The organism is Lactobacillus helsingborgensis (genome assembly GCF_000970855.1).
Lineage (GTDB): Bacteria > Bacillota > Bacilli > Lactobacillales > Lactobacillaceae > Lactobacillus > Lactobacillus helsingborgensis.
Window position 1 is genome coordinate 1,194,360 of record NZ_KQ034046.1, and the last position, 57,671, is coordinate 1,252,030.

Here is a 57,671-nt window from a genome sequence, read left to right on the forward strand (position 1 = left end):
GATTATGACACTTAAATATCAGATTGGCGTTGATGCCGGGGGAACGCATACTACTGCTATTGCCTATGATCTTAACGGTGAAGAAATAGAGCGTTCTCAAGCCGGTCCTGGCCAAGTAAACACAAATTATACCAGCGCAATTTCAAATATTACTGAAGCGATTAATAAATTAATAGACCAAATTGATGGTGACTGCCAAAGAATACTTTGTGGTATGGCTGGCTTATCTGTCATTGGACATGCACCTGAAGTAGCTGCTGAAATTTCTGCTAAAGCCGAAAATTTACCTACTAGAGCAATTACAGATTCACTTCTGGCATTATATAATGGTCTGGAAGGAGAAGACGGGGGTCTTGTTATTGCCGGCACGGGTTCTGTCTTTAATGGCTTGCAAAAAGGCAGGATAATCACAACTGGTGGCTATGGCTCCATATTAGGAGATGAAGGTTCGGGTTATGCAATCGCACTTTCCGCATTAAAATCTGCTTTACTCAGTTGGGATAAACGAGAAGATAACGAGTTGATTTCCCTTTTTAACCAACTTTTTAAAGTAGACAATTTGACTGACGCAACTGCTAAATTTTATAAAACCAGCAATGCGGATTTTGCCTCAATGGCAGTAGAAGTGGCAAAATTGGCAGACAAAGGCAATAATTTTGCCATAGCTGTGATCAAGGAGCAAGCTGAATTACTTGCAAGAGATATTATCATCGGTATGGACAGATATGATGAACCTAAGCCAATGAAAATTGCACTGACCGGTTCCGTCTTAGCTAACAATGGCATGTTACGTGATTTCTTGGAGAATAAAGTTCATGCGAAATATCCACACGCACAATTTTCGATTTCCAATGGTGAAAATGCCCGCGGAGTAGTTTTTGATAGAAGTAAAGATTACCGCTATTTCACTAGTCATTAATTTTTTAGAATAAATAAAGACCAGAATTTTGCTTTTTAACAAAATTCTGGTCTTTTACTTGTTACTTAACTAGAGCAAATCTGCTTATCTGACTGTGTTATTCTTCAACTTTATTAATAACTACGTCAAATTTACCGCCAGGTGTCGAAATAGTCACAGTTTCGCCCTTTTTCTTGCCCAAAATTGCTTGAGCAATTGGTGAATCATTAGAAATCTTGCCATTCATTGGATCAGATTCATCACTACCAACAATAGTGTAAGTTTCCGGCTCGTCTTCGCCCACTTCAGTATAGGTAACTGTCTTACCTACAGCTACTTCATCTGGATCACTAGCATTAGCATCAACGACATGAGCATACTTAAGCATTTCTTCAACAACGCTAATACGATCCTCTAAATGACTTTGTTCATCCTTAGCTGCATCGTATTCGGAGTTTTCAGACAAGTCACCATAAGAGCGGGCAACCTTAATTCTTTCAATTACTTCTGGTCTTTTTACTACTTTTAAATTTTTTAATTCTGCCTCTAGCTTTTCTTTACCTTCAGCAGTCATTGGATATGATTTTTCAGGCATAAAATTTTCTGCTCCTTAAAGTTAAAATTCCTTTTGCACTGGTATATGATATTAACTTAATTGTTTAAAGTCAACTATTAACGTATTTCCGCTTTCAGGTGCTCTTCCAAGGCACTATTAATTGAGTTCATAGCTTTGGAAACAGTTTCATCTGTTAGAGTGTCATTTTCATTTAGGAAAATTAAACGATAAGCAAAACTCTTTTTGTTCTCAGCAATATGAGAACCATGATAGACATCTATAATACGCAAGCTATTGAGATATTTACCACCATTTGCTTTGATAACATCTTCAACAGCTTGGTTTGTAATTTCCTGATCTACTAAGATTGAGAGATCACGTTCAACAGCAGGGAACTTCGGTGCAGTTTGTGCTGTGGTATGAGGATTTATGATTAATGGTACCAGGGTTTCAAGATCTAATTCGTATCCGTAAAGCTCACTGCCCCGCATGGCTTTGCTCAAATCTGTTACCGCACGACCAATCATGCCAATCATGCCTACATAATTACCTTTAATGTAAATGCCTGCGGTTCTAGTAGGATGCATATGCACTACTATTTCAGCTTTATATTCAACATCTTTCAAATCAATTCCCAAAGCTAAGAATAAATTGGTCAGTTGCCCTTTAACATAGTAAAAATCAATTTTTTCATTATCATGTTGCCAGTTTTCAAAATAAACATTGCCACTATACAAAGTAGCAAGATGTTCGTGCTCATTATAAGTATTATTCTCAAAATCATAAACGCGGCCCTGCTCAAACATTGCTAATTGATTTTGCTTACGTGCCATATTATAGCTGGCGGCATCAACCAAACCTGTCATTAAATTTTGTCTTAAAGCTGACCGATTGGAATTTAAAGGCATTTGAATTTTAACCAGTTTTTTAGGTTTCTTTGTGAAGGCTATTGCTTTTTCTGGAGAAGTTAAAGAATAGGAGATAGCTTCTATTAAGCCTTGTCCTTGAACGATATTTTTTATGCGCCTAATAGTTTCTTCAACTTTAGAATAGCCACCATGTGTTTCTGCCAGCACTGGCTGAGTTGATTTAATATTGTCATAGCCATATAAGCGCCCTACTTCTTCCACTAAATCAGCTGGAATAGCAATGTCCCAGCGACGCGCAGGAACATCTACAATTAAATCATCATGATTAATTTCAACTTTAAAGTTCAGACGGGCAAAAATGGCGGCAATTTCCATTGGAGAAATCGCAGTACCCAATACTTTATTAATATAAGAAATAGTTGTTTTGATTTGAACAGGCTGCCGCTTTTCAGCACTACCGGTAATGACACCCTCATTGATCTCTCCAGCAGCATCGTTTCGTAGAAGTAAAGCTGCCATATCTAAGGCTCTAGTTGTTGCATCCCAGTTAACGCCCTTTTCATAACGACTAGATGCTTCTGTCCGATTAGCGTGACGCAAAGCAGCTTTTCTAATTAAGGCAGGATCAAAAATAGCAGACTCTAACAAAACATCCGTGGTATCAGCTTCTATTTCTGAATTAAGACCACCCATAACTCCAGCCATCATTACTACGTCTTCACCGTTAGTGATTACGATGTCGTTAGGGTCAAGATTAACTTCTTTATTATTTAACAAAGTCAGCTTTTCATCTTTAGCAGCTTTCCTAACAACCAACTTATTTGTATTAAAAGCACGAGCATCATAACTGTGCATTGGCTGACCAGTTAAAAGCATAATATAGTTCGTAACATCGACAACATTATTAATTGGTCTAATGCCCGCATTCCACAGCCGTCTTTGAAGCCAAAGAGGGCTATCACCAATTTTGACATTACTAATTTTGCGTAAGTAAAATTTGGGTGCCAGCTTCGGATCAACGTCTACTGTAAAATCGTTAGTCCAATCCGGACCAACTTCTTTAAGGGTTACATCTTCAACTTTGACTGGTGTATCAGTAATAGCACCAACTTCATAAGCCGAACCTTCCATAGATAAAGTGTCTGCACGGTTAGGGGTAATGTCAAAATCAAAGATATAATCATCCATCCCTAAAAGCTCAAATGCAGATTGTCCTGGTTTGATGTCTGCATTTTTGGGGAAAACAAAGATGCCGTCAGAGTATTTTTCAGGCACTACGTTATCAGGGAAGCCAATTTCTTGTAAACCACAGATCATCCCATTTGATTCAGTACCGCGTAATTTACTTTTTTTAATTTTAACGTTATCAGCGATTCGGGCACCGGGCAAAGCCACAACCACATCTTCTCCAGCAGCAACATTGGGGGCTCCACAAACAATCTGATGGGGTTCTTCAGCGCCAACATCAACATGAGTAATATTCAGGTGCGTACCAGCTATCGGCTCACAATCAATAATATGACCTACAACCAGCTTTGTCATACCCTCTTGGGGATGTTTAACTTCTGCTACTTCAACACCTGTACGCGTTATTTTTTCAGCCAAATCCTTAGGATCTTGGTCTAACTCAATAAAATCCTTTAACCAATTATATGAGACAAGCATTATCTCTCCTCCTTGCTGAATTGTTCTAAGAAGCGAACATCGTTAGTATAGAAATCACGAATATCATCAATACCGTATTTAAGAATGGCAAAGCGGTCTAATCCCACGCCAAAGGCAAAACCACCGTATACATTAGGATCAACACCAGCATTTTTTAAAACATTAGGGTGGACCATTCCAGCTCCTAAGACTTCAATCCAGCCGGTATACTTACAAATGGAGCAGCCCTTGCCATCGCAATTAAAGCAGGAAACGTCCATTTCTACAGATGGCTCGGTAAAAGGAAAGTAACTAGGACGCAAGCGGGTTTCACGGTCTTGACCAAAAGTGTGCTTGGCCATCAGTTCTAAAGTTCCCTTCAAATCACCCATCGTAATGTTCTTGTCCACTACCAGACCTTCCATTTGCATAAATTGGTGTGAGTGAGTGGCATCATCATCATCGCGCCGATAAACTTTACCCGGCCCAACCATTTTCAAAGGGCCTTTAGCAAAATCATGCTTTTCCAAAACGCGTGCTTGGTCTCCTGAAGTTTGAGTACGCAATAAATCTTCAGAATCAATATAAAAGGTTTCTTGCATATCCCTTGCTGGGTGGTCTTTGGGCAAGTTCATCATTTCAAAACAATAATGATCAGTTTCAATCTCTGGCCCTTGAACTACTTCATAACCCATGCCGATAAAGTATTTTTCAAGATCATCCAAAATAATATTAATAGGATGCTTTGTTCCATGGTGCAGCTCACGTCCTGGCAATGTAACGTCAATTTTTTCTTTAGCTAATTGCTCTTCAACTAAAGCCTCTACTATTTCATTCTTAGCATCATCAAGTTTATTATTGAAAAGGTCACGCAACTTATTAACGCGTTGACCAACTTCACGTCTGTCACTGGGATCAATATCCTTCATAGAATGCAGAATTTGAGTCAATTCACTTTTACGTCCAGTTAATTTGACCCGAACATCATTTAACATTTTCTCATTCTTAGCTTTGTCGATCTCAACTAGACCTTTTTCACGGAGCTCTTTTAATCTGTCAAATAAGTCCATTATTCTTTCCTTTCAAATCAAACAAAAAAGCTTCATCCCAAAAGGGACGAAGCTTCGCGGTACCACCCTAGTTTGGACAAAAATGTCCACACTTTGAATTTCGCTAACGGTGAATACCGGAATGGATTAGATTCTACTAATAAGATGAAATTCACAGTTCCGTTTAAACTTTTCTCTCAGCTCAATAAAAAAGTTTCTCTGATTAAATGATTGCTGCTACTAGTCTTACTCTTTGTAATTAGTTACTAGAATATATCATTTCTCAAAAACTTGCAAGTGCATACGAAATTTATACCCATTTATCTGCCCAGGTATGAATTTGATCAAAAACAGGCTTTAATTCCTCTCCCTTTTTGGTCAAACCATAAGAAATAATTTTGGTTTTATCATCAACTGAGCGCTCTACAATATCTTCCTTTTCAAGTTCTTTCAGTCTTTCAACCAAAACACGATCTGAGCAAGCCATAACACAACGAGCTAAGTCCTTAAAGCGCATATAATCTCCGGCACAAAGCGAACTAATAATTAGTCCATTCCATTTTTTACCGATAATTTTAAACGCGTTAATGAAATGTTTGCAAGATTCATAATCAGGAGCACCGCAATCCGCACAGCGTTTTTCCTTAATACCTTGAGTCATGATACCGTCCTCCCACAACAAAGTGTTTATTTCGCCTTTTATTATATTAAATATACTTACTAAAAACAAGTATAATCGTCTAGGAGAAGTAATAAATGATTATCCCTGCTGCGACTGCCGCATTTAATGACTCGGCTTGGCCCTTGATAGGAATATATAACTTTTCATTACTTAGTTTTGCTATTTCTGTAGTAACACCATGAGCTTCGTTGCCAATAACAATGCCTACTTGCGGTACTTTTTCAAACTCGGGTAACTGTTTGGCATTTTGATCTAATAAACTAGCATACACAGGAATTGCATTGTCTTGCATTTCTTTTATAACAGTTGGTAAATTTTCCATGATTAAATTAATATGGAATTGACTGCCCTGCATTGCTCGTTGAGTTTTAGGATTATAAATATCAACGCTTTCCGGTGCAAGCACAACGCCATCAAAGCCTGCCGCATCAACTGTTCTGACAATAGTTCCCACATTACCGGGGTCAGCCAGATGATCCAGTAGAACCCATTTACCGAAATTAAAATGATAATTTTGTGGTTGTGAAATCTTGAGGATCATAAAAATATCCTGCGAATTTTTTGTACTTGTAAGATGACTGGCAACGAGAGTATTAATTTCAAGCACATTTTTACTTTCCAGATTAATGGAAAACTTTTTCGCCAGGTGCAGTAAAGCCTCCTCAGTACCCAAAAGATAGATAAATTTTTCCCCAGCTTTCAATGCTTCTTCAACAAGATGAAAGCCCTCAATTAAATATAAACCAGTTTTTTCACGGTATTTTTTTTGCTTTAATTTAGCTAAATTCTTAATAACATTATTATTGACAGAACTTATTTTTTTTGACATTAAATCAGCTTCTTTCATCTTAATTAATATATTGTTTTAATTTCAACCAAATAAAATGTTAAAATCAAGAAAGCAATGTAAGAAAGGACTATTATGGGATTTTTTAAGCGACACAAACAGGAAAACAAAAATACTTCTCAAAAAAATTCCGCAGAGACTTGGCAGCTAACTGTATCGGGCATTGTTCAAGGTGTTGGCTTTCGCTGGAGTGTATTAAATTTGGCCCAGCAAATGAAGATTGCAGGCAATGTCCGTAATAATAACGATGAAACGGTCACAATTACTTTGCAAGCGGGCTTAAACCAAGTCAATCAGTTTTGCTCTGAACTGCCCCAAAACATTTCACCGTTTGCTAGAATATCAAACATCAAAAAAGAAAAGCTGTCAAATGTAGCCAAAATGAGTGGTTTTCATGTATTATATTAGTTATTGGCAAAAAATAATAATTGGGTGAATTGAATGAAAAAATTTCGTAAATATATTGGATTGATTATAGTTTGTTTGGCGGTAATGTTAATTGTTACTGCCTGTGCTCAAAATGGCAGAAAGCCGCCTACGGATTTTCTTTATGGCACAATTTACAAGTTTATCGGCAAGCCTTTACAAAACATTATGCTCTATTTTTCTCACGTAATCGGTGGGGAAAATGGTGCAGGTTGGGCTATTATCCTGATGACCTTCGTAGTCAGAATGGTACTTTTACCACTAATGCTTAACCAGCAAAGAAAAGCCACAACACAACAAGAAAAAATGGCAAGACTGCAACCGCAGATGAAGTTGATCCAAGAGACGATGAAACGCAAAGACCTAACCCAGGAGCAGCAAATGACTGTGGCAGGATGGCAACGTCAGCTTTATTCCCAAAACAACATTTCTTTAACCGGTGGAATGGGTTGCCTACCGTTAATTATCCAATTCCCAATCATGCTGGGAATTTATGATGCTGTGATGTATTCCAATACATTAGCCAGTTCCAGCTTTTTTGGAATTTCATTAAGTAACAGATCGGTTTTAGTAACGATTTTTGCAACAATCTTTGCTTTCTTGCAAGGCTATATTTCCTTAGTGGGCATCCCTAAAGAACAGAAAAAGCAAATGCAGTCAATGATTTTAATGAATCCCATTATGACTCTCTTTATTTGCCTATCTGTTTCAGGTTCGGTAACCCTATACTGGGCAGCCGGAAACTTCTTTTCCGTTATTCAGCAATTGATTGTAACATTTATTATCATGCCTAAAGTTAAAAAAGAGGTTGATGAAGAATTAAAACGGGAACCTATGACCCAAGTCGCTACTAAAGAGAAAGTCGCTGAATTGATTAATAATCAAGCTGCTAGCCCAGCTCAATCTGAACAGACTAAAGAATTACATGAAAATCTCCGCAATCGTAATAAAGGCAAACAGCAAAAACGTCCATAATTATGAGCGCTAAGCAAAAGACCTTTAAGTCGTGATCATCGACTTAAAGGTCTTTTTGTTATTCTTTTTGCTCTTTTGAGGCTTGTTCATTTTCTTCGCGCTGGCGTAGTTTTTTTGCCTGGGACTCAGACAGTGCAGGAAAGACCATGATAAATTGGCTTCCCTGACCTTCAACAGAGTCGACACTTATGTTACCGTGATAACTAGTTACAAGCTTTTGAGCTATTGATAGACCTAAACCATTACCGCCTTTTTCACGAGTGCGTGCTTTATCAACCCGATAAAAGCGATTAAAAATTTTGCCTTGTTCTTCTTTTGAAATGCCTTCACCAAAGTCTTGGACTATAATATGGACCTCATCTTGGGATAATCCGGCTGAAACATTCATTTCTTTACGATCGGTAGAGTATTTAACGCCGTTATCTATTAAAATTACCAACAGCTGCTCTAAATGTCCCTGGTAAATCTGAATTTCAGTATCAGCTGGCAAATCGTCCATGTCTAATCTGATTGTAAAATCTTTGTGAACTAGTGACATATCACCAACAACACGTTTCAGGACTTCAGAAACTTTAGTAACTGCATAAGGATATTGCACATTAATTTGTTCTGCACGCGTTAAGTCCAACATTTCTTGAATTAAGTGCTGCATTCTCTTTGCTTCCTGCAGTGAGGCATCGATTGACTCGTCTAAAATTTGCGGGTCATCTTTTCCCCAGCGCTTTAACATACTCAAGTGCCCCTCAATTACAGCTACTGGGGTCCGGAGCTCGTGAGAAACATCGCCCACAAATTCTTTTTGCTGGTCAATATAACGCTGCATGCGATCAAGCATTTGATTAAAGGAAACAGCTAATTCTTGTAATTCATCGTGCCGGTGAAAATCTCTGATCCTGATAGTACTATTAGGATCATCATTTACTTCCAAAGCAACATGCGACATTTCTTTTATTGGTTTCACAATGTCACGTACGATTATAAACGCTACTAAAGTGAAAAAGATTATTGCAGCAACAGAAATTCGCGCCATCCATTTAAGCAGATTTTTCATCAACCCGTTATAGTAAGTCATTTTGTTTGCCACAACTATATAGCCAGTGACTTTGCCTGAACGGGCCGACCGAACTTTTTGATATGTAATCAATTCTTCACGGCGATGTTTAAAAACATGAACTACCTGATGATCACCTTTAATTTTTTTAAAAGGCGGAATTGCACTGCCATTATCAAAAACGTCTTCTTTACGCAGATTATAAACTACCACGTTTAGATCACGATTAGTTAAAGACGACAAAAGATCGTCATTAAAAGCACTCCTATTGGGCTGATCCGAACTAATTGGCGGATTGCCCTTTAAAACTTCTCTAGTAGAGGGAGTTAATGCGGGTACAACATTAGAGATTTCTAATTGAGTTGGTATTCTATTCAAAGTACTATTGAGTTTAGAAACAATTTCATTTGAGGTCTCTTTTTGCTGCCCCATTGATTGCTGACCAATGAATGAATAAATTATGAATGAAAAAACAATAAAAGAGACCATGATCGTCAATGCAACGACGCTTACCCACCGTACAACAAGTGACGAATGTTTGGTCTCTTTTTTGTTTTTCTTTTTATTTCTTTTCATCATCCTCATCTCTTACCATATACCCAGTTCCACGAACCGTCTTAATATAAGATTGTTTGCCTGGAACATCAATCTTGTTTCTCAGATAACGAACATATACTTCTACCACGTTTGTTTCGATATTTGAACCTGGGCCCCAAATCTTTGATAATAACTGGTCACGGCTAACAACATTATTCTTATTCTTAATTAATGTCATTAGCAAATTGTACTCACGTTTAGTTAAATCAACGGCTTTACCATCACCACGACGAACAATTCTGTTTGCAGTTTCAATGGTAAGGTCTTTAAATTTAACTACTTTCTTCTCAACTGAATCATCGGAAGCATCTTTTTCAATCTTGACACGACGTAAAACTGCACGTAAACGAGCTAGCAGTTCTTCAATGGCAAAAGGTTTAACGATATAATCATCGGCACCATGATCAAGGCCGGAAACCCGATCGATGACTGAATCCCGAGCCGTCATCATAATGATTGGTGTACTTTTAACTTGGCGCACTCTACGAGCAATTTCTAATCCATTCAGATCAGGCAGCATCAAGTCCAATAAAATTGCATCAAAATCTTCTTTTAAAGCTAAGTCCAGTGCCTTGCGGCCATTACTTTCGACAACTGTGTCATATTTTTCATGCTTTAATTCCAATTCAACGAAGCGAGCCAAATTCTTTTCATCTTCAACAATTAATATTCTTGCCATTTTTGTTCATCCTTTTTTAAAATTTAATTTCGGTTTATTTAATTCATATCTTAATCAACAATTAAAGCATACTTTAAAAATGCTTTTAAAACAAGATTAAAAACCAGCATTTCAACAATACTGATCTCATAACTTATTTAATTATTTTTATTTTCATTATTCAAGTTTTTATTATTTTCCGTAAACAAATCTTTTAATTTAGCAAAGGCGGGATTAACTTGTTCTTTTTGCTCTTTAACGAAATCATCTTCAGAAATTACCGACCAGCCTTTTCCTCGAGGATAAAGATTCTCCTGCTTCTCTTTTTTAGTTAAAATCGTTGTCGGAATGTGTAATAAAATATTATCTTCAATCGCCTTTTGCAAATCAATAATTTCATTTTCTACCTTGACAATGGGGATCTCGCTTTCAGCACTCTCCTCTTTTGCCACATCAGTATCAGTATAATTCTCGCTAAAGTGAAAGTCTTCTTGGAAATCAACCGGTTCTAGACTGCGACTGGAAGGGACAACTAGCTGGGCTACAACGTGGAAATCCCCTGTAACATAGGGCTGATTATAAAAGACAGCTCCAGATAGCTTAATATTTTTTACCTGATAAACTAAATTCTGGCTACGCTTTAGAAATTCTTTTTCTGGTTGCACTTCACACTCAATATGAGTCAATGGCTCTTTACTATTTTTAATCTGAGCAAAATTAAGTGTTAACATTTTAAACCTCCAGCGGCTTGCGACCAAAGTTTTGATCAACTTGCATCAATTGTTCATAGAAACGATCAACACGTATTTGCAAATTCAGCGATCCACTTTTAGTGTTTTTTTGATCAACTTTAGAAATCACGTCCGCAGTCGTATCTTTTCTAATTTTCTTAAGATACTTTCGTCCTAGTTTGCTATAACCTAAAAGGAGCAGCGATTCATGGTTAAAGCTGTTAACCATATCATCTTGAGTCACATTTAATAGCGTATACAGACTAAGCCGGCGCAGACGAGAATAAGTATATCTTTTAGACTTGATCATACGTAAAAATTCGGTAAACGATTGTGCGTTATGAATTTCATGTTTCATTTTATACTCAAGTCCTTCGCTCATTTGGTAAACTTGCTGCAAATCTTCTAAAGAAGAAGATTCAAGCCGATATTTAAGAAATGGAAACAATAGATTCCAATTAGGATAAGCTTTTTGCTTAAAAAGCAGCTGTACCTCTTTTTTCGGCAGCCATTGTTCTAACGTACAATTATTTTCATTGTGCAGAATTAAATTACGAATTGCACTGGCACTTTGAACAACCTTGTTATTTTGCAAAACATCATCATGTCCTGCTCCAATACGATTAATTGGGTGTAAAACTAGCGGTGTACCTAAATTATGATTAGCTACAGCATACGCAAGTGCCAAAATAGCATTAGGCTCATTTACCTCATGTCCAACCTCACGTGCCACCATTTGATTATACTGAGTTGAGTATGTTTGACTGTAATCATTAAAATCCATGTGACTTTGAGGTATTTCAGCAATTTTACTACCCAAATAAGCAAAGTTTTGCGTAGCATCTTCAACACCAAAGATTAGATCGGTAACCCCGACTTTAGCTAGTTGATCAATGCTGCCAAGAGCAAACAAGTCAGCCGGCTCAACGGAAGTTGAAAACGGCAATTCGAATACTAGGTCAGCGCCGCTTTCAAGAGCAGCCTGCGCCCGAGTCCATTTATCCATGATTGCCATTTCGCCTCGTTGGACATAGTTACCGGACATGATCACAACTATTGGGTCTTTATTTCCAGCTATATAGCGCGCCTGATTCATCAGAAATTCATGCCCACTATGGAAGGGATTATATTCCGCGATGATCCCTACAACACTCATGGTCAGTTAGTCTTCCTCTAATTCCAATTTTTTACCGTTGGCCCACAGTTTTTCTACATTATAAAAATCTCTGGCTTCTTCGGTAAAAACATTCACTACAACATCACCTAAATCAAGTAAAAGCCAATTTGATTCGCTCGTACCCTCAACGCGGTAGTCATAATAATCCGCTTTATGAGCTTCATCTATGATCGCGTTAGCTATAGCATGTAACTGTCTATTTGATCCGGCACTGGTGACAACATAATAATCAGCTAAAATACTATGCCCTTGCATATCAAAAGCAGCTGTATTTTCACCGTGACGATCACTAATTGCTTTTAAGGTAAAACTTAATATTTCTTTACTAGTCATTTTTCTCCTTATTTTTTTATACTCCAAACATTGTAAGCATTTAAAGTTCGTGGATAAATCTTATTCCTTTTTTCAATTAAAAATTCAAGGGTATGTGCTAATTGGTAACCGACACCTTCATTAAGATTAGCATAAGTTATCTTACGCGCTTCTTCAACTCCGGGAAATGATCTGCCGGGTTCAATAAAATCTGCCATATACACAATTTTGTCCAAAGTTGTCATCTCAACGTCAGCGGTAGTATGTCTGCTTACAGCCGTTAAGATTTCCTCATCATTAATTTTTAAATCACGTTGAATAAAATAAACACCAACAATTCCATGCCAAATGCTCCGGTTCCAATTTAATAAATCTTGATCAAAACCTTGAGTTTTAATTACTTCACGGTATTCAGAAACAGGAACCTGCTTGGCATAATCGTGAACAAAGCCGGCCAAAGCCGCTTTATCCTGATCATAATGATTAAGTTCAGCCAATCTAACTGCTGTTTGACTGACACCAACGCAATGTTCAAAGCGGTCAGCTGTCATGTTGCTTTGCTCTCTAGCAATTATTTCAGCACTGCTTAGAGGAGAATAGGTTTTTGCAAAAAATAAATCACTCATGATATAGACCTTTTTTCTGAATATAATTTCTGACTGTATCAGGTACTAAATACCTAATTGAACCACCAATTGTAATTGTCTGCCTAATTAGTGTAGAACTAACTTCAATTTCAGGAATATCAACCCAAATCATTGGCAGTTTTGCTTTTTGAGGATAACCTGCTCTTTGAACTCCCACTAGTGTAGCTAATTGTGCTAGCTTGGTTGGTTCCTTCCATTCATTTAAATTATTAACCTGATCACTGCCCATAATTAAATAATAATGATTTTCGGGTTGAGTTTCATGCAAATATCTCAAAGTGTCAATCGTATAGGAAACGCCTCCACGGTATAATTCGAATAATTTCACTTGAAACCGAGGGTTGTCTTGAGTTCCTAATTCAAGCATATTTGCACGATCTTGCGCAGACGCAATTGGCTCATCTTTTAAAGGTGGCACATTAGTAGGGATAAACCAAATTTCATCCAAATGCAATTTGGTTAGTACTTGTTCAGCCACTATTAAATGACCAATATGAATTGGGTTAAAAGTCCCACCAAAAATACCAATTTGACGACCTTTCTGGGGTGCTAATTTTTCTTCAGCTACAGCCACTGTAGGTGTTTTTTGATAATTTTTTGCAATAGCGATCATTATATCCTCTATATTAACGCACGTCTAATTCCCAAGCCAATTTGACCAGGTGTATAAATTTTAACTAAACAATTTGCAGGAACAGTGATAAAACCGATCCCGCCAAAAAGCAAGTCACTTTTATTACTAGTATGATATTCCTGCCCCTTTAATGATGGCAAATTATCTTCTTTAGTCGGTGGACTCAATAATTCACCAATGTGCTTGGTATAAAAAGCATCAGCATTTGCCGTCTTGGTTCTGTGAATGTATAGACCACGAGCCGCATAAACTGTGAAACTAGCTTTTTCACCTTTTAAGAAGTCTACTCGCCCTAAACCTGCTAGAAAGAGACTATTACCGGGGCTTAACTGAAACGTTACCGGCTTGAGCTGTTTTTGCGGTGATACCACTGCTAATTCTTTGGTATTCAAATGTGTAACCAATTGATTTTGGGTCAATATGCCGGGAGTATCTATTAAGAAATGACCATTTGCCAAAGGAATTTCAATTTTAGCTAAAGTTGTTCCCGGAAAACGTGAGGTCGTGATCAGATTTTTAACATCTCCCATTTGGTCAACAATCGCATTCAAAAGAGTTGATTTTCCTACATTGGTCATTCCCACAAAATAAACATCTTGCTCACGTGATTTCTGATCTAAATACGTTATTAACTGAGTTAGATTTTTCTTGTTTTTAGCGCTGACTAAAAATATTTTTTTGGGAAACAGTCCTGCCCTGTTAGCTTCTTGTCTCATCCAATCCTTGATTTTGCTTTGTCGGGAATTGTCGGGAAATAGGTCAAATTTATTACCCACCAGTATAAAATCATTTTCACCAATAAAACGTTTAAGTGACGACAATAAAGAATTAGTAAAATCAAATAAATCAACCACATTGACGACTAAAGCCTTTTTTGTAGCTAAAGAATTCAAGAGCTTTAAAAAGTCATCATTATCGGCATTGACAGGCATAATTTCATTATAATGACGCAGCCGAAAGCAACGCTGACAGTAAATATCGCTGCCTTCATCTCCACTTTCTATTGCCTGTTGCAATCGTGAAATTGGCAGATAACCAGCTTCTTGCGGGTTATCAGATTGAAGAACAGCACCACAACCAATACAAACAATTTGATCATCCATTTTTTAACGTCTCCTTAAATGTAACTGGGTGCGAAAAGTTGAGAAAAAAGAAAATAATTTTTTCAAAAAAACGATTAATACGGGTATTCCATTTGTCAGTTTGAATAAGAGGCTCAACCAAGACAGATTTGACACCAGCTAAATTGCCAGCTTGAATATCGGTAATTAACTGATCTCCCACCATCATTACCTGTTCTTTTTCTAAGCCCATTGATTTTCTTTTTTTACTAATCGCAAATGGTAACGGCTTTTTAGATTTAGCAACAAAATCAATGTGATAGGGATTTAAAACTTTCCCTACCCGTTCAGCATTATTATTGGAAATTACCACCAACTTAATTTGAGCTTGTGCTAATTTTTTATTAAAGCTATCCATTTTTTGAGCAGTTTCAAATTCGTTCCAAGCTAAAAGAGTATTATCTAAGTCAGAAAATACAGCTTTAATATTCATTTGCTGCAGCATATCTGGATCTAAATGATAAATCGTATCAATAGTATAGCGTGGCCTGAATAACATCCAATTTACCTTTCATCTATTATTGCACTAGTTTAATATATCAAATTATTAGCTGCAAGTGCTAAATTTTGACATAAAAAAACGGCGCCATAAGCGCCATTTCAAATTAATTTAAAGCCTTTTTAGCAGTTTCTGCTAATTTCGCAAAGGTCTTTGAATCGTTATAAGCAATATCAGCTAACATCTTACGGTTAATGTCAACACCAGCTAATTTCAAGCCGTGCATTAACTTAGAATATGAAATATCATTTTGTCTTGCTGCAGCATTAATTCTGGCAATCCATAACTTTCTGAAGTCGCTCTTACGTCTTCTTCTGTCACGGAACGCATATCTGTAAGATACAAATAATTGAGTACTTGCAGCCTTAAATTGCATATGCTTTGCGCCACGGTAACCCTTGGCAAGCTTCATAATCTTCTTACGACGTTTACGTGTAACTGTTCCACCCTTAACTCTTGGCATCTAAAATTCCTCCTAAATATCGTTTTATTTGTTTAATTAACGCATTTGAGAGAGCATCTGTTTGATGCGCTTCAAGTCGCTGCGTGAAACCATTGCAGCCTTTCTCAAATGACGACGTTGTTTCTTAGTCTTGCCGTGGAAACGGTGGCCAGTAAAAGCGTGATGACGCTTTAATTGACCAGAAGCAGTTCTCTTAAAACGCTTTGCAGAAGCGCGGTGGGTTTTCATTTTTGGCATTTTCTAATTCCTCCAAATTAACTATTTATTTTTGTCACTCTTCGGAGCGAGCATTAAGAACATTGAACGGCCTTCCATCTTAGGCTTGCTAGTAACAGTAGCAATATCAGATGTGGCTTCAGCCATTTTTTCCAACACTTCACGACCCAGTTCCTTGTGAGTGATTGCTCGACCTCTGAACCTGATCGAAACGCGTACTTTGGCACCTTCTTTAGTGATAAACTTACGCGCGTGCTTTAATTTAGTGTTAAAATCGTTACCCTCAATCGTTGGGCTCAAACGAATTTCTTTAACACTGACCGTTTTAGACTTTTTCCGAGATTCTTTAACCTTCTTTTGTTGCTGGAAACGGTACTTACCATAGTCCATGATACGAGCAACAGGTGGCTTGGCATTAGGCGAAATTAGAACTAAATCTAAATTTGCAACACTTGCTTGGCGCAAAGCCTCAGTCTTGGTTACAACACCAACTTGTTCACCATCTTCATTAATTAAACGAACTTCGCGTGCGCGAATTTGGTCGTTTAATATCAAATTCCTTGGAATAATCATTCACCTCCATGTTAATCTGAGGACAAGAAAAAGACGGGTATAGTTCTACCCGCCCATAATCAACAGAAAATATCGATCAGCCCAGAGGTTTACTTAACTTAGGCGAGAAGCGGGAAGCTTCTTCTTGTTCTCAACTAAAACGATTATACTCGCATTTACTATTTGTGTCAACGAGATATATTTTAAATCTCATTGCAAAATTATGCTAACTTTTTGTTCAGTTTATTACCAATTAAAGATAAAGTAAAGCAAACAATAAAATAGAGCAATGTTAGAGCGGCAAACATAGGCACAATATAATTAGCATTTTGACCGTATATTACCTGTGCGTGTTGCATCAGTTCTGGAACAACAATAATAGTTGCTAAGGAAGTATCTTTAATTAAAGAGACAAACTGACCAATTATAGTAGGTATCATGTGCCGGTATGCCTGCGGTAATACAACGTGCCATAATGCTTGCACAAAAGACATGCCTGTCGATCTTGCCCCTTCAATTTGACCAATAGCTACTGACTGAATGCCAGACCGCACAATCTCTGCAATCATGCTGGATTCAAAAATTGTCATCGCGATAATTGCTGACAAAATTGCACCGGGTCTTAAACCAATATTGGGCAAGCCAAAATAGGTAAAAAAGATAATTAATAGCAAAGGCAAATTTCTAACGATGTCAATAATAAAGCCAACAATTGCTGAAATGAATTTAAGTTTAGCATAGCGGATAATTCCGAGAATTGACCCTAAAATGAAACTTAAAACAATTGCAAAAACTGAAATAAATAATGTGACCGCTAAGCCTTTTAATAAGAAACCAAAATTTAACCAAGATAAGGCATTAATCCATGTTTGCATTTTAGTTCGCCTCCCTATGCCAATTTCTTTTCCAGATGCCGCATATAGTAGCTCAGTGGCATTGTAATCAACAAGTACAAAATACCTATTACCAAATAACTGTTAATCGTATCAAAAGTGACAGAAGCAATGGCGTTTGCTTGGTACATTAAATCAAAACCTGCAACAAAAGCTAAAATTGACGAATCTTTAATCAAATTGACAAATTGATTGCCTAGTGGTGGAATAACTATTTTAAAAGCTTGCGGCAACACTATATAGCGCATTGCTTGCTTATAAGTCATGCCTGTTGACCGTGCACCTTCCATTTGACCGGAAGACACTGATTGTATACCAGAGCGAATAATTTCAGCAATAAATGCAGAAGTGTAGAGAAATAAACCAATTGTACCAGCAGTAAAACCATCAATTTGTACAAAATATTTCGGTACTATTAAGTAAAAAAACATTACGATGATTAGTAAGGGAATATTGCGGAAGATTTCAACGTAAATTCGACCAATTTTATTGGCAAGTTTATTGGGAATAACCTCCAATAAGGCTAATAAAACTCCGAAAATAAGACTAAATATTAAAGTTAGAAAGCTTGACAAGATAGTCCAGCCAAATCCTGAAAACAGTTGACTACTAAAATTATTGAAGATATGGATCATTTAATATACATCTCCTTATAGTTAAATCCAGGAACCTGACCGAACCATTTTTTAATTAAGAGATTGTATTCTCCGCTTTTTTGAATCTTATGAATTGCTTGATTTATGGCTTTATGAAAAGGTCCTTGATTTTTATTTACTGCAATACCATAAGGTTCTTTAGTATAAGTTCCTCCGGTTACTTCAAGGCTTCCAGAACTTTGTGCTGCTAAACCATATAAAATGCCATTATCACTAGTCAAAGCATCGCCTTGATGCGACTTTAAAGCAGAGACTGCTTGACCATAGTCTTGCATTGCAACGACTTTGGCTTTGGGTGCCACTTTTTTTATTGCCTCAACCGAATTATCTCCGACAATACCGATCACAGTTTTACCATTCAGGTCGCTTGGCTTTTTAATTTTTGATCCTTTAGGGACAAGAAACGATTTACCTGCCTGAAAGTACGGCTTAGAAAAGCTAATAACTTTTGCCCGTTCCGGTGTAATTGTCAAAGTTGCGATAACTGCATCCACATTGCCGTTTTTCAACAAGGGTATTCTTGATTGGGAGGTGGCAAGAGTAAAACGGGCTTGACCTTTTGGACCTAAAATTTCTCTGGTAATGGCTTTAGCCATATCAATATCAAAGCCTTTTTCTCTATCATCTCTAATATCAATTAAACTAAATAGTTTTTTGTCACCTTCAACTGCCCAAGTAATGGTATTAGTCGAATGTACATTTTTCAAAGCAGATTGGTCAGTGACTTTATTGCCACAACCCGACAAAAGAAAAATTCCTAAAAACAACAAGATTGAGCAAACAAGTTTTTTCATGATATTTGCCCCTTCCTTAATGTGTAATTATTTTACTTAAGAATTGCTGGGCACGGTCAGTTTTTGGCCGCTCAAAGAAAGACTTGCTGTCGTCATCTTCAACAATCTGACCTTGATCCATGAAGATAACGCGGTTAGCTACTTCTTTGGCAAAACCCATCTCGTGAGTCACAATCAGGGAGGTCATATCACTTGCCGAAGTTATTTTTTTGATTACTTGTAAAACTTCATCAATCATTTCGGGATCAAGTGCTGAAGTTGGTTCATCAAAAAGTAATAATTTGGGGTGCATTGCTAAAGACCGTGCAATTGCTACACGCTGCTTTTGACCACCAGATATTTGTGCTGGCATATTATGTGCTTTATCAGCCACTCCTACCATATCAAGTAAATGCAGTGCCTGCTTTTTATTTTCTTCTTCAGGTATATGACTGACAATTCGAGGAGCAAGCATTACGTTTTCTAAAACATTTTTATTTTTGTAAAGATTAAAATGCTGAAAAACCATGCCCACGTCTTGACGCAATCTATTTGAATCTGTTTTGGGATTGGACAAATCCTGGTTATTAACAATTAATTTTCCGCCTTGGATTGACTCTAAACGATTAATAGTTCTAATTAGAGTACTTTTGCCTGAACCGGAAGGCCCGATTAAGACAACTGTTTCACCCTGATCAATTTGCAAATTGATATTATGCAACGCGTGAAATTTGCCATAAAATTTCTGCACGTCACGAAATTCTACCATTGACATATATATGCTCCTTTTTAGCAGTTTTAATTTAACTAACTAAACCAAGCTTTTTTAACAATTGATTAATTAATCAAAAGTGCATCCCGTCAACACTACATTTTGTTACTCGACGTGCAAATTTTAGCGGTTTCTACATTTAAGGTTTAGCCATTAAATTATTTTGCCTTTTCTATAAATAACAATTTTTATCCTTTACGTGAATATGATTTAACATCTTGATCGATTTCGTTAATGAATTCGTTAAAGTCCTTAGCCACTTCTTCTTCTGTACCATAGCGACGAACGTTGACACTATTGTCCTTGAGCTCTTTATCACCTAAAACAAGAGTGTATGGTACTTTTTGAGTTTGCGATTCACGTATTTTGTAACCTAATTTTTCGTTACGTAAATCTGCTTCTGCTCTGAAGCCGCGCTTATTCAATTCATCGCGAACTTTCTTAGCATAGTCAGAATGAGCATCAAGGTTAACTGGTATCACTTCTACTTGAACTGGCGCCAGCCAAGTTGGAAAGGCACCCTTGTAAATTTCAATCAGGTAAGCAATGAAACGCTCCATAGTACCGACAATACCGCGGTGAATCATAACTGGACGATGTTCTTCACCATCTTGACCTACATAACTTAAGTTAAAGCGTTCTGGAAGCATAAAGTCCAACTGGATTGTGGACATAGTTTCATCAGCACCTAACGCCGTCTTAGTCTGAATATCAAGTTTAGGACCGTAAAAGGCAGCTTCACCTTCAGCTTCGACATAGTCAAGACCCATGTCGTCCATTGCCTTCTTCAGCATTGCCTGACTTCTTTCCCACATCTCGTCATTAGCAAAATACTTTTTAGTATTCTTTGGATCACGGTATGAAAGTCTGAAGTAGTAATCCGTGATATCAAAGTCTTTGTAAACGTCTAAAATCAAAGTCAAAATCTTAGAAAATTCACTCTGTACTTGGTCCAACGTGACAAAGGTATGACCATCATTTAAAGTCATTTCCCGTACACGTTGCAAACCTGATAAAGCACCCGATTTTTCATATCTGTGCATCATACCCAACTCTGCAATTCTAATTGGCAGTTCACGGTATGAACGGATATGGTGCTTGTAAATTTGAATATGTGACGGACAATTCATCGGCCGCAGTTCAAGCATTTCCCCATCGCCCATATCCATTGGTGGAAACATATCGTCACGATAATGTGCCCAGTGTCCAGATGTCTTGTATGCGTCAACATTCATTAAAACTGGAGTATATACATGTTGGTAACCGTCAGCCACTTCTTTGTCAATAATATAGCGTTCAACTACTCGGCGAATTGTGGCTCCTTTTGGCATCCAATAAGGTAAACCAGCACCAACCTTAGGATCAACAAAGAATAAATCAAGGTCGCGTCCGATAGTTCGGTGATCACGTTCTTTAATTTCTTCACGACGCTTAATATCGGCATCTAAATCAGCTTTTTTAAAGAACGCTGTTCCGGAAATTCTTTGAAGCATTGGGTTTGATGATTGACCTTGCCAATAAGCACCGGCAACCGATAACAACTTAAATTGTTTAATTTTGCCCGTATTTGGCAATAGGGCTTCAAAGCCAAAATCAACAAAATCACCTAATTTAAAGACATGCACTTGATCGTCTTTTTCATCTTTTAGCAACGCACTCTTATACGGGTCATTCTTAAAAATTTCGGCAAGCTCAGCTTTTGGCAGAAAAGAAGATTCAATCTTATCTCCTGCTTTGATTACTTTTTTGATTGCTTTTTCAAGTTCCGGCAGTTCACTAACTTTGATTTGATTTTCTTTGTCAGTGTCAACATAAAAACCATCATCATCTGCTGCGTGCTCACCAAAGTGAATCTCTGGATATGCTTTCTGCGCAACTGCTTCAAAAACAAAGGCTACTGTTGCTCTTAAAATATCTAGACCAGCTTCATCCCTATCAGTAATAATAGCAACACTGGCATCTTGGTCTAATTTGTAATCTAAACCAACAATTTGACCATTTACTTTTGCTCCAAGAGCTGCTTTACCTAGAGATGTAGCAATACCATGTGCTAGTTCTGAAACTGTGACTGCCTCAGTAAAATCTTTTTTTGAGCCATCAGGCAATGTAATTGAAAAACTCATTTTTTCCTCCGAAAATTTAAGAAATAAAAAAGTCCCAGTGCAATTAAGCACTGGGACGTTAATTAACGTGGTTCCACCCAAAATTTAGTCCAAAAACCTAGACTATCTCGTTGTAGATTGTTAACGGATCTAACCCATTTTAAAATTTTAGGTACGAATGAGTGGGTTGCAAACGCTAATGGGGGCTTCCAGAATATTGCCCTCTCTCTGTGGTGCGTAGCAACATGTTCATTCATTGCAGTTAATTATAGCCCAATAATTTTTTAATGCAAGTTTATTTTCATAGATTTACAGCAAAATATTTTTATTGGTGTCTTCTATTTGGTCCAGAAATTACTACTTCAGTCGCCAAAGACTTGATTCTTTCCATTAACCTCGCTGCTTTTACAGGATCAATAGAATTTTTGGTTTCTTTGAAATGATCTGCCAGATCGCTCATTGCAAAATTCGATGAGAAAAATGTTGGCAGCACATTATCCATTCTGGCCTGCAGAATTACCGCCAAGACCTCGTCACGCGACCATTGACTCAAACTTTCAGCTCCAATATCATCTAGTATTAAAAAATCAGCGTTAGCAATTTTTTGGACTTCATCTTGAACACTATTATCACTAAAATGACTGGATAAACCTGCAATAAATGTCGGAACATGCAAGAAAACAACGTACTTGTCCATAGCGGCAACTTGATTAGCAAGTCCCGCCAATATATATGTTTTGCCGATACCAAAATTGCCCGACAAATAAAGTCCCTTCTGATGAACATCTTTAGCATATCTTGATAAAAATTGCTGAATGCGGGTCATCACTTCGGCTCTTTCCGGGGTCATTTCAATCTGGCTTAAGCGAACATCATGCAACCCATCAGGTAAATTAATCAGGCGCAAATGCCTTTTGATATATATTTCTCTATCATGAATAAGCTTGCTGTCTTCGGGCACAAATTTCAAACTGATCGCATTTTTATTCATTATCAAATCAGGATAATAGCCTCTGGTGACAGGATCTTTTTTATGCTGGCTCAGATAATAGCCGTAAAGAGTGGGCAGACTTTTATTAATAATGCTGTCATTTAATTGATCTTGATGCTGCGCGATAAAGTTTTGCACCTTAGGTTCAGCCAGTACCCTTTGTTTAATAGCTTCAGGGCTTTGCTCCTCAGCATTACCTGATTGTCCTTTAGCAATATATTTTTTAATGGGTCGCATATATTTCACCTACTTCATGCCATTCTTATTTTCAAAATTCTCAAAAAACTTTTTTAGTTCTTCACTAGAAACTTCGGAATTTATTTTTGGTTTATTTTCAGTCCAATCCGTGCCCTTTTCAATTGACTTACGCGAATTATAACTGCCAAACTGCTTTCTTTTCTGCTCTTGGGCCTTTTTCCTATTGTCCATGTATTCTAAAGCTTGACCACCGGTTTTTACTCCGTGCTGCAGCCAATCATGTAAAATTTTATTTGCCAAACGAAAAGACACGTTAGGACCACTTTTCAAGCAGGCATAAGTCAAGATATTGAGCAGTTCTGCTGAAATACCTTTTTCATTATATAAACTATCAAGTACGCGATTTTCACTAGCATCCACAAAATCATTCCGGCTGGTCTTAAGCTGATACAAAAATTGTGCCGGTGAGTTTGCTTTTGCGCTTTGTAATAATTCTTGTTCACTATTACTTAAGTGCTCTTTTTTTACTTCAGAATTTTCCTTTGCACGTGTCTTTTTTTGTAACTGACTGCGAGTAGTTGCTGCATGAATGTTATTAGCAATAGCTTGTTTAATCCGGTTCATATTTAGATGATAATCACCATGCAAACAGGGCAGTGTTTCATCTACAAATTCCTGTTCGGACAAACCATAAGTTCTCATAATTGCACGAATTGCTTCTCTGTTTTGGTCAATTTCGCTGCCTGCAATTTGGTAAATTTCAAATTGCTGTTTCATAAAGTCCCAGTCAATCTGGCCCTTTTCATTGATAGTGGCAGTATTACGGGTAACAATATTATTTTCTTGGGCAGCCTCTTTAACCTCAATTGAAGGGTCTATTGCTTCTTGGTCTGGTAAGTGAAAGACATCCATAAACGAGGCGGAAATATTTGGTGCTGTTTTCACACCATTAACAAAGTTTTGATTTTGTTTAGTTTCCCGGGCAAAATCATGGCTTAATTTATGAAAAGCGCTAATACCCACTTTTTCTTTTAATAAGCTTGCTAATAACGCAGTCCCAAAAAATTCACTGCTGGACGGGATACTTTTAAGTTCAAAACATAGAATTTTGCCCATTATTTGATTGTCAAGTAGTCGGGTCTCGATTAACCCCACCGCCTCAATCTTGTGCAGAGCCGCAAATAATTTTTTAATATCACAGTCAACTTGTTCTTGCAAACGGTAAATCCCCTGTGAATCTGACAGCATAGCTTGGGCAGAATAATCCTCATTCAGACTTAAATAAAGTGCCACCGCCAAAGAACCAACTAAAGGCTGATATAGCTTAATTAAAACACGCAAATCTGTTGGGTAGAGCTCTACTCTGTTTGTAATATAAAAAGGCTGTTTGGGATTGTTAGTCTCAAACATAATTAATTTCCTTTCTCTCTTCTGGCAATCATATCTTCCATAGTTTTCATGAAACTAGACATATCTTTAAACTCACGGTAAATTGACGCAAATCGAATATAAGCCACATCATCTATTTTAGCCAATTCATCCATTACCAATTGACCAATTTTTTTGGAAGAAATTTCACTAACTCCTTCCTGCCTGATTTTGTTTTCTACGTGATCGACTAATTCTTCGAATTGCGAACTTGAGATTGGTCTTTTTTGACCAGCTGCCATCACTCCACGTAAAATCTTTTTTCGGTTAAATGGCTCACGTGTGCCGTCATTTTTGATTACTAATAAAGGCGTGGTTTCAACACGTTCAAATGTAGTAAAACGGAAGCCGCAGTTTTCACATTCGCGCCTACGTCTGATAGCACGATTTTCATCACTCGGACGCGAATCAATTACTTTTGATGCATTTTTATGACAATTAGGACATTCCATTTTAGTCCTCCCCTTTGATTTCAAGTAACAACTCTTCTAATTTAATCTCAAGGTCTTTTCTTGAACCAGTATTATTAATCACGTAGTCAGCCAATTTTTCCTTTTGCTTAAGTGGCATTTGACTATTGATGCGCTTTAAAGCTGCACCCTGACTAAGGTGATCTCTTTGCATTAGTCTTTCTAGCTGCAATTTTTCTGGTATAGCAATCAGTAAAGTCCGATCACAATATTTTTGACCATTTGACTCAAACAGAACAGGAGCATCAACAACTATTATGGGGCTTTTCTTAGCCTTGTTTAGCGCAATTTTAGCTTGTATTTCTGTAAAAATCAATGGATGAGTAATTTCATTCAAAATTTCAAGTTGTTTTTTATCATTAAAAACTATTTGTCCCAACTTTGAACGATTAAGTGAACTATCCGTATTTAAGACTTCACTGCCAAATTGTTTGATAACTTTTTCATATCCCTGATTACCGGTCTTTAAAATATCATGGGCTATTTGATCGCAATCAATTACTGGAATTTGCATTTTTTCAAAAAAAGCATCTGCAGTGCTTTTACCGCTTGCAATTCCACCAGTCAAGCCTAATATCATTGTCATTTATAAATCACCTGACATTTAGGACAAAAAGTAGTTCCTCGTCCATTGACCTTAATTTTTTCAAGTGGTGTACCACAACGCACACATGGTTCACCTTTATGACCATAAACCTGCAACATTTTTTGAAAACCACCTGTTTTGCCGTTTGCATCCAGATAGGTATGAATTGTAGTACCTCGTTCAGCAATTGCCAATTCTATTAACGAATTAATGTTATCGTGCAATTGCGCTACCTTTTCTGCGGGAATGGTATTGGCATGACTTAATGGGTGAATTTTTGTCTCCCACAAAACCTCGTCAACATAGATATTGCCCAAACCTGCAACAACAGATTGGTCAAGGAGTGTATTTTTAATATTTTTCTTTTTACGTGCTAAACCATTTTGTAAATAAGAAACGGTAAAAGCTGCCGAGTTGGGTTCTGCACCCAATTTGCTAATACCCGTCTTTTCTTTTTCAGTTCCCGTTTTAATTAACTGCATGCGCCCGAACTTACGCACATCATTATAACGCAATGCCGAATTATCACTAAAAACAATTTGCACGTGGTCGTGTTTATCCTTTTTAGTATTTATTTTGACTAAACGATACTTACCCTCCATGCGCAAATGTGACACTACTGTTAAATTGCCGCTAAGCCGAATTAACAAATATTTAGCATAACGATCAATTGTGGTGATTTTTTTACCAACTAACTGCTGCTTAAATTCTTTTGCATCACCAGTTATAATCTTTGGATACCAGACTGTTACTTCTTTGATTGTCTTTCCTTTGATAAGAGGAAGAAGTGTCCGTCTGACAGTCTCAACTTCTGGCATTTCCGGCATTACAAGTTACTCCTTACTTAGCATCAAACCAATTATGACCATATCCGGAATCAGCTACAAGAGGTATGTCTAGTCTTACAGCCGACTGCATAACTTCCGGTACAATCTTTTTAATTGTTTCCAATTCATCCTTTGGCACATCAAAAATCAGCTCATCATGAACCTGGACTACCATCTTGGTCTTAAGATGCATGTCATCTAATTTTTTCTGCATGTTAATCATCGCTATCTTGATAATATCCGCAGCAGAACCTTGAATTGGCGAATTAATTGCTGTTCTCTCAGCAAATGAACGCACATTAAAGTTTTTAGCATGAATATCTGGCAAGTAACGTCTTCTGTGCATAATTGTTTCGGCATATCCTTTTTCACGGGCTACCTGGACTGCTTTATTCATGTAATCTTTAATTTGAGGATATTGCTCAAAATAATTATCTATGAATTGCTTGGCCTGCTTGCGACTGATATTAAGGTTTTTAGATAAACCGTAATCAGAAATGCCGTAAACAATACCGAAATTAACAGCTTTGGCCCTGCGGCGCATTAAAGGAGTGACATCGGCTGTTGATTTTAAGTGAAAAATTTTCATTGCGGTATGAGCGTGAATATCGTAACCGGTTCTAAAAGCTTCCTGCATCTGTTCATCGCCAGAAACTTGTGCCAAAACACGCAATTCAATTTGTGAATAATCACAGGAGAAAATGTAGCCATCAGGTTCACTAGGAACAAACGCTTTTCTAATTTGCTTACCTTCCTCGGTTCTGGTTGGAATATTTTGTAAATTAGGATCAACTGAGGACAAACGACCGGTAGCAGTAAGAGTTTGCAAGTATCTGGTATGAACCCGACCGTCTTTTTGAATGACATCCAGTAAACCATTAACATAAGTTGACTGGATTTTAGCAATTTGCCGGTAAGTGAGAATTTGTCCAATAATGGGACTTTCATCTTTTAGCTGATTTAAGACATCAACTGATGTGGAATAACCGGTTTTGGTCTTTTTAATTGGCTTTAAGCCCATTTTTTCAAACAAAATATGACCTAATTGCTTAGGAGAATTAATATTAAATTCTTCACCAGCTTCATCATAAATTTGCTTTTCCATTTTCTTGAGCTCAACTGCAAACTCATCTTGAAGCTGCGTTAAAGTCTCAGCTTGAACTTTGATGCCATTGATTTCCATAACAGACAGAACTCTGGCAACAGGGATTTCAATATTGGCAAAAAGATCGTCTTGCTCGTGTTCTTTTAGTTTAGCTAACAATGTCTCTTTTAAGTTCTCGATTGCTTCTATCTTGCCAGCCAAATGATTAAATAACACCTGATCGTCTTCTGGAATGTGGGCACTTTTACCTTTACCATAAACGTCGTAATCACTTTTAACCGAATTATCACCGTACATCCGACATATCTCGCCCATATCATCCGAATTATTTTCATTATTAATCAAATACGAAGCAAGAAGCATGTCATAGTCAATGCCGCGAGCATGAATACCTAAACGATTTAAGCCAACTGTTGTCCGCTTTAAGTCAAAAACATTTTTAGTAATTTGCTTATTTTCCAGAATATTCTTAAGTTGCGGCTCTTTTAACAGGTCAACATTACGGCTTACATATATTTGCTTATCGATCTTAATGGCAAAACCAACAAAATCAGCTAAGTGGTAGTTAGCACCCAGCATTCCTAAATAAAAAGTAATAGTTTGACCATCTTTAACTGCAAAGTTGTTAATGTCATTTTCTTTAAGCTCTGTAAAAGCAACTGCTTTATTATCTTTTACTGGTTGATCCTTTTGCCCAGCAGCACTTTCAGGGTCTAACTGGCTTAAAAACTTGCGAAAGTTCATTTTTTCATAGAATCTGCGCAATTTTTGATAGTCAACTTCGCGCCACTTAATATCATCAATCCCAATAGTTAAAGGGGTGTGGCGATCAATTGTTGCCAATTTTTTACCTAAAAGAGCCTTATCTTTGTCATTGATGAGGTTCTCTTTCATTTTTGAAGGTTTCATATCATCTATATGATCATAAAGGTTTTCTACAGAACCATATTCTTGGATAAGTTGTGAAGCCTTTTTGGGACCAATCTTAGTCACACCAGGATAATTGTCAGAATTATCACCCATTAAGGCTTTCATATCGATAAATTCAGTTGGGGTAACACCATTAACTTCCTTCATGTGTTCAGGCGTATAAGCTTCCAAGTTCAACACACCGGATTTAGTGACCATTACTGTTGTTTGAGGTGAAGCTAGTTGCGTTAAATCTTTGTCTCCCGTAACAACAGTCACTTTGAAACCCTCTTTTTCACCAATCGTCGCAAAAGTACCGATAATGTCATCGGCCTCATAATTGTCGAGTTCATAGGTGGATATGCCCAGATCATGTAAAAGTTCTTGAATGTATGGTAACTGTTCAGACAATTCAGACGGTGTTTTCTGTCTACCGCCTTTATAATCGGCATACATATTATTCCTAAAAGTAGTTTTACCCGCATCAAATGCGACTAAAACATGATCAGGTTTGACATCATTTAAGACGACATCAAGCATGTTTTTAAACGTATAAATGGCATTGGTATGCAATCCTTCAGGATTTCTAAAATTTTCAAGTTGACGGAACAGTGCATAAAAAGCACGAAAGGCAACTGAATTACCATCAATCAAAAGTAATTTTTTATCAGCCATTAGTTCTCCTCATAATTAAACCAAGTTTCTTAATTCAACTACCATTTTAACAGTTTTTGCTCACATCTTGCACAATACTGATTTATTTGCATTCTGAGGTAGTTGGTTCGCGCTTTTTTAAGTAAAAAGACCAAGTTTTAAAAACTTGATCTTTAGCTAAAAATTGCAATTATTTTAATAACTTTTCCAAAGCGTCTTCATATTTGGTAATATCACCGGCACCCATGAAGACGATCACACTATCTTTGTTTTGAGCCAAATCGGCAATATTATCAAGGTCAATTACCTCTGCTCCAGGGATTTTGGCTACTAAGTCGTCACTAGTAATATCACCGCTCTTTTCTCTAGCAGAGGCATAGATTGGAGTGATATAAGCCTTATCAACTCCGCGCAAAATTTCTTCAAAATCACTGGCATATTTTTTGGTCCTGGAAAAAGTATGTGGTTGAAATACTACTACCAAGCGTTTATCAGGGAATTTTTGTCTTGCTGCTTGAATTGTTGCCCGCATTTCTGTCGGATGATGGGCATAGTCATCAATGATATTAATATCTTTAAAATCTTTTTCTGAAAACCGTCTTTTGGCTCCTTGATATGTCAATAAACCTTGTTGAATATCTGCTAACGGAATTTTTTCAGTATAAGCAACAGCTATCACCGCAGTAGCATTCAAAATATTATGATCGCCAAAAAGATGAATTGTAAAGTGACCGATATTTTGTCCGTGATTTAACACAGTAAAACTGGACCCATGAGTTGATCTTGTGATTGCTACGGCTTGAAAATCATCGTCACTGTCAAAACCATAAGTATATTTGGGGCAATCTGCTTTAAGCTGCTTTAAACGGCTATTTCCGCCCCAGACAAAAAGTCCTTTTTGCGTTTGCTGAGCAGCTGTTTGAAAGGCGGAAGTATAATCTGATTGATCTTTAAAATAATCTGGATGATCAAAATCAATATTGGTCATAATTTGGTAGTCAGGATGATACGCCAAAAAATGACGACGATATTCGTCAGCTTCATAAACAAAGAAGCGGGAGTTCTTAACACCCTTGCCCTCACCATCTCCTATTAAGTAAGATGTTGGTGCAGCTTCTCCTAACACGTGAGCTAAAAGACCTGTAGTAGAAGTTTTCCCATGAGTCCCAGAAACACCAATGCTAGTGTGCATCTTAATTATTTCTTCTACAGTATCAGGATAACTTTGCCAAGTAACATTTTTACTTTCACAAGCCTGCACTTCAACATTATCAGCTTTAAAAGCGTTGCCCTTAACAATTACCTGACCATTATCCTTAATGTTCTCGGCCGCAAATGAAGATATTTTTATACCCGCTTTAATCAGCGGTTCTTGCGTGAAAGTATACTTTGCGATATCACTGCCGGCCACATCAAAACCCAGGTCTTTTAAAACTAGAGCAAGAGCAGCCATTCCAGTTCCTTTAATTCCGATAAACCAAATCTGTTTATTTTTATCTAACATTTTCTGAACTCCAAAATCTTTTATCATTGCTATTTATTTTACCATTACTATCGCAAAATGAGCAGGACCATTACAAAACCATGATGAAATTTAAAATTCAATTATATGCGCAAAAAAAGACTTTACCTTTTTGTTGGTAAAGTCTGCTACTTTTATAAAGTGATTTGTCCTTCGGCTAAAAGCTGATCGCACTTTTCCGGATCAAATTCATCGCCAGCATTAAAATCAGCCGGAACTACCAAAATACCCCTTTTTTGCGGAGCATGTTCAAGACCCAATTCACGAGCTGAACAAATCATACCATAAGAATCAACATGGCGTAGTTGACCGGGCCAAATCATTTGACCATTAGGCATCAAAGTACCAGGCAAGGCAACTACGACTTTTTGTCCCTGTGCAATGTTAGGTGCACCACACACAATTTGGTGTTCTTCGCCGTTACCTACATCAACAGTAGTGACATGAAGGTGGTCAGAGTCAGGGTGTTTTTCACAAGTTTTGACATAGCCGTAAACTAAAGTTGGTTTGCCGTATGCCAGTTTATCCGTAAAACCAGCTTCTGCTAATTTTTTATTTAAAGAGGCTAAATCTTCTTCATTTAGTTTAACCTGACCATTAGGCAAACTATCGTAATCAATTACTTCGTTGACATTGAAAAAATTATAACCTGTGACATTCCCTTTTTCATCAGTGATACGAGTAATGTCATCTTTTTCCTCATACTCACTTTTACCCTTATCTTGGCCCAAAATCACAATCAGGGTATTAGGATAACTTTCTTTATTAATACTTGTAATCATGAATCACAATCCTCTTTCACTTAGTCAAGCGACCGCAAAAAACTTTCAACCTCATCCTTAGTTTTACGATCCTTATTAACTAGTCTACCAATTTCTGTGCCATCTTGGTAGACCACAAATGAAGGAATGCCCATGATATTCATTTCTTTAGCTATATCCACAGAGCCATCACGGTCTATTTGATAAAATTTACTGTCAGCAAAATCTTTTTCAATTTCAGGCATAAACGGATCCAAAAAACGGCAATCTGGACACCAACCAGCAGAAAATTCTAAAACAACACGACCATTTTTGGTAATATCTGCTAATTTAGCTTTGTTTAATTCTTTTATTTGTTCCATTTTTGAAAAAACCTCTCTTTTCTCTATCTATAAATTATTTTACTCCAAAATCAGCATGCAAAGCATAAATCGGGTTGCCCTGAGCAGCAAATTTATGCTCATATTCAGTTTCAATATTAGCTGCTAGAACTTCTTCCTTTTCATTATGAAGGTCTACGGAAACAAAATCAAAATTCATCCCAAAATTATTCATACTTTGAAGAGAATAGGCAAAAAGACCTGCATTATCAGTTTTAAACTCTACTTGACCGTTTGCACGCAAGACCGTTTGGTATTTTTGTAAAAAAGTTTTATAAGTTAGCCGTCTTTTCTCATGTCTGGTCTTAGGCCAAGGATCGCTGAAATTTAAATAAATTTTGCTAGCAATGTGAGCGCTAAAAAATGCGTCAATATTGGCAGCATCCCCACAGAGAATTTGTAAATTAGACAATTCTTTTGCTAGTTTCGTCCGCAAAATCATGCCTGCAGCGGTCATTTGCAACTCAAGAGCAACAAAATTTTTCTCAGGATACTTCTCAGCCATTGTGGTAATAAATTTCCCTTTTCCAGGACCTACTTCAATTTCCAGTGGTCTTGAAATATCAGCAAACCGCTTTGACCAATCAATTTTCAGACTTGGATCAGGTCGATCAATCACACTTTCCGGATGCTCATGGACAAGCTTTACAGCCCACGGTTTGTTTCGTAATCTCATCTATTCTACGACTTCCTTTTCTTTACTTTTGCTGGTAAGTATAACCTTAATACGACCCAGCTGAAAACAACTAGGCACCCCATTGCTTCAAACAGGTGTAAATTGACTGGCAAGGTAAGCAGCCACGAAATACTGATAATCAACCACTGCATTAACATCATTCCTGCTAAAGCCGAGACCATATCCAAGCCACGGTTGGTGTGCTCAATCGGATAGACTCGATACATAATGTTATCATCAAATTCATCAACCATCGGTACTAATTGGTAAATTGTTAAAAATACTACTAGGCACGATAAACCTAACGCCCAGAGCCAATTTTGCACTAACCAAGAAACCAATACAGCAAATGCAGTCATTCGCACTATTAAATTGATATTTTCAGGATTCCTAAGAACTGACCGGCGATATAAAAACTTATTGGGATTTTCCAATGCCATCTTCTTTGGTAATAAAAAGTCTAAATATTTTCTCCTTTTAACATTGGTTTGTCTTTCTTTGACATCAGTAAACATGCTAAAAGCGTTAAAAACAACATTTTTGCGCTTTTTTTCTTGATCGACGGCATATTGCCAGTCAAACAAAGCTGCATGCTGCGGCTTTAAAACAAAAATTATTAGGCAGATAACTAATAAACCTGCAATTATCAGTAAACTTTTGGGCTTAAACATTCCCAAACCAAACAAAAAAAGGAAAAAGATATTTACTAGCGAGATGGAAATCTTACGGTTAAAAAACAAATTATGTTCCATAATTTTAAGCTGCAGCAGCTTAGCTAAAAAAACAGCCAAAACAGCAAAAATATAATCTATTAGTTCAATCCTTGCCTTAATCGTAGCAAAAGGAAATAAAATTCCTGCCGTTAACACCAAGCAAATTGTAGGTACAATCAAGCTGTAATTTAGCATTGGTTTCAAATATAATTTTATATTTTCATCTTCAGGCAGTAAAAATTGTAAATCAGCTGGTTTTAGCAAAGTTACCAGTTTGCCTATTAAAAGTGGCAGCCAAAGCAAAATACTAACTAGTGGACGGTAGTACCACAGATTTTCGGGCATGGTTTTCATTGTCTGCGCATACCAAAACATGAGTGCACCAAAAAGAAAAATCAGAGCTAAGATAAAGAAATCATTAAAAACCAATACTAGATATTTTAAAGATTGGCGTAAATTTTCCTGCAGCCTTCTTTTAGCCAAATCACGCATTTTGTTGCTCCTGACTTAAAATTTGGTAAATTTGGTCAAATGAATCTGTTTCCTTTAAACCATAGTGCATGCGAATTTCGGCTAAAGTGCCGGCAGCCGTAATTTTGCCATTATTTAAGACCGCGTAACGTGAAACGGCCTGAACACTGTTAGCTAAAATATGTGTTGACATTAACACCATTTTACCTTGACCAGCAGCGCTTTTGATTAATTGTACTAAATTAGCTACTGCTAAAGGATCTAGTCCAGTAAACGGCTCGTCAATTACAAGTAGTTTCGTATTTGCTAAAAAGGCGCTTACAATCATCACCTTTTGCTTCATACCCTTAGAAAAGTGAATTGGCAGCCAATCAAGCTTATCATCTAGCCTAAACATCTGCAGCAACTCATGAGCTTTTGCCCAAGCCTGTTTTTCATCTAACTGATAGCTAAGAATAGTTAATTGCAGATGTTCCTTCAAAGTCAGTTCTGAATACAAAACTGGTGTTTCGGGAATATATGCAACTTGTCTTTTAAATTTAGTTGGTTGAGCAGCTAAATCAATGCCATTCAGAGTAATTTTCCCTTTTTGGGGTCTTAATAAGCCCAGAATGTGTTTAATAGTAGTAGATTTACCAGCACCATTTAGCCCAATAACCCCTAAAACTTCCCCTGGTTTAATTTCCAAGTTAATATCTTTAATGACCGGCACACCCGTATAGCCACCTGTCAAATGTTCAATTTTTAAAGTCATATTTCCTATCTTTCTTTTAATGAATTTACTCATTTATTATGATAGCATGATATTAAAAGAAACTAAATTTTGAAGTGAAGAGGTTTTAAAATGGAAGATTTAGATAAAGACTGCTTATTCTGCAAAATTATCAGAGGCGAGGCCAGCAGTTACACAATTTTTGAAAACGATGATGTCAAAGCATTCTTGGACTTATCTCAAGTTAATCCCGGCCATACTTTGATGGTCCCGAAAAAACATATTACAAACTTTTTCGATTATACAGCTGCTGATGCTCAGCGCTACTTACAATACATTCCAGCAATTGCAAATGCAATTAAAAAATTCGATCCCAGAATCACCGGTATGAATATTAGCAGCAATAACGGCGCCAGTGCCAGTCAAGTCGTTATGCACTCACATATTCATTTCATTCCCCGCTTTGACGGAGACGGCTTAAAAATTGCCACCCGTAATAATGCGGAAAAATACACTGACGAAGATTATCAAAAAGTGGCTGCCGCAATTAGAGCACAATTTTAAGGTGATGAGATGAAACATTTTAGTATTGGTTTAGCAGTTGGAGCAGGTTTTGGCGTAGTACTTTCATTATTTAAAGATAAAAATGGTAAGCGTTTATTCCCAGAAGTGCAAAAAGGCGTTAACGCTCTTAAAGCTGATATTCAGGATCTTTCTGCTTCTCAAGCCAAGCTGAAAACAGCTCAGCAAAACCTAAAGAATTCTCTGCCACAAGCTAAGAAAGCAATTTCTGAATTACAAAATGAATTAGAATATTACCAGATCAGCGTGAACCGAATCATTCACAAGTTAAAAGCTAAAACTGCAACTTTCCAGCATAATGATGATGAAGAAATGAATAGTTCTAAAAATTAGTAAAGAAACTAAGAATTTTTGGCAAAAAACGAAAAAATAAAAACTAGATTTGCCAGTTTATGTTATATTAGTTGACGGTGACTTAATTTATTAAGGATGTGGAGAATTTATTTTATGAAGAAATATATTAAAAAAGCTGCTGCGGTAATTGCTGTCGCAGGAATTGCATTGTCAACAGCCGCTTGTTCTAGTGGTAATAAAACTGTTGCTTCCTATAAAGGCGGTAAGATTACTCAGCAAGAATACTATGATGAGATGAAAAAATCTCAGTCTGGTAAAACTGCCTTGGCTAACATGCTTATTAATCATATTCTTGAGCAACAATATGGCGACAAGGTATCAAAAAAGCAAGTCGATAAACAATACAATAATTATAAAAAGCAATACGGCAATCAGTTTGAAGCAGTTCTGCAACAAAATGGTATGACCGTATCAAGTTTTAAGCAAAACCTGAAAACCAACCTGCTTTCTGAAGCTGCTCTAAAAGACATTAAAAAGATTTCAAAGAGCCAAGAAGAAAAGGCTTGGAAAGCCTACCAACCAAAAGTAACAGTTCAACACATTTTAGTTTCTAAGAAATCAAAGGCTGAACAAATCACTGCTGAACTCAAAAATGGTAAGAGTTTCAAGAGTCTGGTCAAGAAATATTCTTTAGATACAGGAACTAAAAATAATGCTGGCAAGTTGCCGGCATTTGACTCAACTGACACTAGTTTAGATCCTGCTTTTAAGGCAGCTGCATTTAAACTGAAGACGGGTGAGACCACTAAAAGTCCAATAAAATCTCAGTCAGGTTATCACATAATTAGAATGATTAAGCACCCGGCTAAGGGAACTTTTGCTTCACACAAGAAGGAAATTGATAATCAAATTTACCAAACAATGTCACAAGATCAACAAACGATGCATGAAGTCATCTCTAAGGTAATCAAAAAAGCTGGAGTTGATATTAAAGATAAAGACTTGAAGGATGTCTTAGCTTCCTATGTTTCAACTCCATCGACTAAAAAATAATTAAACATTATTTTAAAGCGAATAAAAATAACAAAAAGCACAAGCCCTTAAACAGCTTGCGCTTTTTTTATACATTAGTTTTGAAATAAAAAGAATTTAACTAATATTATGATATTACTCTAACTTGCGCGCTTTACCCAAAGACTCATCGGTCTTAGGACGATAAAACTTACGCCCTCCTTGGCTCATGATATTATCCGTAAAATTACCTGGACGAGTATGTTGTAAGGCGTTAGTGATCGCATAAATTGACGCATCTAAATCATCAATACGATGTAATAGTTCCGCTTCAAGCAGCGCTGGTAATTTAGGCGAACCATATTCAAACTTGCCGTGATGAGATAAAACCATGTGCCGTAAAAGCAGCAAATCTTCAGATTCAAGGTCAATCTTAAGTTGTTGTGCTGCCAACATAATTTGCTCGTCAATTAAAACCAAGTGCCCAATTAAATTGCCCTCAGTCGTATACTGAGTTGCAGCAGGTCCAGTTAGTTCCAACACTTTGCCCATATCATGTAGAATGCAACCAGCATAAAGTAAGGAACGATTAATTTGCGGGTAATTAGTGGCTAAGCCCTTGGCATCACGCAACATAGATACCGTGTGGTATGCCAAACCGCCACGCACGGCATGATGATTACTTTTGCCAGCAGGAAATTCGAAGAAACGTTTCTCCCACTTTTTTAACAAAAACCGCACAATCCTATTCCACGTCGGATTTAATATCTCAAAAACATATTGATTTATTTCCTCTTTCATGTCCGCGATTTTTTCAGGAGCAGACTTTATAAATTGGCGCAGGTCATAGCCTTCTTCTGGTCCTACGACACGAAGACTGTAGATTTTAATTTGCGGTTGGCCTTGATATTCTTCACGCTTACCATTCAACTCAACAATTGTACCGGCATTGAAAGTTGCAGCATCTTGATCATTAGCATCCCAAAAATTGCCGCGAATTTCACCCGACGAGTCACCAAAGGACATTGCTAAATATAGTTTGCCTTTCTTGGTATGTCTTAATTGTGAATTTTTGATTAACACCACTAGTTCCAATTCCTCGCCGTCATTGTAATCCAGCAAACGTTTATACATTTTTGGTTCCTTTCGTTAAAGTCAATGGTTTAAGCTGCATTTTATCAACCAGACTCGTTTGTGCGGTAAAAATCATAACTTGATTATTTTGGGCAATTTTATGAAGCAATTTATTTATTTCATCCACCCTAGTATCATCAAAGTTAACGAACGAATCATCAATTAAAATTGGTAAATTGATCTGGTCTTTAATTTGCTCGACAAACGCTAACTTTAAGGCAAAATACAATTGTTCTGATGTTCCGCGAGAAAGATACTGCACTTTAATTTTTTTACCGTCAAAACGGGTAACTGTTAATTTTTTATCAATATCAATATCATTATACCGATTATTTGTTAATAGTCGCAAATATTCTTTTGCTGTAATTAGCATTTTAGGGAAACGCTCATTTGAGGCAAGATCAAGAGCTCGTGCAATCCACTTTGAAACGACGAGATCAGACAAATAGTCTGCACTTAAATTTTTCAATGAAGTTCTTAAATTGGCAAGTTTTTGTTTTTCTGCAAATACAACGGTCGAATTGGCCAAAGCAGTCATTTTTACCTTGATTTCTGCAATTGCTGATTGTGTCTGCTGAATATCTTTTTGAATTAAAGAGAGTTCTTCTGTTAACTTGCTTAATTTTTGAGTGCTCTTTTCTTTATCTTTAGTAAAATCTTCAAGTTGATTTAGGTCATCTTGTAAATTAGACTTCAGAACTGCAATTTGCCTTGCGATTTCTTTCTGTTCCTCACTTTGGTCCTTAATTTGCTGGTATTCGTTAAAGTCGGCCACATGAGCACGTGCAAAAATCATTTTTAATTTGATGTTGCTATCATGCAGTTCTTCTTTACTTTCAGCCAAATTATTTTCCAAACTAATCTGTTCTTCACGCTGTGAGCGAGCAACTTCCAGCTTCTTACTCAGCTGGTCGAGCGCAGCTAACACACTGGTAAAATCAACAGTCACATTCTGTCCAATAATTTGACTAATTTGTGCTGCCAAATCTGCTAACTCATTATGCACTTCTTTTTTGCGCACTAAAGTACTTTCTAGTTTTTGCTGCTGCACCTGATACTGCCGCCAGTCATTAATTAAACTATTTATATCAAAGTGAGCCAAATTAACATGGTAATAATTTTCAAAAGCTTGGCGCTTTTGCCTAACTTTTTGTATTCTTTGCGCCTGATCACTGTTTTTTTGCTGCTTTTGCTGGAAATATCCTGATAGAAGTAAAAGGGCGCCTAAAGCTAAAGCAAGCAACCCAAACGCACGGGCAATAAATAATAAAACAATACCCAATACAACAGCAGCAATACCAATAAGCATGACGGAGTTGGGCTTACTATTGTCAGCTGCTTCATTTTTTGTTTTGTCATTAGGTAAATTGCGATAATCATCTTGCAACTTGAGAATTTGTTCTTGTGAAAATCCTGCAACCTGCTTTAAATTGGGATCTAATGTCAACAGCTGTTGCTCATCATTTTTTATTTGGGCTTCTTTTTGAATGCAATTATGATATTCCGTTTGCCATTGCAAAACTTCGGGCTTTTTTTGAATTAAATCCTTTTCATTAGAATCATCATTTTGATTTTGCCTAAACTCACTTAACTTAGCCGCTATTTTTTCCTGCTTTTTACGTAAATTTTCTATTTGCATAGTTAAAGTTTGTGCAGACTGATATTGTTCTGAGTCAAAAGCAATTGGTTTAGTCTGCTGCTTTAAATCATGCAGTTTTTCATAACTAGGAATGAGCTTTTGGATCTTTTCCAAGTCATTATACTTGGTTTGGAGTTCAAGTTGTTTTTGTTCTTGCTTATTTAAGGCTTCTTCCTGCTCTTTATAATCTTTACTTAAATCTTGATAAAGCACAAATTCGTTTTCAGAGGCACGAACATGATTTTCTTGATCTTGCAGCTGCTTTAGCAGTTGGTTAACTGGCGGATTTTTACCTGCTTTTTTAAAGAGAGTACCTGCATTTTTAGCAAAATAATCACGTAAATCAAGCAGTTTATCACTATTAGCAGCTCCGAGATAATAAATACGTTCTAACAAATCGGATTGCTGAATTTGTCCAACCTTTGCTAACATATCTTGATTAAAAATAAAACTGTCTGCGTAAAAACCACCATTAATATTTTTTATTTGATCAAAAAAAATATTCTCTGGAACTACCTGATTATTGCGTTTGACAGTCAAAGTGCCAAGTTTTGAGCCTTTGCCACTAGCATATAGTCTTTCTAATTCATAAAGCTCATGATCATCATTTTCAAAAAAAAGCGACCCACCCATTGGGCTAACTCGTGCTAGTGGTTTATAGTCTTCAAAAAAAGCAGAGCTATGTTTAGCTAAATGAAAGCCAAACATGACTTGCTTAATGAAAGCAACAATAGTACTCTTTCCTGCTTCATTAGCACCGTAAAAAACGTCAATATCTGAATTAGGCAAATCAAAATCAATAGTAAAATTTGAAAATTGACCAAAATTAACTATTTTGATTTTAATTAATTTCATCGTTAACACCTTTCAATTTACTATTCAGTTTCACTTCAGCTAATTGTTTTACTTCTTCCACAAAGTCATCACTTTGAGCTAAATCATCGGTGTATTTGTCTTTTAAAGCCCAATCCTTGCTAATTCGTGCAAACTCATCTGTAGCAAAAATTTCTTTTTCCGCTTGCATAAAATACTTCCGATCATTTTCAGCAACTTCCAAATGGCTATCAGTAACAAAACGCACATCTACAAGCTGAGATTCATGTTCAAGCTTAGCCGAAATCATTTGCCAAAAATCGTTATCTTGAACCAATTCTCTTTCCTTTTCGCTAAGCAAGTCCGCACCTTTAATCCGCAAACAAAAATAAGTAGTTGCGGTAGCCGTTAGCTGCGCAACAATTCTGTGTTCTAGTTCAGTTTTTGATAGAGGCTCAGTTAATTCAATTTCTTTTTGCATCCAAGTGATCGGATTAGTTTGCACAAATTTTATTTCCGTTTGCTTTGTCTGCTCATCGATAGTGCCTAAATAACATCCCTTTGGTCCGGTTTCATTAATATGGCGGCCTTGGATATTACCCGGATAAACAATTAAAGGGGATTTGGCTAATACCTGCCGCAAATGAATATGACCCAAAGCGAAGTAATCATAATTAAGATCTTGCAGTTCACTCAACTTGAACGGTGCATATACATTTTGACTATTTTGACTGGTCTTTTCTTGAGCATGCATTATCCCAAAGGTGTAGCAATTTCTTTTAACGGGAAATTTCGCAATTAAGTCACTGGTAATGTGGTTGGCAAAATAAGAAAAACCAGTTACGTCATACTCAAAACCAGTTTTCGTTGTGAAAGAACAAGTTTCTATTTTTTCGCGGTTACCTAATAGCTTAAAAAACGGACTTTCAGGCACCAATAAGTCCTCTTTTGCCATATGATCATGATTGCCAAAAATCATAATTACCTGGATTTGGGCCTGGATTAAACGCTCAATTTCATGAGCAAAGAAAATTTGTGAGCTGGGATTTGGTTGATAACTGTCAAACGTATCTCCAGCAATTAGAACTAAATCGACCTGCTCTTGCAATGCTAAATTTACTATATTGGTTAAAGACTTAAGTGGGGCTTTTTGAATTTGCGCAAAACTATCAGATGGCAAAAAAGATAGCCCGAGAAAAGGACTATCTAAATGTGCATCAGCAAAATGGATGAATTTCATTGTTACTTATTATTTCTAAGACCATCATAGAGGTCATTAATCGGCTTAGTTATTGCTTTTTGAACGTCATCAACAGTTTTATACAGAGCTTGTTCAGCTTGCAAAAGCTTTAGTATCTGTTGGTCTTTTTGGACCTTTTCGTTCAATTTTTGATAGTCATCTTTTAAATCTTTGGGAAAATCTCTGCCTTCAGTTTGAGAATTGATAATTTTAGTTTGCATTTCGTCCATCTGTTTAAACAGAGCAGTACTTTCTTGGTTATTTTTAACTGCCGCAATCGCCTCTTGCAAAGCTTTAAATTCGTCCAATTTTTGCAAATCAGTTGCTACTTGATTTGCTGAATCATAAATATTAATCATGTATTATATCCTCCTTATTAATGACCCAAAAGTCCTTTAAGGTCATTATACCATTCATTGATTTTTTGACCTGCAGAACCCAGACCTTTTTCAATTTTATCTCCAATTCCTTTAGTCCAGTCTGTGCCGGCACCATTATTTTGGATAATTTGTCTTGGAGCTTGTTCTTTAAACTGATTTTGAGCTGTATAAGGCAAAATACTTTCCATTTCAGCTTTATAAAGTCTGGTAATTTCAGTTTCAGAAACACCGTGCATAAAGTGCTGCCGGTTAGTGCGGTCAAAGCCGACCCAGGTAGCAACTACAATGTCAGGTGTATAACCAACAATCCACTGGTCTTTTGTGCCAAAGCCATAAGAATTCGGCACTTCAGTTGAGCCTGTTTTTCCTGCCACACGGTAGCCGGCTGGTTGCGCAGAAGTTCCCGTTCCTCCGGCAAAGACTCCTAATAACATTGTAGTCATTTCTTTAGCAGTATTTTCGGAAATAATGCGGTGAACTCCAGTATCATGATTTTCAGCTATGACATTGCCACTAGCATCAGTAATTTTTTTAATGAAATACGAATTGTTAGGTAAGTTGCCCTTATTAGCAAAAGCAGAATACGCCCGTGCCATTTGCACAGGTGATACCCCTGTTGAAAGTCCCCCTAGAGCCAGTGCCAAGTTTTGATCCTCTTTTGGCACCTTAAAACCAAAATTATTGGCAGATTGAACGCCCTTCGCAACGCCTATACGGTCTAAAAGCCATACAGCAGGAACATTTTTACTTTGTGCTAATGCCATATACATTGGTATTTTATCTGAATAACCATTATCAACGTTATGCGGTTGGTAGCCATTTTTACCAAAACGCTGTAATTGATTTGAAAGTTGGGAATCATAATGATATCCCTGCTGCAGCGCAGGCGCGTAAGAAACTATCGGCTTAATGGAAGAACCTGGCTGCCTCTTCATCTGTGTTGCCCTATTATAGCCGCGAAAAACATGTTTACCACGACCGCCAACTACGGCGCGAACTGCACCTGTAGTTGGATCCATGACTACTGTTGCACCCTGCGTTCTTGTGCCATCAGCCGCATTTTGCGGGAATAAATAATCTTGCTCAAAACGTTGCTGTAATTGCCGTTGGTAGTTTTGATTAAGGGTAGTATAAATCTTAAGCCCCTTGTTCATCACGTCTTCTTCTTTTAAGCCATAGCGATTGATTGCTTCATCAACCACAGCATCAAAGAAGTATGGGTAACGATAACCATTTTGATTATGATATGTATCACGCAGAGTTAACCCGATCCTTTGCTCACTTTTGGCACGTGCTTTTGTTAGTTTCTTATTATCCACCATCAAATTCAATATTAAATTACGTCTGGATAAAGCATAGGACATGTGATCAATAGGATTGTATCTACTAGGATTACGGAGAATTCCCGCCAATGTGGCACCTTCACCTACAGTCAGCTCACTGGCATTTTTGCCAAAATATTTCTTGCTGGCATCCTGAACTCCCCAAACTCCATTACCAAAATAGGAATTGTTAAGATACATAGTCAAGATATCTTTTTTGGAATAAACATGATTAATTTCAACTGCAAAGAAAAGTTCTTCAACTTTGCGGGAAAATGTTTGCTTTTGAGTCAATAAAGCATTTTTGGCTAACTGCTGGGTAATCGTTGATCCACCACCAGCAATTTGCCCGTGATTGAGCACTATACCAAGAGCGGCACGACCCATGCCCTTGATGCTAAAGCCGGGATTTTTCCAAAACGTTCTGTCCTCAGTCGAAATGACAGCATTTTTGACGTTAGGAGAAATCTTGTTGTATTCCACAAATGTGCCCTTTTGCGAATACAGCGAGCCTGAATTTTGGTTTTTATCATCGTAAATGCCGGTCGTTGCGGCTAATGATGCTTTTAAATTTGATATATTCGAAGTTTTAACTTTAACGGTATAATAAGTACAAACCAAGAGAGTTACGGTAAGCAAAATCAAAATGATCCAGCGACCGATAAAAAAACGGTGATCAAAACGGTGCCATAAAGCACTCAGCCCGTTTTTCCGTGGTTCATTGTTTTCCATTTGTATCTGCTCCTTTACAAACAAAAATTGTACCATATTAGAAAGAATCGCTTTTATTTTCAAAAAGATTTAATAAATATTTATGAGCTATTATTTTACACTAAATTATCCGCAAAAACTTAAACCGTGTTCTGTGAGCGATTTACTGCGTCTTTTATTAATTCCGCGTAAATGGCGGCATTTTTTACGTACCGAACGCAAAATATTGATTAACGGTAAATATCACTCATTTAATCAACTGATCTACCCTAAAGACAAAATTGAGCTCTGGCTGGATCACGTTGAAACAAAACAGAATACATATCCTGCAAGCGGCAATTTACCAGATGTTATATTTGAGAACCAAAATATTTTAATCATTAATAAGCCAGCCGGTCAGAAAACCCATCCCAATTTAGCTGAAACAGATACCGCTTTAAATGATTGCGCCACTTATTTGGGTTATTCACCGTTCATTGTACACCGCTTAGACATGTTAACGAGTGGTCTGCTTCTTGTTGCCAAAAATCCTGCTGTTGTCCCAATTTTAAATCGTGAATTAGTCAGTAAAACTTTTCACCGTGAATACTTAGCAGTAATAGATTTTTTAAAACCCTTCCCCCAAAAGGGAACGATTAGTTTACCAATTGGGCAAGACCCACTTGACCAACGCAAACGGATAGTAACTGCATCTGGTCTTAAATCCGTAACTCATTACCAGGTACTAAAAATTCTTTCAAGACAGACTGCTTTAGTCCAATTAGCACTAGAAACAGGTCGCACACACCAAATTCGTGTTCATTTGGCTGCACTGGGTTGTCCAATAGTAGGAGACCCATTATATAACGCTAATTTTAAGAATGAAGAGTTCTTACATTTAACTGCATATCAAATTTCCTTAATTTCTCCTTTCACATTTAAGCGCATTAATGTCAAGTTGTCTAAAGATAAAATCTCTTTATTTACAGACATAGCATAGTTTTAAAAAGCAAAAAGACCGTTAGTCATTTTAGACTGACGATCTCTTTTTTGTTAATTCGGAGATATTATATCTAACAATTTAAAATTTAATATATGCCATGATTGCTTGTTTAGTAGTTTCTAAAATCAGTCAAAGCAGTATCATAAAACACAATTTTCACCTGAATAACCAACACCTAAAACCATTAAAAATCGCAAGGATTACTATTTGCACTAAATTTTAGCAATTTAATCACCCACGAAAGTACCAGCTTCTACTTCACGAATAAAATCTGCTACGTGCTTATAGTAAACTTCAGGATTATCGACCATGTGATGATGTCCAGCATTCGGTGTAGTAACTAAGCGTGAGTTAGGAATTTCACGTTGCATAATCTTTGCGGTCTCCAAAGGCATAGTATCTTCTTCACCAAAAGTCAAAAGGGTCGGCATTTTTATTTGCTTTAAGTACTTTCTAAAATGCCAATCTTTTAATTTACCTGTTACTACAAATTCATTATCACCTTGAAAGGCATGGTAAACAGGCAAACCACCGATACGTTTAATATGATATAGCTTACATGGCTGTCGCCGATCAAGAAAATTAATGTTTAATATTTGAACATCCTCTTGGTAACGTTTATTGTCATAGTCGTTGCTTTCTTCACATTCACGCATAAAGTCTATTTCTGATTGGGGAAAAATTTCTTGTCTACGGCGGTTAATTGACTTAATATAGTCATCAGTATCATCAACCATTGAAGAAATAATCGTGCCTTTTAAGTGCTGACCATATTTAACAGCATATTCTTGTGCAAGTAAGCCACCCCAGCTTTGTCCAATTAAGTAGGAATTATCAAGACCAAGCTTAGCGCGAACTTCATCAACTTCGTCAAGAAAATATTCATAAGTTAGGTATTTGGCTGCAATTTTAGGATCATCATAATCCGGTTGATCTGAATAAAGCGAGCCTAATTGATCATACATAGTAACTTGAACATGTAGTCCCTGCTTTGCTAATTGGTCAGCGGCGTCTTCCCAATATTCATGATTTCCTCCTGGACCTCCGTGAAGCGCTAATAAATGAATATCACCTTCACCTTGAGTACTTGTCCACAAATGATAGCCATTATCTAAAGTTATAATTTTTGTTCCAGTCCTCATTAAAAATTTACAGCTTCTTTCTATTTAATAAAACCTACTTCATTCCATAAAGGATGACTATTGTTTTGTTTTGACGGCTTAAGAGAATAGCCAGAAATCTTGTCATTAACAGCAAAGATCTGATAAGAATTATCAACTGGGATAACATAAGCCTCCTCATTCATATATCTTTGCCATTCATGAAATTTTTTAACCCGATAATCATGATTAAAAGCTTTTTGAGAATTTATTTCATCTAAAAGCTTGTTGTTTTTTGCAGTTACAAACCTGGTCATGTTAAAGGGTGCTGATTCACTATAATACGGGTGGGGCGAAGGCTCAGTTGGTGTTGACCAACCAGCGAGATACATGTCAATATCTTTATTATCATGTTGTAATTTATCGTAGAAAGAATTGTGTTCAATTAAGCGACCTGTGGCTAACTGGACATTAAGTCCAACTTTATGCCATTGCTGTAAATAGTTTTGAACTATTGGCTCTTGCGTAGTATCTCCACTCATGGCAGCAAAGCGAATTACGAGAGGTTTTCCGTTAGGCTGAACGCGCCACTTTCCTTTCTTTTTATAACCCGCTTTATCTAGAATCTGATTTGCCTTTTTTAAATCGTAATTATATCCTTTTTCAGTTTTATCAAAGTAATCACCAAACTTTTCTGGGACTAAAGTTTTGACCCTAAACGTTAAGCCATACGTATAACGCTTATTGACCGCATCAACATTCATAGCGTAACCTATTGCCTGCCTTAAGGCCTTATTATTCATCTTAGCATTAGAATTCATGACATTCTTGCTCTTATTAGCATCCCATTTTCCTACTTTAAAACCCAAATAATGATAAGCAATAGGAATTTGAGCAATGAAGTTCACGTTTTTGGTAGTTTTAATTTGTGGCCACTGGGTGTTAATTACAGGAATAATATCAAATTTATGACTTTTAATTGCTTGAGAGGCAGAATTAGAAGATACTACTGAAATAACAACTTTATCTAATTTTGGTTTCCCTCTCCAGTAGTATTTGTTCGGTACCCACGTTACAGATTGTCCTCTAACTAGTTTCTCCATCTTAAACGGTCCGAAAAATAAAGGATTTTTCCTAATCTTATCAGAAGATTTTAATTTTGCGAAAGGAACATCTTTCAAATAATGATAGGGTTCAACTGCTTCCCAAAGTGAACGGCTGCCTGCATTTGACATACTTGGATTTAAAGCTGAGCAGTGTAAAACAATTTTACGGCCATTTTCTCCATCAGGCATTTCAATTCCAGAAATTGTTTTAGCTTTGCCTTCGTGGTATTCTTTTAATCCCTTTAATACTTCAAACTGACTGCTATAACGCGGACAAGCTGTATCTTTGTTAGCCAAAATCTCATATGCATATTCGAAATCTTTGGCTACTACTTGTTTGCCATCAGACCATTTAACCCCTTTTTTTATATTGATTGTGATCGTCTTTTTCTTAGGATCTAATTTACGTGTAGCTGGCCCTTTATTAGTGACACCATATTGATCATCACTATCAAATAAAGTTTCTTGACCGGGAGCTGCAACCATTGAGTCTACATCTTCAGAGGAAAGTTCTTGCGAAAAAATACCTGAAAATGGAGTATCTGCGATAACGGCAACTTTTACAGTTCCGCCATTTTTAATACTTTTTTTAGGTGTTTCAACAGTAAATTTTTTTACTGTTTTGGTATCATCACTATTGTTAGCACTTTTAGCACAAGCCGCCAGTGTTAAGGCAGCAAGGCACAAAATACCAGCAGAAGCGAATTTACTTCTTTTTTTCATAAAAATCACTCATTTCATTATGTTTTACTTATATTATTAATAAAGTTATCATTTATGTCAAATTCTATAATCATATATTTTAAAGAACTATTTAAGAGAACTTTTATTTAGTGTAAAAAAGCAAATGTTTCTGTATAATTTTATTATGGAAAAAATAAATATGAAAAGAGTTAGATAATGAATACGAATAAGCAAAAAATTGCTGATTTAGCTCAAAAAGTGAGCAAGACATTTAAATTACCCAGTTTAGGAATTGGCGTGTATCACAATGGTGAAAGTTTTAGCCATGTTTATGGTGAAGCCGAACAGGACAGTTTGTATCCTTTAGCTTCAATTTCAAAGACTTTTTTTGCCACTGCTGTTTGTCAATTAGCTGATTCTGGTCAAATTAGTTTAGATGATCCACTTAAGAAATACTGGCCTGACTTTAAACTGGTTGACCAATACGCTCAAGACCATTTAACATGGCGTGATGCATTAAGTCATCAAAGCGGCTTGCCAGCGCATGATCTGATGCGGTTCACCAATATGAATAAACATGATTTAACTTTAAAAGAAAAAGCAGAACACATTGGTCATTTAGAGCCGAATCATGAACTGCGGTATAAAATGCAATACAGTAATTTAATTTATGCCGTTGCTACCTATGCCTTTGAGCAGGCCATTGGTCAAGATTACGGCAAATACGAACGCAGTCATTTGTTAGAACCATTAAATTTAAATCATACCTACATTAATCATCACGAAGCACCAAGGGAAAAGATAGTTAAACCTTATATTGGCGACAATAACATCACCAAAGAAGTTCCTTTTATAGCACCAGGAAAAGTTGGCGGTGCCAGCAGCATGCTTTCAACAATTTCTGATTTGCTTTCATGGGCGAAATACCAGTTAAAATTGCAAAAAGAAAGTAAAAATAATGCTATGGCTGAACACTTCTTGCCACAGTCCATCATGTCGCCAAGCCGTGAATACGGTGGCGCTAATTTTGGCGCCTACGGTTTAGGCATGATGATGGAAGATTACCGCGGTCATAAATACTTTTATCACAGTGGTTCATATATTGGGTATTGTTCTTTTATGGGCTTTGTTCCCGATCTCGATTTGGCTTTTGTTTCAACCACTAATATGGATTCAACGGATGCTATCTTTGCACTAGCATATCAAACCATTGACAATGCTCTAGGAATAAATGAAACGGATTGGACAGCAAAAGTCAAAAAGGCTGTGGACCAAAAAATAGCAAAGCGTGAACAAAAGATTAGCAGCCTTATGGGAGACGCACCACAAAAGGTTAAAGCTAACAAAGACCAACTAGGCGACTATCACAATACGGGCTATGGTTTAATAACTTTGAGTGAAAATGATGGTAACTTAATGGTTACTATCGGTAAAAAGGAATACCCGGTAATTATTAATGAAGATGGTAAGATGTTTGTTGAAGTAAGATTATATCAACATCAACTTTTACCAATTGCATTCCAACAAGACCAGATTTTACTCTTAACAGAGCCAGCACTAAATAAGCCAACTGAATTCAATAAAGTAAAATAAAAAAGCTTAACTGCGAAGCTAAGCTTTAGCATTGCTATTAACCAGCTTTAATCAAAGCTGGTTTTTTATTTGATATGTGCGCTAATCCACGGGACAACTTTACCAATAACTTCATTTAACTTCGTAAAATCACCTGTTTCAACGTTAAAAGTGTGATTAGCACCTGAAACGGTAAAAGAATCAACATTAGCCATGTGACACGTTTTAATAAAATTCAGGCTAATATTAGGATCTAAAGTAGGATCATCTGTACAAACTTCAACCAAGATCGGATTTTTAAAGTTTTTGATGTTATCGTTCACTGCGTCTTTCATATCATCTAGGAATTTTTGATATAAAAGTTCAACGCCGCCACAACTTGTACGAACAATGCTGTAACCTAAGTTAGCCATTTCAAATTTATCATAGCCAACATTTATGGGCTCAAAGGTATTAATTGCACCATTTAAAGAAACAATAATTTTAGCTGGCAAAGTTGAACAGGTAAATGCCAATCGCCCGCCAAGGCTATGACCTAATAAGCCAACATTTTCTTTTTTAACATACGGTAAATTTTGTAAGTACTTAAAGCTTGCTTTTACTTCTCGTATCATTACTTTCATACCATAGTTTTCCCGCGAATAAAGATTTTCACCCATACTGCATAAATCAATTCTTGCAGCCACAATACCAGCTGCTGCAATTTTTTGGCTGATTCTTGCCAGCATATAATTGTCATTATTTCGTGATGACATAAAGCCGTGAATCAACAGAACTGCTGGGAATTCATTTCCTTCATCGGGTATATCTATTTGGATAGGTACATCATGGTCAATGCATTTTAAAAATCTTAATTCTTCGCGCATTTTGAACAACTCCTTAAATTCATAATTGCTTGTTGTACCACATACATTATAATGTCAGAAAATTGATTATACACACAATAATGCCAAACTTTTATTAACATTTTTTCCTTTTAAATATTAAATAAAAAAAAGACTATGTATCAGCTAATTGCAAAAGCCGCATAGATAGTCTTCTTGTTATTTTATTTAAATGTTACTAAAACTACTTCTCTCTCTTGCCGCCGAATACTGGAAAATGACTGGATGAACCGTAGTCAAAGGTTTTAACAGCCTCAAGAGTTTTCATGTCCTCATCATTAATCACAAAGTTTAATTCTGAGTTTTCTTTCATGTGAACTGGATTAGTGGATTTAGGTAAGACAACGGTATTTAATTGCCAATCATAACGGATACACAATTGAGCAACCGATACCTGATACTTAGCAGCCATCTTTTTAATGACTTCATTATTGAGAGCTTCACCGTGAGCAACAGGTGAAAATGACTCAACTACAATACCATTTTGCTGACAAAAATCAATTAAGGGCTTTGGCGTTGCACCAATATGGCACAAAATTTGATTAACCATTGGTTTAACGTCACTATTAGCAATTAAATTGTTCAAGTCTTCTGGTTGAAAGCTGGAAACGCCAATTGCACGTAGTTTGCCGGCCTTCATTGCTTCTTCTAGAGCACGCCATGCTTCCAGATTACCCTCAAAGTGGCGGTCATCAGACTGGTTAACTTCTATCCAGGGCTGTGGATTATGAATGATCATCATGTCCAAATAGTCTAGTTTCATGCGTAAAAGAGTTTCATCAATTGATTTTTTAGCATTAGCATAATCCTTAATTTCTGCTTCAACTTTCGAATTCACAAAAATTTGCTCGCGCTTAACTCCAGATTTTCTTATTCCCTCGCCAACTCCAGCTTCATTATGGTAAGCCTGAGCAGTGTCAATATGACGATAGCCAATTGCTAACGCGTTTTCGACAGCGGCAGAAGCCTCATTGTCTGGAATTTTCCATGTGCCAAAAGCTAATTGGGGAATTTCTACGCCATTAGATAGATTTAATACTTTATCAAAAATCATAATTTGCCTCCATTCATCTTTTTCTAGAGTATAACGCTTAAATTCAACTTTAAGTCAAACTATTTTTATTTTTTTAGTGGCACTGTGCAAATAATTAATACTAGCTATTAAAATTTCTGAAAAAGTTGCCAACAAAAAAGAGCAATCTTTTTGCGATTGCTCCAATATTAAAATTATTTACTAATTATTCTAAGTTCAATGAACTCTTGTCAAAACCAGCTGACTTAATCTTGTCATCAATTGATGGGGTACCAAGCCAAGTGATCATTTCCTTCATTGAGGCTGTAATTGCTTCAGTACCAGGAAGAAGAAGCTTACGAGGGTCATAACCCTTGTTGTCCTTGTCTTCATCCTTGTGGGCTTCAAAGTACTTACGAGTAGCAGCTTGGAAAGCTAATTGGAATTCAGTGTTAATGTTAACTTTAGAAATTCCAAGAGAAATAGCCTTCTTAACTTGGTCCTCAGGAATACCTGAACCACCGTGTAAAACTAGTGGTACAGAAACTGCGTCAGCAATTTCCTTTAAGCGGTCAAAGTTTAAGCCTTTCCAATCAGCAGGGTAAACACCATGGATGTTACCAATACCACAAGCAAGCTTGTCAACACCAGCAGCAGCAAAAGCTTTTGCATCTTCAACAGAAGCAAGTTCGCCACCTTCAGCGCCTTGGTTTTCACCAATTTTACCAATTTCAGCTTCAACTGAGATGCCGCGTTCATGGGCTAACTTAACAATTTCCTTAGTCTTAGCCAAGTTTTCTTCAGTAGATAAAGCGTGACCATCAAACATAACTGATGAATAGCCAAGTGCAATACATTCCTTAGCAGCTTCAAAATCACCGTGGTCTAAGTTCAATACAACTGGAACTGAAATATCCATTGCATCAATTTCATCTTCAACTAAATCTTTAGCAACCTTATAGCCACCCATGTATTTAGCTGCACCCATTGATACTTGGATTAAAACTGGGGTTCTTGTTTCCTCAGCAGCTTGCAAAATTGCACGAGTCCATTCCAAGTTATTAGTGTTATAAGCACCTACTGCATAATGGTTTTTACGAGCATCTTTAAAGATTTGGTTACCATTATCTAAATATGCCATTAAAAATACCTCCTATTAAACTTACAGTCATATTGTATCGTATTAATTAAACATTGAACAATCTTTTATTTGATGTAAACGCTATTATTTAACATTTTTTACATTTCTTTAGGAGCATTGACTCCTAATAGGCGTAAAGCCTCAGTTAAAACAATTGACGTGGCCTGTACCAGTGCTAACCGTGCACCAATTTGAGAATCATCAACTAAAACTTTGACATTAGCATAGTACTTATTGAATTTTTTAGCTAAATCAAGAGCATACTTTGCAATAACAGATGGTTCAAATTTAGCACTACTACGTGCAATAATCCGTGGAAAATCGGCTAAAGACTTGGCAACGCCAAAGGACCAATCATCATCAATATTTATATCTGAGAGTTGTGGCTCATGACCTTGCGTCAAAGCTTTACGTAAAACGCTTTGTGCACGTGCATTGGTATATTGGACATAAGGACCAGTATCACCTTCAAAGCGCACGACTTCGTCCAGATCAAAGTCAAAATTTTCGGTTCTTTCATTTTTTAAATCATGAAAAATAACTGCGCCAACGCCAACGTCATGGGCAACCTGATCTTTATTAGCCAAATCGGGATTTTTTTCCTCAATTTGCTTTTGAGCAAGTTTAACGGCATCTTGTAACACTTGATCAAGAAAGACCACATTGCCTTTTCTCGTAGACAATTTTTTGCCGTTTTGGGTAATTAAACCGAAAGGAACGTGATGGATTTCATCAGCCCAATCATAACCCATTTTTTTCAAAACAGTCTTTAATTCCACAAAATGCTGTGACTGTTCATTACCAACCACATAAAGCATTTTGACGAAGTGGTAAGTTTTCATCCGGTAAATCGCTGCTGCTAAATCCCGGGTTAAATAAATACTACTGCCGTCAGACTTAACAATTATGGCAGGATTTTCATCCTCACCCATATCAACAACTTGTGCGCCGCGTGATTCATGTAAAAGACCCTTTTCCTTTAGTTCATCAATCACAGGCTGCATTTTATCGTTAAAGAAGGCTTCACCCTTATAAGAATCAAAGGTTACACCCAGTTCCTTGTAAATACGTTTAAAATCAGCTAAAGAAACATCACGGAACCATTGCCATAGTTTTACAGCTTCTGGATCACCGTCTTCCAGTTTTTTAAACCAAGCACGGCCTTCGTCATCAAGCTCTGGATGTTTTTCAGCTTCTTCATGGAATTTTACATAGTATTTAAATAAATTCATGATGGGGTCTTTTTTAACATCTTCTTCGACGCCCCAGTGCTTATACGCGGCAATTAATTTGCCAAATTGCGTGCCGTAATCACCTAAATAGTTGATTTTTATTGGTGAATAACCAACTTTTTCCAATGTTTTCGCAATGGAATTGCCGATTACTGTAGAACGCAAGTGTCCCATTGACATTGGTTTGGCAATATTTGGACTGGACATATCAATTGGAACATTGCCTTGGCCTAATTTTTGATCACCATAATGCTCTTTTTTTGATAAAATTTCTGCAAGTGTTTGGGAAATCAACTTACTATGATTAATAGAAAAGTTAACATAAGGGCCAACAGCCTTAATCTCGGCAAAGTCAGGACTCACAATATTATTTGCTATATCTTGAGCAATAGCAGCAGGGTTTTGGTGCATCACTTTTGCTAAAGCGAATGCAGGAAAGGCATAGTCTCCCATTTTTTCGTTTTTTGGTCGTTCAATTAATGAACTAATTTTATTTTTAGGTAAATCGACCTGTGCTGCTATCAAGTCAACTACTTTATCTTTAAAATCCATTTCAGCCTCCTAATGCCAAAAAAAGTCCCTTCCTTAGGATAAAGGAAGAGACGAGTTTTTACCCGCGGTACCACTCTTGTTGATACAAAGTATCCGCTTTGTTTAATTTATTAATTAATCAGTTAGACACGCCTTCAACCATCTTTTTGACCCGACTCACATCAACTCGGGTTCGCTTGTTCAAAAAAATGTCTACTACTTCTAACCACTTTCAAAACATGATTATAACAGGAAATATCGTTTGCGCCAACTATTTCAGTTATTTTTGACAATTACTTTTGTACCGGCGGGAATTTTTTCTACCAGCCAGCGCGAGTCAGGAACACTCAATCTGACGCAACCGTGAGAAGCAGGCTTTACTCCCAGCTTTTCTGCTTCTTTAACATTATATTTGCCATTATTCTTTGTTGGTACCGAGTGAAATAAATAAACATTCTGTTTGTCCCAACTAGTCCAATTATTGGCACCCTCATTTAAATCGGGGTTGTAAAAGGAATCACCACGGTCATTTTTGATTTTGAAAGTTCCAACTGGAGTTAAAGATTTGCCTTTTTTAAAGAGACCAGCACTCGCAATCATGGTATATATCCTTTTACCATTGCGCAGAATATAAACGCGATTACCTTTAAGAGAAACTCTGATGGTCAAATCATTTTCAAGATGCTTAATTTTGGGATATGGTTTAGTTTCGCTGGGCTTTTTCCAGTTAAAAGGAGCACGCAGGTCTTTAGGATCTTGATACGGACGAAAAGAAGCTGCAGTTTTTATGACAGCAGTTTTCTTATCTGTTGTTTTATGTTCCTCTGTTATCTGAGAAGGCATAGATATTCGTGCCAAGCTGATCGCACAGATTAAAAGAACACAAAAAGCTGTCAATGTTTTTAATAAACTGTTTTTCATGTTAAATTTTTCTCCTCAACCATAATAATTGCAAAATAAGCACTAATTGGCATAATGCCTCATCAGTTTGGGTAATAACGCACTAATTTCTGTAGGACGAACAACATAATTATTTTTCGCCAATTGGTCACCAGCTAAAGAATGGATATAAACTGCAGCTAAAACAGAGTTGAGATTACCACCAAACTGTGCTGTAAATCCGCCTATGATACCAGCCAAGGTATCGCCCATACCACCTGTTGCCATACCTGGATTACCAATAGGATTAACGAAAGCCGGCTCAGACTTGGAATAAACGTGGGTGTGATTGGATTTTAAAACCAAAATTGCATTTTGCGTAGGAAAAATCCTTTTTAGCGCATCTACATTGGCACTGTCAGTTTGATACGGTATTCTAATTTGACTTAAGCGTTGCCATTCCATCTGGTGTGGCGTTATAACGACTAAGCCAGCAGTTTGCGGAATTAATTCTGGCTCTTGTCCAATAAAGGTCAAAGCATTTGCATCTAAAATTAAAGTTTGCTTTGCAGAAATACTTTGAGTGAGAATGGTCATAATTGTATGAGCAACAGAACCAACGCCTAAACCCGGACCACAAACAATCACATCCATTTGCGGGATCAATTTTACTAAATTTCGGTCATGCCAGTCAACAAACATAATTTCTGGATCGCGAGCGTGAAGTGCATCGAGGTTCACAGCATGAGTGGCCACAGAAATCAGTCCTACCCCACTGTTAAGTGCACCTTCAGCCGCCATAATAATTGCACCGCCATAGTTTTCGCTTCCACCTATTAAAAGGATTCTGCCATAATTGCCTTTATGAGAATCACTTGGTCTTTTTTTAATGACTTTTGGCAAAATGCTTTCTGTAATTGTGCTCATTTTTAACCCCCAAATAACCAGCGCCAGAAACGGACAAAGATATTTACTTTATTAGTTGATTGTAAGGCTTGAGCCGGCAAAAGTAATCCTGCAGGATTAAGTAATGAGATTATTTTCTGGTTGCCTTTTTTAAAAATATATGAATTAACTTTTTGGCCCGACTTAATTGGCGCTTCAATCTGTTTCACAGTCAATTCAATCGTAAATTTCTGACCATTTTGCGGTACCCAAATCAAGCTGTCATTTTTCATACCAATATTGATTTGCCTTGCTTGACCATTATGAACAGCCATATTGGTTTTGCCAATAATGACTTCATTACGCTTAAATTTTAATGGTTGATAATTTTGATAAACATAGTCTAATAATTTGGCAGTTTGAATAAAACGGGCCGGATCTGTATTAGTTTCGTGTTTAGCCCCCATCACTACTGTGATTATTCGACCACCTTTATGTTTAGCAGTTGCGATAAAACACGCACCTGCTGCGTCAGTAGTTCCTGTTTTTAAACCATCTATTTTTAATCTTTTACGATACTGCGGCATTCCTTTCAACATCCAATTAAAATTACTCATGGGTGTTGCGAAATCCTGATCTACAAAGTTCAACTTAGCTATTTTGGTAGTATTAATTACATTAGGGTAGTCTTGCAGCAAATGAAGTCCTACTAAAGCCATATCTTTGGCCGACAACATATTTTCGGCATTTTTACCTGCACCCGGGTAAGCGTCACTTCCAACACTTTTATTAGGTAAGCCGCAGGTAGTATAAATACGACCATCTTTAATATCCCATTTTTGCAATTGGCGACGCATTTGTCTTACAAAAGCCGTCTGTGAGCCACTTATTGCCTGTGCCAGCATCATTGCCGCCCCATTAGCTGATTCGATCAATGTAGCTTGATATAGCTGTCTAATCGTATAAGTGTGCTTCATGCGCAGTGGAACGTTAGAATATTCTCTGTTGCTGGCAACAGCAAAAATCTGCCTTGTGGGTGTGACCCTGGTATCCCAATTGATTTTGTTCTCATCTATTGCTTTAAGTGTCAGATAAGCAGTAATAAGCTTAGTCATTGAAGCTATAGGTAAAGGCTGATTGATATTTTTGCCATATAAAACCTGTCCGGTCTCACTATCTATAGCAATTGCGGCTTTAGCATCAATTGCTACTTTGTCTTGATCATAATTATCAGTGGCCTTTTTGGCTGCAGCAACAGTGTTTACCGGTGCCATTAGCAAAAATAAGCTAATAAATGTAAGTATGAGTGCTTTAACTTTATGCTTCAAGTAATAAAACTCCCTTTCCAGAATTTTTTTGGATATTTTTCTATTTATGCTTACATTTTACCAAATTTTTGGTATGATTATTACTGTGTTAAAAATGACATGCCCCGATGGCGGAATTGGCAGACGCGCAGCGTTCAGGTCGCTGTTTAGGTAACTAAGTGAAAGTTCGAATCTTTTTCGGGGCATAATTTTATAAGCTAATCCTGCTGGATTAGCTTTTTTTGCACTTAAAGTTGGATAAAATTGAAAAATTATTTAGCTCAATCCTGATTTCTAATATCCTGTAGCCAGATAAAATCATTCTGATTTATCACAAACGAAGTGGATATTGAATTAATGTTATTAGCTGGCGTAAAAAAACAACATCATTAATTTGCTTTTTTAAAAAATAAGTTTATTCTGAACCTATCAAATTATTTTCGAAAGGTACAATAATCGTTTTTATCTAGCAATAACTAAATCTTACTATATAGGCAAGATGTATTGTGCTTTAAAAGCAAAGGGGGAATTAGCGTGCAAAAGCGGTTAACAAAATCAGATGATAGAGTTTTATTTGGCGTTTTAGGCGGAGTTGCTGAGTATTTCGGCTGGGATAAAGCTTGGACCAGAATTGGCGGAGCGTTTTTAATATTGTTCACAAATATTGCGGGTTTACTTTTATATCTGGTCGCTGCAATTGTAATGCCTGACAAAAATCGTCATGATGATACTCCTGCGGGTGAATTTCACCACCGTTAACATTGAGATTTGAAAATTTATCTAGTACAATATAGTTCCTTGGCAAGGGCGCGCAGAAATGTTTTAAAACCATTTTTGCAAACAAAGAGCGTTATTATCAAATATGATAATAACGCTTTTTTTATGCGTGAATATGCAATTTTTCTAAAAGAGGTACGATCTTTTCTCCTAAAATTTTTTGTGCAAGTTCAGATTTTATTGCAGCAAAGCCGTAGAATAAACACCCGGCAATTACTGAAAGCAAGACAATTACTAACGACTGCAAACT

Annotated in this window: 58 protein-coding genes, 1 tRNA gene and 2 other annotated features (1 of these 61 only partly in view); of the genes, 10 read left to right on the forward strand and 49 right to left on the reverse strand. The window is 36.8% G+C overall.

Annotation, left to right across the window (positions count from 1 at the left end):
- The first annotated feature begins 4 nt into the window (after positions 1-4).
- Positions 5-919 carry an N-acetylglucosamine kinase gene (locus JF73_RS05540; protein WP_046327302.1) on the forward strand — a complete coding sequence of 305 codons (915 nt, stop codon included), beginning with the start codon at positions 5-7 and terminating at the stop codon, positions 917-919.
- 97 nt (positions 920-1,016) lie between these two features.
- On the opposite strand, the gene greA is transcribed toward JF73_RS05540, so the two are convergent.
- From greA to JF73_RS05565, 5 genes are all read right to left on the reverse strand, one after another.
- The gene (gene greA, locus JF73_RS05545; RefSeq protein WP_038523243.1) at positions 1,017-1,493 is read right to left on the reverse strand and encodes a transcription elongation factor GreA; all 477 of its coding nucleotides are present in this window, start codon (positions 1,491-1,493) and stop codon (positions 1,017-1,019) included.
- 77 nt (positions 1,494-1,570) lie between these two features.
- Positions 1,571-3,988, reverse strand: coding sequence for a phenylalanine--tRNA ligase subunit beta (gene pheT, locus JF73_RS05550; protein ID WP_046327303.1), 2,418 nt, complete (start codon positions 3,986-3,988; stop codon positions 1,571-1,573).
- On the reverse strand, positions 3,988-5,037 hold the full coding sequence (gene pheS / locus JF73_RS05555; protein WP_046327304.1) for a phenylalanine--tRNA ligase subunit alpha: 1,050 nt from the start codon (positions 5,035-5,037) through the stop codon (positions 3,988-3,990). Before pheS ends, pheT begins: the two co-directional genes overlap by 1 nt.
- Before the next feature lie 39 nt (positions 5,038-5,076).
- Positions 5,077-5,279 (reverse strand) — a binding site (T-box leader).
- 47 nt (positions 5,280-5,326) lie between these two features.
- Positions 5,327-5,677: a winged helix-turn-helix transcriptional regulator gene (locus JF73_RS05560; RefSeq protein ID WP_038523253.1), complete on the reverse strand. Its 351-nt coding sequence runs from the start codon at positions 5,675-5,677 to the stop codon at positions 5,327-5,329.
- Between the two features lie 79 nt (positions 5,678-5,756).
- Positions 5,757-6,527, reverse strand: a complete 771-nt coding sequence (locus JF73_RS05565) for a TrmH family RNA methyltransferase (protein WP_046327305.1) — start codon at positions 6,525-6,527, stop codon at positions 5,757-5,759.
- A 93-nt stretch (positions 6,528-6,620) separates the two neighbouring features.
- On the opposite strand from JF73_RS05565, the gene JF73_RS05570 reads away from it, so the two are divergent.
- Together JF73_RS05570 and yidC are read left to right on the forward strand one after the other, a co-directional pair.
- Complete coding sequence (locus JF73_RS05570; RefSeq protein ID WP_046327306.1) at positions 6,621-6,953, forward strand: acylphosphatase; 333 nt, start codon at positions 6,621-6,623, stop codon at positions 6,951-6,953.
- 33 nt (positions 6,954-6,986) lie between these two features.
- Positions 6,987-7,946: a membrane protein insertase YidC gene (gene yidC / locus JF73_RS05575; protein ID WP_046327307.1), complete on the forward strand. Its 960-nt coding sequence runs from the start codon at positions 6,987-6,989 to the stop codon at positions 7,944-7,946.
- Between the two features lie 58 nt (positions 7,947-8,004).
- Here yidC and JF73_RS05580 read toward each other — a convergent pair whose 3' ends face one another.
- From JF73_RS05580 to JF73_RS05720, 29 genes are all read right to left on the reverse strand, one after another.
- Positions 8,005-9,582 carry a HAMP domain-containing sensor histidine kinase gene (locus JF73_RS05580; protein WP_143435086.1) on the reverse strand — a complete coding sequence of 526 codons (1,578 nt, stop codon included), beginning with the start codon at positions 9,580-9,582 and terminating at the stop codon, positions 8,005-8,007.
- A complete protein-coding gene (locus JF73_RS05585) occupies positions 9,560-10,273 on the reverse strand; it encodes a response regulator transcription factor (protein WP_038523265.1) in 714 nt (237 codons plus the stop codon). Before JF73_RS05585 ends, JF73_RS05580 begins: the two co-directional genes overlap by 23 nt.
- Positions 10,274-10,410: 137 nt before the next feature.
- A complete protein-coding gene (locus JF73_RS05590) occupies positions 10,411-10,983 on the reverse strand; it encodes a DUF177 domain-containing protein (RefSeq protein ID WP_046327309.1) in 573 nt (190 codons plus the stop codon).
- 1 nt (position 10,984) lies between these two features.
- Positions 10,985-12,139 carry a nucleotidyltransferase gene (locus tag JF73_RS05595; RefSeq protein WP_046327310.1) on the reverse strand — a complete coding sequence of 385 codons (1,155 nt, stop codon included), beginning with the start codon at positions 12,137-12,139 and terminating at the stop codon, positions 10,985-10,987.
- A 6-nt stretch (positions 12,140-12,145) separates the two neighbouring features.
- Positions 12,146-12,493: a ribosome silencing factor gene (gene rsfS, locus JF73_RS05600; RefSeq protein ID WP_038523274.1), complete on the reverse strand. Its 348-nt coding sequence runs from the start codon at positions 12,491-12,493 to the stop codon at positions 12,146-12,148.
- A gap of 8 nt (positions 12,494-12,501) precedes the next feature.
- The gene (yqeK, locus tag JF73_RS05605; protein WP_046327311.1) at positions 12,502-13,098 is read right to left on the reverse strand and encodes a bis(5'-nucleosyl)-tetraphosphatase (symmetrical) YqeK; all 597 of its coding nucleotides are present in this window, start codon (positions 13,096-13,098) and stop codon (positions 12,502-12,504) included.
- Positions 13,091-13,732, reverse strand: coding sequence for a nicotinate-nucleotide adenylyltransferase (locus JF73_RS05610; protein ID WP_046327312.1), 642 nt, complete (start codon positions 13,730-13,732; stop codon positions 13,091-13,093). Before JF73_RS05610 ends, yqeK begins: the two co-directional genes overlap by 8 nt.
- Positions 13,733-13,740: 8 nt before the next feature.
- Positions 13,741-14,856 carry a ribosome biogenesis GTPase YqeH gene (gene yqeH, locus JF73_RS05615; protein ID WP_046327313.1) on the reverse strand — a complete coding sequence of 372 codons (1,116 nt, stop codon included), beginning with the start codon at positions 14,854-14,856 and terminating at the stop codon, positions 13,741-13,743.
- Positions 14,849-15,373, reverse strand: a complete 525-nt coding sequence (locus tag JF73_RS05620) for a YqeG family HAD IIIA-type phosphatase (protein ID WP_046327314.1) — start codon at positions 15,371-15,373, stop codon at positions 14,849-14,851. The genes yqeH and JF73_RS05620 overlap by 8 nt, the downstream gene beginning before the upstream one ends.
- Positions 15,374-15,479: 106 nt before the next feature.
- Positions 15,480-15,836, reverse strand: coding sequence for a 50S ribosomal protein L20 (gene rplT / locus JF73_RS05625; protein WP_034980161.1), 357 nt, complete (start codon positions 15,834-15,836; stop codon positions 15,480-15,482).
- A 36-nt stretch (positions 15,837-15,872) separates the two neighbouring features.
- The gene (rpmI, locus tag JF73_RS05630) at positions 15,873-16,073 is read right to left on the reverse strand and encodes a 50S ribosomal protein L35 (RefSeq protein ID WP_034980158.1); all 201 of its coding nucleotides are present in this window, start codon (positions 16,071-16,073) and stop codon (positions 15,873-15,875) included.
- Positions 16,074-16,094: 21 nt separating this feature from the next.
- Positions 16,095-16,625 (reverse strand): translation initiation factor IF-3, encoded by a 531-nt coding sequence (gene infC / locus JF73_RS05635; RefSeq protein ID WP_082229344.1) that lies wholly within the window; start codon positions 16,623-16,625, stop codon positions 16,095-16,097.
- Positions 16,626-16,644: 19 nt separating this feature from the next.
- Positions 16,645-16,757 (reverse strand) — a sequence feature (ribosomal protein L20 leader region).
- A gap of 68 nt (positions 16,758-16,825) precedes the next feature.
- Positions 16,826-17,479: an amino acid ABC transporter permease gene (locus JF73_RS05640; protein ID WP_038523292.1), complete on the reverse strand. Its 654-nt coding sequence runs from the start codon at positions 17,477-17,479 to the stop codon at positions 16,826-16,828.
- A gap of 14 nt (positions 17,480-17,493) precedes the next feature.
- Positions 17,494-18,132, reverse strand: coding sequence for an amino acid ABC transporter permease (locus JF73_RS05645; protein WP_046327315.1), 639 nt, complete (start codon positions 18,130-18,132; stop codon positions 17,494-17,496).
- Complete coding sequence (locus tag JF73_RS05650) at positions 18,129-18,947, reverse strand: transporter substrate-binding domain-containing protein (protein WP_046327316.1); 819 nt, start codon at positions 18,945-18,947, stop codon at positions 18,129-18,131. The genes JF73_RS05645 and JF73_RS05650 overlap by 4 nt, the downstream gene beginning before the upstream one ends.
- Before the next feature lie 16 nt (positions 18,948-18,963).
- Positions 18,964-19,701, reverse strand: coding sequence for an amino acid ABC transporter ATP-binding protein (locus JF73_RS05655; RefSeq protein WP_046327317.1), 738 nt, complete (start codon positions 19,699-19,701; stop codon positions 18,964-18,966).
- 185 nt (positions 19,702-19,886) lie between these two features.
- A complete protein-coding gene (gene thrS / locus JF73_RS05660) occupies positions 19,887-21,821 on the reverse strand; it encodes a threonine--tRNA ligase (protein ID WP_046327318.1) in 1,935 nt (644 codons plus the stop codon).
- Positions 21,822-22,125: 304 nt separating this feature from the next.
- A complete protein-coding gene (gene dnaI / locus JF73_RS05665) occupies positions 22,126-23,028 on the reverse strand; it encodes a primosomal protein DnaI (RefSeq protein WP_046327319.1) in 903 nt (300 codons plus the stop codon).
- 9 nt (positions 23,029-23,037) lie between these two features.
- Entirely contained in the window at positions 23,038-24,399 is a 1,362-nt protein-coding gene (locus JF73_RS05670; protein ID WP_046327320.1) for a DnaD domain protein, read from the reverse strand.
- 2 nt (positions 24,400-24,401) lie between these two features.
- Positions 24,402-24,869, reverse strand: coding sequence for a transcriptional regulator NrdR (gene nrdR, locus JF73_RS05675; RefSeq protein WP_038523311.1), 468 nt, complete (start codon positions 24,867-24,869; stop codon positions 24,402-24,404).
- Between the two features lies 1 nt (position 24,870).
- Complete coding sequence (gene coaE, locus JF73_RS05680) at positions 24,871-25,473, reverse strand: dephospho-CoA kinase (protein ID WP_046327321.1); 603 nt, start codon at positions 25,471-25,473, stop codon at positions 24,871-24,873.
- On the reverse strand, positions 25,470-26,300 hold the full coding sequence (gene mutM, locus JF73_RS05685) for a bifunctional DNA-formamidopyrimidine glycosylase/DNA-(apurinic or apyrimidinic site) lyase (RefSeq protein WP_046327322.1): 831 nt from the start codon (positions 26,298-26,300) through the stop codon (positions 25,470-25,472). The genes coaE and mutM overlap by 4 nt, the downstream gene beginning before the upstream one ends.
- A 13-nt stretch (positions 26,301-26,313) precedes the next feature.
- Positions 26,314-28,989, reverse strand: coding sequence for a DNA polymerase I (gene polA, locus JF73_RS05690; protein ID WP_046327323.1), 2,676 nt, complete (start codon positions 28,987-28,989; stop codon positions 26,314-26,316).
- Between the two features lie 169 nt (positions 28,990-29,158).
- The gene (murC, locus tag JF73_RS05695; protein WP_046327324.1) at positions 29,159-30,472 is read right to left on the reverse strand and encodes a UDP-N-acetylmuramate--L-alanine ligase; all 1,314 of its coding nucleotides are present in this window, start codon (positions 30,470-30,472) and stop codon (positions 29,159-29,161) included.
- A 152-nt stretch (positions 30,473-30,624) separates the two neighbouring features.
- The gene (ytpR, locus tag JF73_RS05700) at positions 30,625-31,272 is read right to left on the reverse strand and encodes a YtpR family tRNA-binding protein (protein WP_038523327.1); all 648 of its coding nucleotides are present in this window, start codon (positions 31,270-31,272) and stop codon (positions 30,625-30,627) included.
- A 20-nt stretch (positions 31,273-31,292) separates the two neighbouring features.
- A complete protein-coding gene (locus JF73_RS05705) occupies positions 31,293-31,613 on the reverse strand; it encodes a thioredoxin family protein (protein WP_046327325.1) in 321 nt (106 codons plus the stop codon).
- A 34-nt stretch (positions 31,614-31,647) separates the two neighbouring features.
- On the reverse strand, positions 31,648-32,307 hold the full coding sequence (gene trmB, locus JF73_RS05710; protein ID WP_046327326.1) for a tRNA (guanosine(46)-N7)-methyltransferase TrmB: 660 nt from the start codon (positions 32,305-32,307) through the stop codon (positions 31,648-31,650).
- A gap of 5 nt (positions 32,308-32,312) precedes the next feature.
- On the reverse strand, positions 32,313-33,512 hold the full coding sequence (locus JF73_RS05715; protein WP_046327327.1) for an ABC transporter permease: 1,200 nt from the start codon (positions 33,510-33,512) through the stop codon (positions 32,313-32,315).
- The gene (locus JF73_RS05720; RefSeq protein WP_046327328.1) at positions 33,505-34,245 is read right to left on the reverse strand and encodes an ABC transporter ATP-binding protein; all 741 of its coding nucleotides are present in this window, start codon (positions 34,243-34,245) and stop codon (positions 33,505-33,507) included. Before JF73_RS05720 ends, JF73_RS05715 begins: the two co-directional genes overlap by 8 nt.
- Before the next feature lie 90 nt (positions 34,246-34,335).
- Here JF73_RS05720 and JF73_RS05725 point away from each other — a divergent pair, with 90 nt between their 5' ends.
- The 3 genes from JF73_RS05725 to JF73_RS05735 all read left to right on the forward strand — a co-directional run bounded on the left by JF73_RS05725 (position 34,336) and on the right by JF73_RS05735 (position 36,132).
- Positions 34,336-34,767: an HIT family protein gene (locus JF73_RS05725; RefSeq protein ID WP_038523342.1), complete on the forward strand. Its 432-nt coding sequence runs from the start codon at positions 34,336-34,338 to the stop codon at positions 34,765-34,767.
- Between the two features lie 9 nt (positions 34,768-34,776).
- Positions 34,777-35,118, forward strand: coding sequence for a hypothetical protein (locus JF73_RS05730; RefSeq protein WP_046327329.1), 342 nt, complete (start codon positions 34,777-34,779; stop codon positions 35,116-35,118).
- 114 nt (positions 35,119-35,232) lie between these two features.
- The gene (locus tag JF73_RS05735) at positions 35,233-36,132 is read left to right on the forward strand and encodes a peptidylprolyl isomerase PrsA (RefSeq protein ID WP_046327330.1); all 900 of its coding nucleotides are present in this window, start codon (positions 35,233-35,235) and stop codon (positions 36,130-36,132) included.
- Between the two features lie 114 nt (positions 36,133-36,246).
- On the opposite strand, the gene JF73_RS05740 is transcribed toward JF73_RS05735, so the two are convergent.
- From JF73_RS05740 to JF73_RS05760, 5 genes are read right to left on the reverse strand one after another with little or no spacing between them, the layout of a single operon-like run.
- Positions 36,247-37,224 carry a 3'-5' exoribonuclease YhaM family protein gene (locus JF73_RS05740; RefSeq protein WP_038523352.1) on the reverse strand — a complete coding sequence of 326 codons (978 nt, stop codon included), beginning with the start codon at positions 37,222-37,224 and terminating at the stop codon, positions 36,247-36,249.
- A complete protein-coding gene (locus JF73_RS05745) occupies positions 37,217-39,718 on the reverse strand; it encodes an ATP-binding protein (protein ID WP_046327331.1) in 2,502 nt (833 codons plus the stop codon). Before JF73_RS05745 ends, JF73_RS05740 begins: the two co-directional genes overlap by 8 nt.
- Positions 39,705-40,916, reverse strand: coding sequence for a metallophosphoesterase family protein (locus JF73_RS05750; protein WP_046327332.1), 1,212 nt, complete (start codon positions 40,914-40,916; stop codon positions 39,705-39,707). The genes JF73_RS05745 and JF73_RS05750 overlap by 14 nt, the downstream gene beginning before the upstream one ends.
- Before the next feature lie 2 nt (positions 40,917-40,918).
- Positions 40,919-41,275: a YlbF family regulator gene (locus tag JF73_RS05755; protein ID WP_046327333.1), complete on the reverse strand. Its 357-nt coding sequence runs from the start codon at positions 41,273-41,275 to the stop codon at positions 40,919-40,921.
- A 17-nt stretch (positions 41,276-41,292) separates the two neighbouring features.
- The gene (locus tag JF73_RS05760) at positions 41,293-43,350 is read right to left on the reverse strand and encodes a PBP1A family penicillin-binding protein (protein WP_046327334.1); all 2,058 of its coding nucleotides are present in this window, start codon (positions 43,348-43,350) and stop codon (positions 41,293-41,295) included.
- Positions 43,351-43,432: 82 nt separating this feature from the next.
- Here JF73_RS05760 and JF73_RS05765 point away from each other — a divergent pair, with 82 nt between their 5' ends.
- On the forward strand, positions 43,433-44,308 hold the full coding sequence (locus JF73_RS05765) for an RluA family pseudouridine synthase (protein WP_046327335.1): 876 nt from the start codon (positions 43,433-43,435) through the stop codon (positions 44,306-44,308).
- A 230-nt stretch (positions 44,309-44,538) separates the two neighbouring features.
- On the opposite strand, the gene JF73_RS05770 is transcribed toward JF73_RS05765, so the two are convergent.
- The gene (locus JF73_RS05770) at positions 44,539-45,453 is read right to left on the reverse strand and encodes a proline-specific peptidase family protein (RefSeq protein WP_046327336.1); all 915 of its coding nucleotides are present in this window, start codon (positions 45,451-45,453) and stop codon (positions 44,539-44,541) included.
- A gap of 20 nt (positions 45,454-45,473) precedes the next feature.
- A complete protein-coding gene (locus tag JF73_RS05775) occupies positions 45,474-47,240 on the reverse strand; it encodes an oligopeptide ABC transporter substrate-binding protein (RefSeq protein ID WP_046327337.1) in 1,767 nt (588 codons plus the stop codon).
- A 177-nt stretch (positions 47,241-47,417) separates the two neighbouring features.
- Between JF73_RS05775 and JF73_RS05780 the strand changes: the two genes are divergently transcribed.
- The gene (locus JF73_RS05780; RefSeq protein ID WP_046327338.1) at positions 47,418-48,794 is read left to right on the forward strand and encodes a serine hydrolase domain-containing protein; all 1,377 of its coding nucleotides are present in this window, start codon (positions 47,418-47,420) and stop codon (positions 48,792-48,794) included.
- Between the two features lie 65 nt (positions 48,795-48,859).
- Here the strand turns inward: JF73_RS05780 and JF73_RS05785 are convergent, their stop codons facing one another.
- The 7 genes from JF73_RS05785 to JF73_RS05815 all read right to left on the reverse strand — a co-directional run bounded on the left by JF73_RS05785 (position 48,860) and on the right by JF73_RS05815 (position 56,611).
- A complete protein-coding gene (locus JF73_RS05785; protein ID WP_046327339.1) occupies positions 48,860-49,639 on the reverse strand; it encodes an alpha/beta hydrolase family protein in 780 nt (259 codons plus the stop codon).
- A 202-nt stretch (positions 49,640-49,841) separates the two neighbouring features.
- A complete protein-coding gene (locus JF73_RS05790; RefSeq protein ID WP_179853377.1) occupies positions 49,842-50,711 on the reverse strand; it encodes an aldo/keto reductase in 870 nt (289 codons plus the stop codon).
- A gap of 184 nt (positions 50,712-50,895) precedes the next feature.
- Positions 50,896-51,810 carry a class II fructose-1,6-bisphosphate aldolase gene (gene fba / locus JF73_RS05795; protein ID WP_038523383.1) on the reverse strand — a complete coding sequence of 305 codons (915 nt, stop codon included), beginning with the start codon at positions 51,808-51,810 and terminating at the stop codon, positions 50,896-50,898.
- 98 nt (positions 51,811-51,908) lie between these two features.
- Entirely contained in the window at positions 51,909-53,594 is a 1,686-nt protein-coding gene (argS, locus tag JF73_RS05800) for an arginine--tRNA ligase (protein ID WP_046327341.1), read from the reverse strand.
- Positions 53,595-53,849: 255 nt separating this feature from the next.
- The gene (locus tag JF73_RS05805; RefSeq protein WP_038523389.1) at positions 53,850-54,494 is read right to left on the reverse strand and encodes a L,D-transpeptidase; all 645 of its coding nucleotides are present in this window, start codon (positions 54,492-54,494) and stop codon (positions 53,850-53,852) included.
- A 42-nt stretch (positions 54,495-54,536) separates the two neighbouring features.
- Positions 54,537-55,379 carry an NAD(P)H-hydrate dehydratase gene (locus JF73_RS05810; RefSeq protein ID WP_046327342.1) on the reverse strand — a complete coding sequence of 281 codons (843 nt, stop codon included), beginning with the start codon at positions 55,377-55,379 and terminating at the stop codon, positions 54,537-54,539.
- Between the two features lie 2 nt (positions 55,380-55,381).
- A complete protein-coding gene (locus tag JF73_RS05815; RefSeq protein ID WP_046327417.1) occupies positions 55,382-56,611 on the reverse strand; it encodes a serine hydrolase in 1,230 nt (409 codons plus the stop codon).
- Between the two features lie 155 nt (positions 56,612-56,766).
- Between JF73_RS05815 and JF73_RS05820 the strand changes: the two genes are divergently transcribed.
- A tRNA-Leu gene (locus JF73_RS05820) sits at positions 56,767-56,850 on the forward strand.
- A gap of 328 nt (positions 56,851-57,178) precedes the next feature.
- On the forward strand, positions 57,179-57,403 hold the full coding sequence (locus tag JF73_RS05825; protein WP_038523398.1) for a PspC domain-containing protein: 225 nt from the start codon (positions 57,179-57,181) through the stop codon (positions 57,401-57,403).
- Positions 57,404-57,524: 121 nt separating this feature from the next.
- Here the strand turns inward: JF73_RS05825 and JF73_RS05830 are convergent, their stop codons facing one another.
- Positions 57,525-57,671 carry the 3' end of a putative polysaccharide biosynthesis protein gene (locus tag JF73_RS05830; protein ID WP_046327343.1) on the reverse strand. It continues 1,497 nt past the right edge of the window, so only the last 147 of its 1,644 coding nucleotides appear in the window; the start codon falls outside the window, past its right edge; its stop codon occupies positions 57,525-57,527.

Excerpts from the sequence above, each read along its gene's own strand:
- JF73_RS05540 (WP_046327302.1), top strand. The coding sequence starts at position 5 with ATGACACTTAAATATCAGATTGGCGTTGATGCCGGGGGAACGCATACT.
- greA (WP_038523243.1), bottom strand. The coding sequence starts at position 1,493 with ATGCCTGAAAAATCATATCCAATGACTGCTGAAGGTAAAGAAAAGCTA.
- pheT (WP_046327303.1), bottom strand. The coding sequence starts at position 3,988 with ATGCTTGTCTCATATAATTGGTTAAAGGATTTTATTGAGTTAGACCAA.
- pheS (WP_046327304.1), bottom strand. The coding sequence starts at position 5,037 with ATGGACTTATTTGACAGATTAAAAGAGCTCCGTGAAAAAGGTCTAGTT.
- JF73_RS05560 (WP_038523253.1), bottom strand. The coding sequence starts at position 5,677 with ATGACTCAAGGTATTAAGGAAAAACGCTGTGCGGATTGCGGTGCTCCT.
- JF73_RS05565 (WP_046327305.1), bottom strand. The coding sequence starts at position 6,527 with ATGTCAAAAAAAATAAGTTCTGTCAATAATAATGTTATTAAGAATTTA.
- JF73_RS05570 (WP_046327306.1), top strand. The coding sequence starts at position 6,621 with ATGGGATTTTTTAAGCGACACAAACAGGAAAACAAAAATACTTCTCAA.
- yidC (WP_046327307.1), top strand. The coding sequence starts at position 6,987 with ATGAAAAAATTTCGTAAATATATTGGATTGATTATAGTTTGTTTGGCG.
- JF73_RS05580 (WP_143435086.1), bottom strand. The coding sequence starts at position 9,582 with ATGAGGATGATGAAAAGAAATAAAAAGAAAAACAAAAAAGAGACCAAA.
- JF73_RS05585 (WP_038523265.1), bottom strand. The coding sequence starts at position 10,273 with ATGGCAAGAATATTAATTGTTGAAGATGAAAAGAATTTGGCTCGCTTC.
- JF73_RS05590 (WP_046327309.1), bottom strand. The coding sequence starts at position 10,983 with ATGTTAACACTTAATTTTGCTCAGATTAAAAATAGTAAAGAGCCATTG.
- JF73_RS05595 (WP_046327310.1), bottom strand. The coding sequence starts at position 12,139 with ATGAGTGTTGTAGGGATCATCGCGGAATATAATCCCTTCCATAGTGGG.
- rsfS (WP_038523274.1), bottom strand. The coding sequence starts at position 12,493 with ATGACTAGTAAAGAAATATTAAGTTTTACCTTAAAAGCAATTAGTGAT.
- yqeK (WP_046327311.1), bottom strand. The coding sequence starts at position 13,098 with ATGAGTGATTTATTTTTTGCAAAAACCTATTCTCCTCTAAGCAGTGCT.
- JF73_RS05610 (WP_046327312.1), bottom strand. The coding sequence starts at position 13,732 with ATGATCGCTATTGCAAAAAATTATCAAAAAACACCTACAGTGGCTGTA.
- yqeH (WP_046327313.1), bottom strand. The coding sequence starts at position 14,856 with ATGGATGATCAAATTGTTTGTATTGGTTGTGGTGCTGTTCTTCAATCT.
- JF73_RS05620 (WP_046327314.1), bottom strand. The coding sequence starts at position 15,373 with ATGTTATTCAGGCCACGCTATACTATTGATACGATTTATCATTTAGAT.
- rplT (WP_034980161.1), bottom strand. The coding sequence starts at position 15,836 with ATGCCAAGAGTTAAGGGTGGAACAGTTACACGTAAACGTCGTAAGAAG.
- rpmI (WP_034980158.1), bottom strand. The coding sequence starts at position 16,073 with ATGCCAAAAATGAAAACCCACCGCGCTTCTGCAAAGCGTTTTAAGAGA.
- infC (WP_082229344.1), bottom strand. The coding sequence starts at position 16,625 with ATGATTATTCCAAGGAATTTGATATTAAACGACCAAATTCGCGCACGC.
- JF73_RS05640 (WP_038523292.1), bottom strand. The coding sequence starts at position 17,479 with ATGCAAACATGGATTAATGCCTTATCTTGGTTAAATTTTGGTTTCTTA.
- JF73_RS05645 (WP_046327315.1), bottom strand. The coding sequence starts at position 18,132 with ATGATCCATATCTTCAATAATTTTAGTAGTCAACTGTTTTCAGGATTT.
- JF73_RS05650 (WP_046327316.1), bottom strand. The coding sequence starts at position 18,947 with ATGAAAAAACTTGTTTGCTCAATCTTGTTGTTTTTAGGAATTTTTCTT.
- JF73_RS05655 (WP_046327317.1), bottom strand. The coding sequence starts at position 19,701 with ATGTCAATGGTAGAATTTCGTGACGTGCAGAAATTTTATGGCAAATTT.
- thrS (WP_046327318.1), bottom strand. The coding sequence starts at position 21,821 with ATGAGTTTTTCAATTACATTGCCTGATGGCTCAAAAAAAGATTTTACT.
- dnaI (WP_046327319.1), bottom strand. The coding sequence starts at position 23,028 with ATGCGACCCATTAAAAAATATATTGCTAAAGGACAATCAGGTAATGCT.
- JF73_RS05670 (WP_046327320.1), bottom strand. The coding sequence starts at position 24,399 with ATGTTTGAGACTAACAATCCCAAACAGCCTTTTTATATTACAAACAGA.
- nrdR (WP_038523311.1), bottom strand. The coding sequence starts at position 24,869 with ATGGAATGTCCTAATTGTCATAAAAATGCATCAAAAGTAATTGATTCG.
- coaE (WP_046327321.1), bottom strand. The coding sequence starts at position 25,473 with ATGACAATGATATTAGGCTTGACTGGTGGAATTGCAAGCGGTAAAAGC.
- mutM (WP_046327322.1), bottom strand. The coding sequence starts at position 26,300 with ATGCCGGAAATGCCAGAAGTTGAGACTGTCAGACGGACACTTCTTCCT.
- polA (WP_046327323.1), bottom strand. The coding sequence starts at position 28,989 with ATGGCTGATAAAAAATTACTTTTGATTGATGGTAATTCAGTTGCCTTT.
- murC (WP_046327324.1), bottom strand. The coding sequence starts at position 30,472 with ATGTTAGATAAAAATAAACAGATTTGGTTTATCGGAATTAAAGGAACT.
- ytpR (WP_038523327.1), bottom strand. The coding sequence starts at position 31,272 with ATGATTACAAGTATTAATAAAGAAAGTTATCCTAATACCCTGATTGTG.
- JF73_RS05705 (WP_046327325.1), bottom strand. The coding sequence starts at position 31,613 with ATGGAACAAATAAAAGAATTAAACAAAGCTAAATTAGCAGATATTACC.
- trmB (WP_046327326.1), bottom strand. The coding sequence starts at position 32,307 with ATGAGATTACGAAACAAACCGTGGGCTGTAAAGCTTGTCCATGAGCAT.
- JF73_RS05715 (WP_046327327.1), bottom strand. The coding sequence starts at position 33,512 with ATGCGTGATTTGGCTAAAAGAAGGCTGCAGGAAAATTTACGCCAATCT.
- JF73_RS05720 (WP_046327328.1), bottom strand. The coding sequence starts at position 34,245 with ATGACTTTAAAAATTGAACATTTGACAGGTGGCTATACGGGTGTGCCG.
- JF73_RS05725 (WP_038523342.1), top strand. The coding sequence starts at position 34,336 with ATGGAAGATTTAGATAAAGACTGCTTATTCTGCAAAATTATCAGAGGC.
- JF73_RS05730 (WP_046327329.1), top strand. The coding sequence starts at position 34,777 with ATGAAACATTTTAGTATTGGTTTAGCAGTTGGAGCAGGTTTTGGCGTA.
- JF73_RS05735 (WP_046327330.1), top strand. The coding sequence starts at position 35,233 with ATGAAGAAATATATTAAAAAAGCTGCTGCGGTAATTGCTGTCGCAGGA.
- JF73_RS05740 (WP_038523352.1), bottom strand. The coding sequence starts at position 37,224 with ATGTATAAACGTTTGCTGGATTACAATGACGGCGAGGAATTGGAACTA.
- JF73_RS05745 (WP_046327331.1), bottom strand. The coding sequence starts at position 39,718 with ATGAAATTAATTAAAATCAAAATAGTTAATTTTGGTCAATTTTCAAAT.
- JF73_RS05750 (WP_046327332.1), bottom strand. The coding sequence starts at position 40,916 with ATGAAATTCATCCATTTTGCTGATGCACATTTAGATAGTCCTTTTCTC.
- JF73_RS05755 (WP_046327333.1), bottom strand. The coding sequence starts at position 41,275 with ATGATTAATATTTATGATTCAGCAAATCAAGTAGCAACTGATTTGCAA.
- JF73_RS05760 (WP_046327334.1), bottom strand. The coding sequence starts at position 43,350 with ATGGAAAACAATGAACCACGGAAAAACGGGCTGAGTGCTTTATGGCAC.
- JF73_RS05765 (WP_046327335.1), top strand. The coding sequence starts at position 43,433 with ATGAGCTATTATTTTACACTAAATTATCCGCAAAAACTTAAACCGTGT.
- JF73_RS05770 (WP_046327336.1), bottom strand. The coding sequence starts at position 45,453 with ATGAGGACTGGAACAAAAATTATAACTTTAGATAATGGCTATCATTTG.
- JF73_RS05775 (WP_046327337.1), bottom strand. The coding sequence starts at position 47,240 with ATGAAAAAAAGAAGTAAATTCGCTTCTGCTGGTATTTTGTGCCTTGCT.
- JF73_RS05780 (WP_046327338.1), top strand. The coding sequence starts at position 47,418 with ATGAATACGAATAAGCAAAAAATTGCTGATTTAGCTCAAAAAGTGAGC.
- JF73_RS05785 (WP_046327339.1), bottom strand. The coding sequence starts at position 49,639 with ATGCGCGAAGAATTAAGATTTTTAAAATGCATTGACCATGATGTACCT.
- JF73_RS05790 (WP_179853377.1), bottom strand. The coding sequence starts at position 50,711 with ATGATTTTTGATAAAGTATTAAATCTATCTAATGGCGTAGAAATTCCC.
- fba (WP_038523383.1), bottom strand. The coding sequence starts at position 51,810 with ATGGCATATTTAGATAATGGTAACCAAATCTTTAAAGATGCTCGTAAA.
- argS (WP_046327341.1), bottom strand. The coding sequence starts at position 53,594 with ATGGATTTTAAAGATAAAGTAGTTGACTTGATAGCAGCACAGGTCGAT.
- JF73_RS05805 (WP_038523389.1), bottom strand. The coding sequence starts at position 54,494 with ATGAAAAACAGTTTATTAAAAACATTGACAGCTTTTTGTGTTCTTTTA.
- JF73_RS05810 (WP_046327342.1), bottom strand. The coding sequence starts at position 55,379 with ATGAGCACAATTACAGAAAGCATTTTGCCAAAAGTCATTAAAAAAAGA.
- JF73_RS05815 (WP_046327417.1), bottom strand. The coding sequence starts at position 56,611 with ATGGCACCGGTAAACACTGTTGCTGCAGCCAAAAAGGCCACTGATAAT.